Here is a 55,471-nt window from a genome sequence, read left to right as displayed (position 1 = left end):
TCTCGGGCGGGGCCGACAGCCTGGCCCTGACCCTGCTGGCGGCCGAAAGCCTGCCCGGGCGCATCATCGGCGTGACCGTGGACCATGGCCTGCGCCCGGACTCGGCCGCAGAGGCGGCGCAGGTGGCCCGCTGGCTCGCCGGGCGCAACATTCCCCACGTGACGCTGGTGTGGGAGGGGGAGAAGCCCGCCGCCAACATCCAGGCCGAGGCCCGCGCCGCCCGCTACCGCCTGCTGGACGGCTGGTGCGCGCGGGAAGGGGTGCCCGCCGTGCTGACGGCCCACCACCGGGACGACGTGGCCGAGACCTTCCTCATGCGCCTGTCGCGCGGCAGCGGCCTTGCCGGGCTCGCCGCCATCCCGCCCGCCCGCCCGCTGCCCGGGGGCACCTGGGTGCTGCGGCCGCTGCTGGAGACCGGCAAGGCGCAGCTTCGCCGGGCGCTGGAGGCGCGCGGCCAGCCGTGGATCGAGGACCCCAGCAACCGGAACGAGCGGTTCGACCGCGCCCGGGTGCGCCGCCTGCTCGCCGAACAGCCGGAGCCGGAGCGGCTGGCGAGCCGGATCGCGGCGGCGGCGCGCCATCTCGCCGCGGCCAACGAGGCCATCGTCTGGGTGGTGGAGCGGCACCTGGCGGCCCATATCACGGCGGCGGCCGGAGACCCCGGCGCGCTGCGCATCGCGGACCGGCAAGCCTTTCTTAATGTTCCCGATGAGATCCTGCGGCGGTCGTTGCTGGCGTGTATCGAGAGGATCGGGAGCAGCCGGTCCGCCCCGCGCGGCGCGGAACTGGACCGCCTGGCGGACGGGCTGAGACGGGGCGAGGCCGCGACCCTGGGCGGCGCCCTGTTCCGCCCGAGGGGAGCGGCGCTGCTGATCCTGCCGGAGACGGGTCGGCGTTGATTCTGGGGGCGGCGCTGATCCGGGGGGCGGCAATTTCCGCGCCAATCCACGCGCAACGCGATGGAGCGGCAGGGGGAAAGGTCGAATACCCCAAGCCGGTGGTTGTTTCGCGGGCCGGAAAACTTATCTTAGCGAAAAGCGGCGAAGAGTCGTGCCGCACACAAGCGTAGGAATAAATATGCCTGACAAACGAGGGCCAAACACACTGGGACGCAGCGTCGCCTTATGGGCGGTCATTATCGTCGTCCTGGTGCTGATGTTCAACATGTTCTCGCCCCAGCAGCAGACCAATGCGGCCTCGCAGCTGGCCTACTCCGACTTCCTGGCGCGGGTGGAAGAAGGGCATGTGCGCGAGGCCCAGATCCGGGGTCCGGAAATTACCGGCACCTTGAGCGATGGTCAGGCGTTCCGCACCTATGCGCCGGACGATCCGAACCTGGTGGATCGGCTGGCCTCCAAGGGCGTGACCTTCAAGGCCGCGCCGGAGGAAAGCCGGAGCTTGCTTGTGCAGCTGCTGTTCAACATGCTGCCGTTCCTGCTGGTGCTGGGCATCTGGATCTTCATCATGCGCCAGATGCAGAACGGTGCCGGTCGCGGTGCCATGGGCTTCGGCAAGTCCCGCGCCCGCCTGCTGACGGAAAAGCAGGGCCGCGTCACCTTCGAGGACGTGGCCGGCATCGACGAGGCGCGCGAGGAGCTTCAGGAAATCGTCGACTTCCTGAAGGACCCGCAGAAGTTCCAGCGCCTGGGCGGCAAGATCCCGAAAGGCGCGCTGCTGGTGGGCCCTCCGGGCACCGGCAAGACCCTGCTCGCCCGCGCCATCGCCGGCGAGGCCAACGTGCCGTTCTTCTCCATCTCGGGCTCCGACTTCGTCGAGATGTTCGTGGGCGTGGGCGCCAGCCGCGTGCGCGACATGTTCGAGCAGGCCAAGAAGAACGCGCCGTGCATCATCTTCATTGACGAAATCGACGCCGTCGGCCGCCATCGCGGCGCCGGTCTCGGCGGCGGCAACGACGAACGCGAGCAGACCCTCAACCAGCTGCTCGTGGAAATGGACGGCTTCGAGGGCAACGACGGCATCATCATCGTGGCGGCCACCAACCGCCCGGACGTGCTGGACCCGGCCCTGCTGCGCCCGGGCCGCTTCGACCGGCAGATCGTGGTGCCGCGCCCGGACATCCAGGGCCGCGAGAAGATCCTCAACGTGCACATGAAGAAGGTGCCGCTGGCCCCGGACGTGAAGGCGAAGGTCATCGCCCGCGGCACGCCGGGCTTCTCCGGCGCGGACCTGGCCAACCTGGTCAACGAGGCCGCGCTGATGGCCGCCCGCAAGGGCAAGCGCCTCGTCTCCATGAGCGACTTCGAAGACGCCAAGGACAAGGTCATGATGGGCGTCGAGCGCAAGACCATGGCCATGTCCGAGGAGGAAAAGGCGCTCACCGCCTACCACGAGGCAGGCCACGCGCTGGTCGCCCTGCACGAGCCGGCCTCCGATCCCATCCACAAGGCCACCATCATTCCGCGCGGCCGGGCCCTCGGCATGGTGATGCGCCTGCCGGAACGCGACAGCTACAGCTACCATCGCGACAAGATGTACGCGAACCTCTCGGTGGCCATGGGCGGCCGCGTGGCGGAAGAGCTGATCTTCGGCTACGACAAGGTGACCTCGGGCGCCTCCGGCGACATCCAGATGGCAACCTCGCTGGCCCGCACCATGGTGACCCAGTGGGGCATGTCCGACAAGCTGGGCCCGCTGATGTATGGCGAGAACCAGGAAGAAGTGTTCCTCGGCCACTCCATCGCCCGCACCCAGAACATCTCGGAGGAAACAGCACGCCTGATCGACGCCGAGGTGAAGCGGATCGTGATGGAAAGCTACGAACGCGCCAAGAAGATCCTCACCGACCACAAGGAAGATCTGCACAAGATCGCCAAGGCGCTGCTGGAATTCGAAACGCTGGCCGGCGACGAAATCAAGGCGCTCATCGAGGGCAAACCCATCGAGCGCCACGACGTGGAGGAAGACGCACCGCCGCCGCCCTCCGCCGGCGTGTCGGCCGTGCCCAAGACCGGCAGCCGCTCGTTCGGCGGGCCGGAGCCCCAGCCGCAGGGGTGAGGGCGCTCCGGCCGGGGCGTTGATCCGGCCGGGTGATGGATTGGTTTGCAGGAGGGTCGCGGACCCTCATGGCAACCTCCCGTTTGAAACAAGGGGCCGCGTCCGTCATGAAGGGCGCGGCCCTTTTCTTTGTTTGGGGGTGTTTTATCGGGCCGAGCGAGCCTTGCAGGTGCGGAGGTACGCCTCCGGCCTGGCGGGAGTTCGGCGAGATGCCGGATCAAGGACGTACAACGGATTGACCGGGTGCGGTCCTTTTCTTCGCCCGTCTCCCCCCCTTGAAGAACCAGACGCCGGAAACACGGCCCGAAAACGGAGGGAGTGCAGAGGGTCCAAGACCCTCTGCAAAAAAGACCTCTCATCAAAACCCTCCCGAAGCTCCCGGAGACCCGCTAAGAAGAAGCCCGCGTTTCCACTGGGGCAGGGGCAGGGCCATGATTGATCTCGACCACAACCGGGCGGCGCTGGCGAGCCTGCCGGAAGACGCCCGGCTCTATCTGCGCCCCACAGGGCTGGGCTGCACCCCCGTCCATGACCCCGCTGCGGTTCGGCGGCTGGCAGGCGGCCTGGTGTGGTTCGGGCTTGTCCACGTCATCGCCCGGGTGGGGCGGGAGCGGCGGGCGAGCGTGGTTGTGCCGGTGGCGGAGATGGAGGCGCTCCTCGACAGCCTGCCCGCGCGCCTGCGCGGCCCGGCCGCGCGGCAGTGGGCGAACCTGCTCGCGCCCCGCCCGGCGCTCGACCTCGGCCACGGCCGCCAGCTTCCCTTCGACCGGCCGACGGTGATGGGCATCCTCAACGTCACCCCCGACAGCTTCTCCGACGGCGGCCAGCACGTCGACCCCGCCGTCGCGGCAGAGTCGGCCCGCGCCATGATGGCGGCGGGCGCCAGCCTCATCGACATCGGCGCCGAGACCACCCAGCCCGGCGCGAAACCGGTGTGGGAAGGGGACGAGATCGAACGCCTGCGCCCGGTGCTGGAGCGCCTCGCCGACCAGCCGGTGCCGTGGTCGGCAGACACCCGCAAGGCCGCCGTCATGCGCTTCGCGCTGGCGCACGGCGTCAGCCTCATCAACGACGTCTCCGCGCTTACCTACGACCCGGACGCGATCCGCGTGGTGGCCGAAAGCGGCGCGCCCGTGGTGCTCATGCACCACCAGGGCGACCCGCAGACCATGCAGGTCAACCCCACCTACGACGACGCCCTGCTCGACGTCTACGACTGGCTCGAAGCCCGCATCGACGCCTGCACCGCCGCCGGCATCGCCCGCGACAGGATCCTCCTCGACCCCGGCATCGGCTTCGGCAAGTCCGTGCGCCACAACCTCGAAATCCTCAACGGCCTCAGCCTCTTCCACGCCCTCGGCTGCCCGCTGCTCCTCGGCGTCAGCCGCAAGCGCTTCATCGCCGCCCTCTCCCGCGAGGAACCCGCAACCCGGCGCCTGCCCGGGAGCCTCGCCGTCGCCGTGCTCGGGGCAGCGCAAGGCGTCCAGATGGTGCGCGTCCACGACGTCCCCGAAACCGTGCAGGCGCTGAAAGTGTGGCAGGGGATGCAGGACGCGGCCCTGATGCCGCCGGGGGTGTGAGGGGCTGGTTCAAGATATTGATTTATGATGGGTTTGCAGGAGGGTCGCGGACCTTCCTGCACCTCCCGTTCGTTTTTCGGATCGTGCGGGGGGCGGGGGTGGTGCTTCCCTGATTGGCCGGTTTTATCCGGCTGTGCGTGGGAGAGGCGGAGGTGCCCCTGTGGGGTGCCTGGCGCAGTCGCTCCTTAATATCATTCAAGGCCGCTTGATGCGGGGGATGATGCTGCTGTGCGGGAAGGGAGAAGGGTTCGGTGCGGCGCGCTGCGGCGCGGCGCGTGCCGGGGCACGGTCGTGTGGGGCCATGGGCTGCCCCTTCGTTTTTCGGATCGTGCGGGCGGCGAGGCGTGGTGCTTCCCTGATTGGCCGGTTTTATCCGGCCGTGCGTGGGAGAGGCGGAGGTGCCCCTGTGGGGAGATCGGCGCAGTCGCTCCTTAAAATCATTCAAGGCAACTTGAGGCGGGGGATGATGCTGCTGTGCGGGGAGGGGGAGGCGCGGCGCGGCGCGTGCCGGGGTATGGCCGATCAAATCCAGTCAAATCCTTCTTCCCCTGCAAGGAAGGCGCGGGAGTGCCATATGGGGCGCCAGATGGGGCGGAGGCGTTTGGACCGGGTGCGGCCCGATGAACGAAAGGGGGATCCAAGGGGGTCCGAGACCCCCTTGGGATAGATCCTCCAACGAACACATCCTGAAAACCCGCGTGAAGGCACCGGGAAACGCGACGGGTGGCGTATCGGGCGGGTGGCTGGCGGGTTCGGGGTGGTATGATGGCGGCCGGTGCAGGTTTGCGGAGGATGGCGGATGGCGGATGATCGGGACAGTGACCGGTTTACCGGCCGGATTGCGCGGTATGCGCGGGTGGGCACGGCGGTGGGCGGTCTGGCCGCCCGGTTTGCCGCCAACCGGGTGTTGGGGGCGCCGCTGGACCGGGTGCAACATGCGGGGCAGATCCGTCAGGCGCTGGGAAACCTCAAGGGGCCGGTGATGAAGCTGGCCCAGCTGCTCTCCACCATCCCGGACGCGCTGCCGCCGGAATATGCGCAGGAGCTGGCCCAGCTTCAGGCCAATGCGCCGTCCATGGGCTGGCCGTTCGTGCGGCGGCGGATGCGCACCGAGCTGGGGGAGGACTGGCGCTCCCGCTTCGCCGCCTTCGAGGAGCAGGCGGCGGCCGCGGCGTCGCTGGGGCAGGTGCACCGGGCGACCAGTCATGACGGGCGGCGGCTGGCGGTCAAGCTGCAATACCCGGACATGGGCTCGGCGGTGGAGGCGGATCTGCGGCAGCTGGACGTGGTGCTCGGCCTCTACCGGGCCTATGACCGCTCCATCGACGTGTCGGAGATTCGCCACGAGCTGGCGGACCGGCTGCGCGAGGAGCTGGACTACGGGCTGGAGGCCGGGCGGATGCGGCTCTACCGGCTGATGCTGGCGCAGGAGCCCGCCGTGCACGTGCCCGAGCCGCTGCCCGAGCTGTCCACCCGGCGTCTGCTGACCATGACCTGGCTCGACGGCTGGCCGATCCTCAACTTCCGGCAGGCGGATCAGGAGACGCGCAACCGCATCGCCATCAACCTGTTCCGGGCGTGGTACGTGCCGTTCCACCGCTACGGCGTCATTCACGGCGACCCGCACCTGGGCAACTACTCGGTGCGGGACGACCTGACGATCAATCTCCTCGACTTCGGGTGCGTGCGGATCTTCCCGGCGCGGTTCGTGGGCGGCGTGATCGATCTCTACAAGGCGCTGCGGGACGGGGACGAGGCGCTGGCCGTGCACGCCTATGAAACCTGGGGCTTCACGGGCCTGACGAAGGAGCTGATCGAGACGCTGAACATCTGGGCCAGCTTCGTCTACAGCCCGCTGATGGAGGACCGGCCGCGCCTCATCAACGCCGCCGAAAAGCCCGGCGACTATGGCCGGGAGCAGGCGGCGCGGGTGCATGCCCGCCTGCGCGCGCTGGGCCCGGTGCGGCCGCCGCGCGAGTTCGTGTTCATGGACCGGGCCGCCGTCGGCCTCGGCGGGGTGTTCCTGCACCTGCGGGCGGAGGTGAACTGGTACCGCCTGTTCCATGACATCATCGAGGGCTTCGACGTGGACGCCCTCGACCGGGCGCAGCGGGAGGCGCTGGCGGCTGTCGGACTGGGACCGGAGGCCCCGGAAACTGGCACGATGCAGAGCTGATACATTGTAGAGCTTGTCGTCTGGCCCGACGCGGCGATTTTCCGCAGTGATCTGGAGCGGTTTTTGGTAAACCGGAATAATATCAGTCGGTTATCGGATTTTGCCCGGTCCGGCGACAGGGCGGTTGTTGCCAAAATAGGCAATAAAGTTTCATATTTTAGGCTTGCAATATTCAATCATGTCCACATTATGGGCGCCGCCTGACGAGGCTTTCGCTTGGCTTGCCGGCGTCCTTTGCTATGGTGCCGCCGCTTAGTTCGACTGACGGAGTATTACGGCTATGGCAGAGAACAACTTCGACATCCGGGATCACAAGCGGACCTATGAGGGCTTTTTGGCTTTGGCCAAGTACATGACCATCGCGGTCGTGATCATTCTGATCGGGATGGCTGTGTTTCTGGTGGACTAGCCTCCGTTCAACAGGGGGGGAGATTTGATGAAAATTGCGGTGGTGAAGGAGGTCCGCGCCGCCGAAAGGCGTGTTGCGGCCACACCCGAGACCATAAAGAAACTCAAGGGGCTGGGATTCGACCTGGCCGTTGAAGCCGGTGCCGGCGCGCTCTCGTACATTGCGGATGCGGATTACGAGGCCGCCGGTGCGCTGGTGGGCGACCGGGCGGCAGTGCTTGCCAATGCGGACATCGTGCTGAAGGTGCAGGGGCCGGATGCCGATGAGCTGGCGGGCATTCCCCGGGGCGCCGTGCTGGTGGCGAGCCTCAACCCCTACCAGAACCGGGATCTGGTGGCGGCCTATGCCCAGGCCGGGCTGACGGCCATGGCCATGGAGTTCATGCCGCGCATTACCCGCGCGCAGTCCATGGACATCCTCTCATCGCAATCCAACCTGGCCGGCTACAAGGCCGTGCTGGATGCCTGCGAGCATTTCGGACGGGCGTTGCCGATGATGATGACCGCGGCCGGCACCATTCCGGCGGCCAAGGTGTTCGTCATGGGCGCGGGGGTGGCGGGCCTTCAGGCCATCGCCACCGCCAAGCGCCTGGGCGCGATCGTGTCCGCGACCGACGTGCGCCTCGCCGCCAAGGAGCAGGTGGAATCCCTCGGCGGCAAGTTCGTGATGGTCGAGGATGAGGAAACCCGCCAGGCGGAGACCTCCGGCGGCTACGCCAAGGAGATGTCCGACGCCTACAAGGCCAAGCAGGCGGCCCTGATCGCGGAGACCATCAAACGCCAGGACATCATCATCACCACCGCCCTCATTCCGGGCCGGCCCGCGCCGCGCCTCGTGACGGCGGAGATGGTGGCCACCATGCAACCGGGCTCGGTGATCGTCGATCTGGCGGCCGAACAGGGCGGCAACTGCGAGCTGACCCGCGCCGGCGAGGTGGTGACCACCCCCAACGGCGTGACCATCATCGGCCACCGCAACGTGCCGAGCCGGCTCGCCGCCAACGCCTCGGCGCTGTTCGCCCGCAACCTCTACAACTTCCTGGCCGCCTTCTACGACAAGGACGCCAAAACCATCGCCTGGAACTGGGACGACGAGATCCTGAAGGCGATCGTCGTCACGCGGGACGGGGCCGTGGTGCACCCGGCCCTGCAAGGTTGAGGGGGGACAGCCCATGGATTTCATCGGACAGCTTTCGATCTTCGTGCTGGCGATCTTCGTCGGCTACTACGTGGTGTGGTCTGTCACGCCCGCCCTTCACACCCCGCTCATGGCCGTGACCAACGCGATCTCCTCGGTGATCGTGGTGGGCGCGCTCATCGCCTCCGCCCCGACCGACTGGACCCTGGCCAAGTGGCTGGGCCTGGTCGCCGTGGCGCTCGCGGCCGTGAACATCTTCGGCGGCTTCGCCGTCACCCAGCGCATGCTGGGCATGTACAAGAAAAAAGAGAAGAAGTGAGGGCGGGATGGAACAGACGAATGCTTTGGTGGAGCACGCTGTAGGCGTGCCCGCATGGGTGGCGCTGGCCTATCTTGTCTCCGGCGTCCTGTTCATTCTGGCGCTGCGGGGCTTGTCCAGCCCCACCACCAGCCGTCAGGGCAACATGTTCGGCATGGTCGGCATGCTGATCGCGGTGGTGACGACGCTCGTCACCCATGAACTGGCGAGCCTGCCGGAAATCGCGGGCGCGCTCATCATCGGCGGCGGCATCGGCTATGTCATCGCCCAGCGCATCGCCATGACGGCCATGCCCCAGCTCGTCGCGGCCTTCCACTCGCTGGTCGGCCTCGCCGCGGTGCTGGTGGCGGCGGCGGCCTATTCGAACCCGGAAGCCTTCGGCATCGGCACGGCGGACAACATCCACCTGGTCAGCCGCATCGAGATGAGCCTCGGCATCGCCATCGGTGCCATCACCTTCTCGGGCTCGGTCATCGCCTTCGCCAAGCTGAACGGCAACATGTCGGGCGCGCCGATCCTGCTGCCGGGCCGCCATGTCATCAACATCGGCCTGCTGCTGGGCATCATCGCCCTGGTGGCCTACTTCTGCGCCGACCAGTCGCCGGTCATCTTCTGGACCATCACGGGCCTGTCGTTCCTGATCGGCTTCCTGCTGATCATCCCGATCGGCGGCGCGGACATGCCGGTGGTCGTCTCCATGCTGAACAGCTACTCGGGCTGGGCGGCGGCGGCCATGGGCTTCACGCTCCAGAACAGCGCCATGATCATCACCGGCGCACTGGTGGGCTCCTCGGGCGCGATCCTCAGCTACATCATGTGCAAGGGCATGAACCGCAGCTTCATCTCGGTGATCGCCGGCGGCTTCGGCGCCGACGCCGCCGCGGCGGCCGCGGGCCCGAAGGTGGATCGCCCGATCAAGCAGGGCTCGGCGGAAGACGCGGCCTTCATCATGAAGAACGCCTCCTCGGTCATCATCGTGCCGGGCTACGGCATGGCGGTGGCCCAGGCCCAGCACGCCCTGCGCGAAATGGCCGACCTTCTGAAGAAGGAAGGCGTCTCGGTGAAGTACGCCATCCACCCGGTGGCGGGCCGTATGCCGGGCCACATGAACGTGCTGCTCGCCGAGGCCAACGTGCCCTACGACGAGGTGTTCGAGCTGGAGGACATCAACTCCGAGTTCGGCCAGGCGGACGTGGCCTACGTGATCGGCGCGAACGACGTGACCAACCCGGCGGCCAAGACCGACCGCTCCTCGCCGATCTACGGCATGCCCGTGCTCGACGTGGAGAAGGCCAAGACCGTGCTGTTCATCAAGCGCGGCATGGGCTCGGGCTACGCGGGCGTGGAGAACGAGCTGTTCTTCCGCGACAACACCATGATGCTGTTCGGCGACGCCAAGAAGATGACCGAGGAAATCGTCAAGTCCCTCGGCCACTGACGGCGGCGCAACGAAGCGCGAAACAGGCGGGGCGCGGTCTCGAAGGGGACCGCGCCCCGCACTTTTTTGTCAACAAAGCCCACGCCGGGCTTTATGAGGAAAGGGCAGGCGGACGGCGGAAAAACATGTTGTGAAAATTGACCGGCCCGGTCAGGTTTGGTTGATATCATGGTTGATGAGTGAGAATTCCAGAGGCATCCGGGAGGCGATGGCCACGCGGCGCGGAACGCTTTCTGCCGGGCACGCAGCGCTGATCCACCCAGCGCGGCTGATCTCTCCGGCGTCGCCAGGCTGCGATTCACTCCCGATTATGTGCTGGAATTCAAAGGCGTAACCCAAGGCAAGGCATGGAAGCGAACGAGCAGCTGCTGGACGAAGGCTCTCCCAGGCCGCGGAAATCCAGAACGGCATTCCGACTGAAAGCGGCTGGCGTGGCGCTGGTCGTGACGGTGGGCGCTGTCTGGCTGGTTCGCATTCCCCTGATGAACCTGGCGATTCGGGGTTATCTGGACGCCCAGGGGATCAACGCCTCCTTCGAGGGCGACGGCGTCAGCTTCGCCCGGGTGGAGCTGGAGAGGCTGCGGCTGGGCCCGGCCAAGGCCCCCGACCTCGTTGCCGAGCGGGCCGAGATCTATCTGGATTGGGACGGCCTCAGCCCCAGGGTCGAGAGCATCGTCCTCGAAAACCCGGTGCTGAAGGCGAAGGTGGACCAGAGCGGCATCACCTTCGGCTCGCTGGACATCTTCCGCCCCGAACCCACCGCCGAGCCGTTCGCCCTGCCGCCGCTGGGCCTGACGGTGCAGAACGGCCGCGTCAATGTGGAGACGCCCTACGGCATGGTGGCGGCCTTCGTGGAAACCGAGGGCCGGCTCGACCAGCGCTTCGAGATGTCCCTGCGCGCCCACGCCACCCCCATGCCCGGCAAGCCCGAGCTGCTGGAAGGGCTGGTGCTCACCGGCACGGCGCACACCGGGGCGGACGGCATCCGCGCCCACCTGGAGGGCGGGGCGGCCAGCGTCAACGTGGCGGGGCTGGTGGACGGTATGCGCACCGGCGCCTTCCGCTTCGAGAGCGAGTTCGAGGCGGCTGCCGATCTCAGCCGGCTGTCCGGCGTCCTCAAGGGTACGGCGGAGCGGCTGATCCACACCGTCGATACGGGCGCGAGCGCGCTTGAGTTGACGGTGACGCTGAACGACGTGCGCCTGACACCCGACCTGGTGCCCACCGCCTGGGACGGCTCGGCCAGCCTTTCGGCGGCGGCGGCCCGGGTCGGCAGCCTGACCGTGCAGCGCCCGATGGCGGAGGCGACCTTCACCGGCGCCAACAGCAAGGGCAGCGGCCGCTGGCAGGTCTCGACCGGGCTGCTGGAGGTGCCGGGCGTGCGGATGCGCGCCATCCGGGGCAGCGGCGACCTGACGGCGGAGACCGGCAGCGGCGCGCTGGTCATCGCCGCCCACGGCGAGGTGGACATCGCCGACGGTGCCATCGACCGCAAGGAGCGGGCGGCGCTGCGCGCCCTGCTGGCGACGCTGGACAGCACGCCGCTTTCGGGGCTGGCCAGCCAGTCCGCTCGCACGCTCGACCGGGCGATGCAGAATTTCCACGCCAGCGCGCCGCTCAGCCTGACCTGGCGGCAGGGCTTCGGCGAACTGGTGTTCCCCTCCGGGGCGGAGGTGAACGGCCTCGGCGGCGTGCGGTTCGTGCTCCTCGACCAAGAAGACAAGCCGAGCCTGCGGGTGGAGCTGCCCTCGGGCAAGACCATGGTGAGCGGGCGCGCCTCGCTCTCCGGCCCGGGCCTGCCCAAGCTGGAGGCGCGCATCGACCGGCTGTCCCTGGCCCCCGGCGCAGCGCTGGAGAGCAGCGGCACGGTGGTGGTGGCTGACTGGACGGCCGGGGACTCCCGCCTGTCGCTGACGCCGGTGACCTACCGGCTGGTGCAGGGCGACGGCTCGGGCACGGTGGCGCTCACCGGCAATGCCCGCCTCAGCGGCCCCTTCCCGGGCGGGCGGGTGGAGGACCTGCAACTGCCGCTCGACGTGGAGGCGGCCTGGGGCGCGGCGGGCGTGCGGCTCGTCGCCAGCGGGGGCTGCCTGAACATGCGCCTCGGCGGGCTCACCCTCGGCGACTACCGCTTCGGCCGCGGCACCATTCCGGTGTGCCCGCAGGACGACAAGGGCTTCCTGTGGACCTCGCCGGAGGGCAAGCTCACCGGCGGCGCCACCGCGGGCGAGCTGAAGCTGGCGCTGCTGGGCGCCGACGGCGAACGCGAGGGCGGCGCGAACTCGGACCTGGGCCTCAGCGCCGGGCCGGTGACGCTGACGGTCAGCGGCACGGCCGACCGTCCGCTGGCGCGGCTCGACTTCCGCCGCGCAACGCTGCGCCTGCCCAATGCCGTCACCGCCGAGAGCCGCCGCATCGAGGGCGTGCTGCGCGGCGGCGACGCGGGTTGGACCGGCGCGGGCACCATGGAAGGCTTCAGCCTGGTGGCCGCCAATGCCGCCGTCCGGGCCGAGGCCAAGGGCAGCTGGCGGCTGAACTTCGCCAACGAGGCGGCGCCCCTGCACCTGACGGACCTCTCCGGCCGGGTGATGGACATGACCAGGAAGGCCCGCTTCGAACCGATCGCCTTCACCGACGGCTCGGTGCACGCAGGCGGCCGGGTGGCCAGCATGAAGGGCAACGTGCGGCTGGCCTCCACCGGCGAGGTGCTGGGCGATGTCTCGCTCAGCCACGACACCGACGCCGGAACGGGCGAGGCGCTGCTGAAGCTGACCGGCCTGACCTTCAGCCCGACGCTCCAGCCCTACATGCTGACCGAGGCGGCGCGCGGCGTCGTCGAAAACGTGAGCGGCGCGGTGAGCGGCTTCGTGCGCGCCCGCTGGACGCCCGAGGCCATGTCCACCGATGCCCGCTTCGATCTCGACGGCCTGTCCATGGCGACGGGCGGGCTGGGTCCGGTGGATGGTGTCTCCGGCCAGCTGGTGTTCACCGACTTCCTCGGCCTCAAGACGCCGCCGGGCCAGACCGTGACGGTCGCCCGGGTGAACCCGGGCGTCGCCATGGAGAACGGCGTGTTCCGCTTCCAGCTGGTGGGCGACCAGAAGCTGCAGGTGGAGCAGGCCGGCTGGCCGCTGGCCGACGGCGAGCTGCGGGTCGATCCGACCGTGGTGGCGCTGGACGCCCCGGTGAAGCGGGTGACGCTGCGGCTGGCCGACGTGGATCTGGAGAAGTTCATCGGCCTGATGGACCTGCAATCCCTGCGGGCAACCGGCGAGGTGGAGGGCGAGCTGCCGCTGTCCATCACCCGCCAGGGCGCTTCCATCGAGAAGGGCTACCTGCGCACCAAGGGCGGCGGCACCCTCTCCTACACCGGGGCGGTGCCCGCCACCGAAGGCAACGCCAAGCTGGCGTTCGACGCGCTCAAGAACTTCCGGTTCAAGTCCATCACCGTGGACGTGGAGGGAGACCTGGCGGGCGAAATCGCCACCGGCATCCGCTTCGAGGGCACCAGCCAGGCCTCGCTGTCGCCGCTGTCGTGGTTCCGGGCGCTCAGAACGCGCGGCATTCCCTTCAAGTTCAACGTGAACGTGCGGGCACCCCTGCGCAGCCTGATGAGCTCCATCTCCGGCGTGACCGACGTGGGCGGCCTCGTGCGCCGCAACGTGGAAATGGAGCTGGAAAAGGCCCGGGAGGAAAAGGAATAACGGGCAGCAGGGCCGGGGTGCTTCAGCCTCTGTTCAGATGCGTAACGGCAGGGTTTGCTCTGAAGACCCGATCCGGCGTACAGGAAAGAGTGCAACATGCTTATCAAGCGGGAGACGAACATGCGGGCAGCCCTGTTGGTGGCTTGCGCTATGCCGTTGGCAGCACTGACGGCGGGATGCGTGAAGCTTCAGGCGCCGGACAAGCCGATCGAGATCAACATGAACCTCAACATCCGACACGAGGTGATCGTGCGGCTTGAGAAGGACGTGCAGGATCTGATCCAGAACAATCCGGGCGTGTTCTAAGACGCGTCCGACACTCAGGAAGGCTTGGCCGGACAACGGCCGGGAGACAGTACGATGGCGATTCATACGAAGTTCATAACAAAGGTTCTGGGCACGGCCGCCGCGCTCGGCGTGGTCGCGGCAGTCGCCGGTCCGGTCGCCGCGCAGGACGACACCTTCATCGAACAGGCCCGCGCCTCCGGGCAGATCGGCGAACAGGCCGACGGCTACGTGGGCGCCGTGAAAGGCGCCAGCGGCGACCTGAAGGCGCGGATCGACCAGATCAACATCAAGCGCAAGGCGTTCTACACCCAGCTGGCGGAAAAGCGCGGCGTGACCGTGAACGAAGTGGCCGCCGCCGCCGCCTGCAAGCTGTTCGAGAACCGGGTGGGCCCGAACCAGTACTACCGCACCGAACAGGGCCAGTGGGTGCAGCGCCAGGGCAACGCCCCGGTGCAGATGCCGTCCTACTGCCCGAAGTAAGTCTTTGAAACACCTGGGGTTGTTGCGGGAGGGACCCGGTCCCTCCCGCGCCCTCCCATTCCTTTCTCCGGCGTGACCGGCCTTGCCCGGGGCACGCCTTCTGTTTCCGGCGATGCCTGCGGAAGCGGTTGGCCGGGAAGGGTTTATCCGGCCGCGCCCCTGTTTCCCCGATGTGCGCGCTGGAGTTCTGATTGACACGGCCGTGTGTCCGGTGCCGGTCCTGATCCGGCAGAGCCTCCGCAACATTCCCCTGATAGAATAGAACTGTTCCCCCTGACACCTGGCCCGTCGTTGGCATGACCAACCTGTGTCCGCCGGGTGTCCTTCAGGGGAGGGGAGCAACCGCTCCTTACAATCATTCAACGTCTGATAGCGCGCGGTGCTTTGGCGCTGCGGGGGCGGTGCCGGGCTGGTGCTGGCGCGTGCGCGGGAAGCAGAGGCGCTGTGTGGCCCGGGAGGAGCGCGGCGGGGACTGCCGGGCGCGGCCGTGTTCACGGGCCTGATGGGTGCGGCGTGGCGGCTGATGTGAGGCGGCAACCGCTCCTTACAATCATTCAACGTCCTGAAAGGGTACGGTGTTTGATGCTGCGGGGGCGGTTCCGGGCTGGTGCTTTTGTGTGCGCGGGAAGCAGGGGCGCTGTGCGGCCCGGGAGGAGCGCGTCGGGCGCTGCCGGGCGCGGCCGTGTTCATGCCTGATGGGTGCGGCGTTGCGGTTGATGTGAGGCCGCAACCGCTCCTTACAAACATTCAACGCTCCAAAAGAGCACGGTGGTTGGATGCTGCTGGGGCGGTGCCGGGCTGGTGCTGGCGTGTGCGCGGGGCGAGCAGGGGTGCTGCGCGGCTCTGGAAGGGCGCGGCGGGGTTTGCCGGGCGCGGCGCGTAATGGCAAGGGAGGTGCAGGAGGGTCCGAGACCCTCCTGCAAAATCAATCACTTGATCCAATCCACACCCCAATGCCCACGCACACCCCTCAGGCGTTTGCCTGGATGATGACCTTGAGGGCCTGTGTCTCGGCGGCGTGGCCGAAGGTGTCGTAGGCGCTGAGGATGTCGTCGAGGGCGAAGCGGTGGGTGATGAGGCGGGTGGGGTCCACCTTGCCGGACTGCACGGTCTTGAGGAGCATGGGCGTGGTGCTGGTGTCCACCAGCCGGGTGGTGATGGCGATGTTGCGGTCCCACAGCTGCTCCAGGTGCAGGTCCACCTTCTTGCCGTGGACGCCGATGTTGGCGATGACGCCGCCGGGGGCGATGAGGTCCTGGCACAGTTCGAAGGTGGCGGGCACGCCCACCGCCTCGATGGCGGTATCGACGCCGGCGGACCCTGCGATCTGGCGCACGGCCTCTGCCGTGGCCTCGGGGCCGCCGCTGCTGTTGACGGTGTGGGTTGCCCCGAACTGGCGGGCGATGCCGAGACGGTTGTCGTCGAGGTCGATCATGATGATGGCGGCGGGCGCGTAGAACTGGGCCGTGAGCAGGGCGGCGAGCCCGATCGGCCCCGCGCCGACGATGGCGACAGTGCTGCCGGGGGCCACCTTGCCGTTGAGCACGCCGCACTCGAAGCCGGTCGGCAGGATGTCCGACAGCATGACGAGGGCCTCTTCGTCCGAGCCGTCGGGGATGGGGTAGAGGCTGGTGTCCGCATGGGGGATGCGGACGTATTCCGCCTGGGTGCCGTCGATCTCGTTGCCGAGGATCCAGCCGCCGGTCTCGCAGTGGGAGTACATGCCGCGGCGGCAGTAGTCGCAGCGGCCGCAGCTGGTGACGCAGGAGATGATCACCCGGTCGCCCGGCCGGAAGGCGGTGACGCCTTCGCCCACGCTCTCGACGACGCCGGTGCCCTCGTGACCGAGGATGGTCCCCGGCTTGCAGGTGGGCACGTCGCCTTTCAGGATGTGCAGGTCGGTGCCGCAAATTGTGGTGCGGGTGACGCGGACGATGGCGTCACCGGGGTCCCGAATCTCCGGCTTGGGCCGGTCTTCCACGCTCTTGTTGCCGGGTCCGTTGTAGACGAGGGCTTTCATGGCCGCCTCCGGTTGCGAGTCTTCCTCCGCTAAACCAGAGGGGAGGGGTCATGTTCCCTTGGAGCGTTTGAAACCAACCTGCATGGGAGGGAATGATGCGAGGGACTCAGTTGCTTTGCGCCTCCGCGCACGGTGACCCTCGCGCTCCCATTCGTTTGAGGTGACCGCGTCCTTCATGCCGCGCACGGCCCGAAAAAAGGAAAGGGAGGTTGCCAGGAGGGTCCAGGACCCTCCTGCAAAATGATTACGAATGGCTCAGGGCGGCCGCGTTGAGGCGCTCGGCGTGCCAGAGCAGGTGGTCGTCGATGAACGAGGCGATGAAGAAGTAGCTGTGGTCGTAGTCCGGCTGGCGGCGCAGGGTCAGCCGCTGGCCTGCCTTCTCGCACGCGGCCTCCAGCAGCTCGGGCTTGAGCTGCTCGGCCAGGAACGGGTCGGCCTCGCCCTGATCCACCAGAATCTCGGTCGGCACCCGGTGGCCATCCTCCAGCAGCGCGCAGGCGTCATAGGCCCGCCAGGCGGCCCGGTCCTCGCCCAGATAGCCCGCAAGCGCCTTCTGGCCCCACGGACAGTTCAGCGGCGAGGCGATGGGCGCAAAGGCGGAGACCGACCGGAAGCGGGCCGGGTTCTTCAGCGCGATGGTGAGCGCCCCGTGCCCGCCCATGCTGTGGCCCATGATGGACTGGCGCGCCATGTCCGCCGGGAAGTGGGCGGCGATCACCTCGGGCAGCTCGTGGGCGATGTAGGAGTACATCCGGTAGTTGGCCGCCCACGGCTCCTGCGTCGCGTCCACGTAGAAGCCCGCGCCGACGCCGAAGTCATAGCTGCCGTCCGGGTCGTCGGGCACGCCCTCGCCGCGCGGGGAGGTGTCCGGCGCGATCAGCATCACGCCCAGATCCGCCGCCAGACGCTGCGCACCCGCCTTCACGGTGAAGTTCTCCTCCGTGCAGGTGAGGCCGGAGAGAAACCAGATCACCGGCACCGGACCGTCCGCCGCCTGCGGCGGCGTGTAGACCGCAAAGCGCATGGCCGTGCCGGTGCTCGACGACTGGTGGCGGTAGAAACCCTGCGTGCCCTCGAACAGGCGATGGGTGGCGATGATCTCAAGGGTCATGGAAGCCCTCTGCTTTCTCTTCTGGATTTTCTTTCTTGCAGAGGGTCGCGGACCCTCTGCACTCCCATTCGTTTTTCGGGCCGTGTTTCCGGCATTCTCTGGAAACGCGGCCGTGTGAAGTCAGTATTACTGGGCCGTGTGTGCCATCTGCCTTGAGTAAAACGGTTCAGGACAGGGCTGGGATAACGCGGCCCGATTGAAATGAATGGGGGATTGCAAAGGGGGACAAGTCCCCCTTTGCGAACAATCAGAACTTAAAACGTAATGACAGACCGGATCGACTTGCCTTCGTGCATCAGGTCGAAGGCGGTGTTGATCTCGTCGAGCGGCATCACGTGGGTGATGAGGTCGTCGATGTTGATCTTGCCGTCCATGTACCAGTCGACGATCCTGGGCACGTCGGTGCGGCCGCGCGCGCCGCCGAAGGCCGAGCCCTTCCAGACGCGGCCCGTGACCAGCTGGAACGGGCGGGTGGAGATTTCCTGCCCGGCCTCGGCCACGCCGATGATGATGGACTGGCCCCAGCCGCGGTGGCAGCACTCGAGGGCCTGGCGCATGACCTTGACGTTGCCGGTGCAGTCGAAGCTGTAGTCCGCGCCGCCTTCGGTGATGTCGATGATGGCCTGCGCCACCTTGTCGTTGCCCACCTCGTTCGGGTTGATGAAGTGGGTCATGCCGAACTTCTCGGCCATGGCGCGCTTGGCCGGGTTGATGTCGATGCCGATGATCTTGTCGGCGCCCACCATGCGCGCGCCCTGGATGACGTTGAGGCCGATGCCGCCCAGGCCGAACACGGCGACGTTGGCGCCCGCCTCAACCTTCGCGGTGTAGATGACCGCGCCGATGCCGGTGGTGACGCCGCAGCCGATGTAGCACACCTTGTCGAAGGGGGCGTCCGGCCGGATCTTGGCGACCGCGATCTCGGGCATCACGGTGAAGTTGGAGAAGGTCGAGCAGCCCATGTAGTGGAAGATGCGCTCGCCCTTGTAGGAGAAGCGGGAGGTGCCGTCCGGCATCAGGCCCTGGCCCTGCGTCGCGCGGATGGCTGTGCACAGGTTGGACTTGCGGCTGAGGCAGGTTTTGCACTGGCGGCATTCCGGCGTGTAGAGCGGAATGACGTGGTCGCCCGGCTTCACCGAGGTGACGCCCGGCCCCACCTCGCGCACGATGCCGGCGCCTTCGTGGCCGAGGATGGAGGGGAACACGCCCTCGCTGTCCTTGCCGGAGAGGGTGTAGGCGTCGGTGTGGCAGACGCCGGTGGCCATGATCTCGACGAGGACTTCGCCCGCCTTGGGGCCATCCAGATCGACCTCGACGATTTCAAGCGGGGTGTTGGGCGCAAAGGCGACTGCGGCGCGCGTCTTCATGGGGGGACCTCCTGTAGCCCGGACAATGGGGGGTTCAACTCGTTCCGTGCATATCCAAGCCCGCACCGGGAGGGCAAGGATCAAAGCGGCGGGCGGCCTCCGCGCCGATCGCGGCGGCTCAGTCGAACCGGCTGAAGTCCGGCTTGCGCTTCTCGAAGAAGGCGCTCATCGCCTCCCGCGCCTCGGGGCTGCGCAACCGCTCGGCGAAGGCCTCGAACTCGGTGTTGATGACGTCGTCGAGGCTGGAGGTGCGGGCGGCGCGCATCAGGGCCTTGGTCTGGCGCAGGGCGGCGGCGGGCTGGGCGGCGAGCTTGCGGGCCCGGCCCTCCGCCAGGGCGAGCAGCTCGCCCGAGGGCACCACGGCGTTGACGAGGCCGATGTCGCGGGCGGTGGCGGCATCCAGGCTCTCGCCCAGCAGGAACAGCGCATTCGCCCGCACGTGGCCGATGAGGCGGGGCAGCAGGAAGGTGGAGCCCGCCTCGGGCACGACGCCGATGCTGGCGAAGGGGAACTGGATGCTGGCGTTGTCCGCCGCGTAGACCAGGTCGCAGTGCAGCAGCATGGTCGCGCCGACCCCGACCGCCGGGCCCGCAACCGCCGCCACCAGCGGCTTGGGGAAGGCGGCGATGGTGCGCACGAAGCGGACGGCCGGCACGTCCTCTCCCTGAATCGGGTTTTGAAGAAAATCGACCAAGTCATTGCCGCTGCAGAAGATATCGTCTTCGGTGCCGCAGAGCCCTGTCAGCAGCACCACGCGGATGGCGGGCTGGCGCGCCGCCTCCTCCAGGGCATCGGCAAGGGCGATGTACATGGCGCCGGTGAGGGCGTTGCGCTTCTCTGGCCGGTGGATGCGCAGCCGAAGCAGCGGGCCGTCCACCTCGCAGCGGATGTGGTCCGGCGCGGCGGCGGACGAGAGGGCGCTTGCGGTGGGCTGGGTCATGGGGCGGCTCCCGGAGTGACGGCAGGGCATGAGGATCGGTGGAGGTGAGGATAGGGCGGTCTGCCGCCTCCCGCCAACCACGCCGGGTGGGGGGCTGGCGGAAAGACGGGGGTGAATCCGTTGAGTCCAGAGTTTCGCACAAGTGGCGGAAAGAAAAGCGGAAATGCCGGAAAAGGCGCCCGGGGCGGGGCGCGGCCGGCCGACCGCTCGGCCTCCGGTCGTGCATTTCTGTGCAAGGCAACTTGCGCCTTCGCCGCTTTTCATTCGTCAAAGAAGCCTTTAGGGCTGGCGGCGGGCACGCGCGACCCCCACATCAAGCCTCGCGGTCCCGGCAGTTGGAGAGTGGCATGACCGATGACGTTCGCTTCGTGCAGGATGACGCCGTCGCCTACGGCGAGCCCCTGGTTATGAGCCCGCTCATCCGACGGGTGGTCGCGCACAACCCGAACCCCTTCACCTACACCGGCACCGGCACCTACATCGTCGGGCGCGGCACGGTCGCCATCATCGACCCCGGCCCGGACCTGCCCGAGCACATCGAGGCGGTGCTGAAGGCCGTGGACGGCGAAACCGTCAGCCACCTGGTTGTCACCCACACCCACCGCGACCACTCCCCCGCCGCCCGCGCCCTCAAGGCCCGGCTCGGCGCGCCCATCGTCGGCTGCGCGCAGGTGAAGGGCGAGGACGGTATGCCCGCCGCCGAGGAGGCGGTGGACTGGGACTACACGCCCGACCGCATCCTGACCGAGGGCGAGACCGTCTCCGGCCCCGGCTGGACGCTGGAGGCGCTGGAGACCCCCGGCCACACCTCCACCCACCTGTGCTTCGCCCTGCCGGAGGAGAAGGCCCTGTTCACCGGCGACCACGTGATGGGCTGGTCCACCAGCGTCGTCGCCCCGCCGGACGGCGACATGGCCGCCTACATGAACAGCCTCCGCAAGCTGCTGGAGCGGGACGACGAACGCTACTACCCCACCCACGGCGCGCCGGTGGACAACCCCCGCGCGCTGGTGCGCGGCCTCATCAACCACCGCCGTATGCGCGAGGGCCAGTTGCTCAAGCTGCTGGCGGACGGCCCCATGGCCATTCCCGCCATGGTCGAGGTGCTCTACGCCTCCACGCCCAGATACCTGCACGCCGCCGCCGCCCGCTCGGTGCTCGCCCACCTCATCGACCTGGAAAACCGCGGCCGCGTCGCCTGCGAGGGCGAGATTTATCGCCTGGTGGAATAGTTACTGCTAACTCACTGAGATTTAATGGAATTTTCGCAGGAGGGTCGCGGACCCTCCTGCACCTCCCGTTCGTCTCTTCGGGACGTGCAGGTGGCGAGCGGGGGTGCGGGGGGATTGAATCCCCCTGCGAAACAAGACGGCACAAGCCGTTGGAATAAAAGGAAAAATCTACTCGCTGCTCGTCAGATTCATCAGGGCGAGCCCGGAGACGATGAGCACGGCGGCGAGGATCCGCAGCGGCGAGGCGGACTCGCCCATGACCACCAGCCCGATGATAAACGCCCCCACCGCGCCGATGCCGGTCCACACCGCATAGGCCGTGCCCAGCGGCAGCGACTTCATCGCGATCGACAGCAGCCAGAAGCTCACGAACATGAAAGCGAAGGTGAGCACCGTGTAGAGCGGGCGGGAGAAGCCGTCGGACAGCTTCATGAAGTAGGCCCACACCACCTCGAACAGTCCCGCAACGGACAAGAGAATCCAGGCCACGCGGCCCTCCTTTCGAAGCGCCGGGCCGTCCCGGACATTACCGCCCATGATGGGGGAGGTCGTTCCTCGCGAGGCCAGACATAGGAATCAGCACGGCCACCGTCAAGGTAATGCAGGGGCAAGGGGATGCAGGGGCAAGGGAATGCGGGGGGACCATCCCGGAGCCTGTGCGTTTGTGCCTCCAGACCTGAAACGGAAAGGATACGCCATGAAGCCCTTGCTCTTTGCCGTGATTTCGCTTGGACTTGCTTCCCCGGTGCTGGCGGCGGACCTGCCGCCGCAGGGGGCGCGGCCGCTGTCGGACATCGCCGCCTCGATCGAAAGCCGCGACGACTTCGTCGCCTTCACCCGGATCGAGTATGGCGAGAACGGCTACAAGGTCCGCTATCGCACCCGGAGCGGGGACGAACGCGAGATTCTGGTCGATCCGCTGAGCGGCGACGAAAGGAAGAAGGACAAGTAGGGCCGGAGCGCCGGAGAGACGGCGCGGACGGCCGGGTAGCGAGGAGAAGGAGGCACAGTGAAGGTTGTCCAGATCGAGGCGCCGGGCGGGCTGGACCGCCTGCGCGTCACCGAGGCCCCAGACCCCGGTCAGCCGGGGCCGGGCGAAATCCGGGTGCGCGTGCACGCCAGTTCGCTGAACTTCCATGACTATCTGGTGGTCACCGGCAAGGCCCGCACCGAGGGCGGCCGCATCCCCATGTCCGACGGGGCGGGGGTGGTGGAGGCCGTGGGGCCGGGCGTCACCGAATTCGCCGAAGGGGACCACGTGGTCTCCTGCTTCTTCCCCACCTGGCAGGACGGCCCGCCCGCCGTCGGCGACTTCCGCATGGTGCCGGGCGACGGCACCGACGGCTACGCCCGCGAGGTGGTGGTGCGGCCTGCCACCTGGTTCACCCGCGCCCCGCAAGGCTACAACCACGCCGAGGCCGCGACGCTGACGACGGCGGGCCTCACCGCCTGGCGGGCGCTGGTGGTCAACGGCGGCCTCAAGGCGGGCGATACGGTGCTGACGCTGGGCACGGGCGGCGTCTCCATCTTCGCCCTGCAACTGGCCAAGGCCATGGGCGCGCAGGTGATCATCACCTCCTCGTCCGACGAGAAGCTGGAGCGGGCCCGCGCGCTGGGGGCAGACCACACCCTCAACTACAAGACCACGGCCGACTGGGGCCAGGCGGTGCTCGACCTGACCGGCGGGCGCGGCGTTGACCACGTGGTGGAGGTGGGCGGACCGGGCACGCTGGCCCAGTCCATCCAAGCGGTGCGGATCGGCGGGCACATCGCGCTCATCGGTGTCCTCACCGGCGTGCAGGGGCCCGTGCCCACCGCCGCCCTGATGGCCCGGCAGGCGCGCCTCCACGGGCTGATCGTCGGCAGCCGCCGCGAGCAGGCGGACTTCGTGCGGGCGCTGGAGATCACGGGCCTGCGCCCCGTGATCGACCGCAGCTTCCCCCTCGACCAGATCGCCGACGCCTTCCGCTACGAGGAAAGCGGCGGGCACTTCGGCAAGATCTGTCTGACGTTCTGACCGGCGCGCCGGGGGCGGAGCGTTCCGCGCCCGGCGGGCGGCCGTTTTGTCATCAAGGTCTTGTGCTCCGGGCTGTTGCACGCCATGTAGCCGAGCAAACCCATGCGTGCGTCGGCAAAGCCGCGGCACGCGCGATTGCTGGGGCCGGTCACGGCCCCGAGTGACGGCAAGGTGATGCTATGGATGCCCGTTTGAACTCCCCCGACACCACCACCGGCGCGGCGATTCCGCCGGGAATCGACCTGCTGGCCGAAATCAACCGCCTGCGGAAGGAGAAGAACGCGGTCATCCTTGCCCACTACTACCAGGAGCCGCAGATCCAGGATCTGGCGGACTTCGTGGGCGACTCCCTCGACCTCTCCCGCAAGGCGGCGGCGACGGACGCGGACGTGATCGTGTTCTGCGGCGTCAAGTTCATGGCGGAGGTGGCCAAGATCCTCTCGCCGGACAAGACCGTGGTGCTGCCGGACCTGAAGGCCGGATGCTCGCTGGAGGACAGCTGCCCGCCGGAGGACTTCGCCAAATTCCGGGCGGCCCACCCGGACCACATCGCGCTGACGTACATCAACTGCTCGGCGGAGGTGAAGGCGCTGTCCGACATCATCGTCACCTCCTCGTCGGCCGAGCACATCCTGAACCAGCTGCCGAAGGACCAGAAGATCATCTTCGCGCCGGACCGGCACCTGGGCGGCTACCTCGCCCGCAAGACCGGCCGCGACATGCTGCTGTGGGAAGGCTCGTGCATCGTCCACGAGAACTTCTCGGAGCAGGAGCTGATCAAGCTGAAGGCGGAGCACCCGGACGCGCCCGTCGCCGCGCACCCGGAATGCCCGGCCCACATCCTTGACCACGCCGACTACGTGGGCTCCACCCGGGGCATCCTCGAATACGCCCTGGCGAGCGACGCGGACACCCTCCTCGTCGCCACCGAGCCCAACATCATCCACCAGATGCAGAAGGAAGCGCCGCACAAGACCTTCATCGGCGTGCCAGGCGCGGACGGCCAGTGCAACTGCAACATGTGCCCGTTCATGGCGCTGAACACGCTGGAGAAGCTGTACCTGTGCCTGCGCGACCTCGAACCCCGGATCGAGGTGCCGGAGGAGGTGCGGGTGAAGGCGGCCCGGTCGCTCCAGCGGATGCTGGACATGGCCCCCAAGGCGGCGGGCCAGGGCGACGTGGGCCGCATTCCGGCCTGAGGCGCCCGCGCCGGCGGGCCAGCGGGGGAGAGCGGCCCGGCGCGTGGCAGGGTTCATTGTTGAGTAGACGTACACGCACACCCAGGGAGGAATTCATGATCGCAAGCGGGCTGCCGCTCAACGACGCCGAGGTGCAGGACTTCATCCGCGCCACACTGGCCGAGGATCTGGGCGAACGCGGCGACGTGACCTCCCGGTTCGTGGTGCCGGAGACCGCCCGCCTCAAGGCGGTGATGGCCGCCCGCGAGCCCATGGTGGTGTCCGGCCTGCCGCTGGCCGAGGGCTTCTTCCGCACGCTGGACCCGGATTGCGGGATCGAGCTGAAGGCGCACGACGGTGACCGGGTGGCGGCGGGCGCGGAGCTGATGGTGGTGACGGGCGCCGCCCGCGCGCTGCTGACGGCGGAGCGCTCGGCACTCAACACCGTGCAGCACCTCTCGGGCATCGCCACGCTCACCCGCAAGTATGTGGATGCGATCGAGGGCACGGGCGCGGTGCTGCTCGACACCCGCAAGACCATCCCCGGCCTGCGCCTCCTCGAAAAATATGCCACCCGCTGCGGCGGCGCGCAGAACCACCGGCTGCGGCTGGATGACGGCATCCTCATCAAGGACAACCACATCGCCATCGTCGGCTCCATCGAGGCGGCGGTGCAGGCGGCGCTCGCCAACCGCACCGTGCTTCAGGTGCAGGTGGAGGTGGACAGCCTGGACCAGATCGAACCAGCCCTGGCCGCCGGTGCGGAGCGCCTGCTGCTCGACAACATGGACCCGCCGACCTTGCGCAAGGCGGTGGCCCTGGTGGCGGGTCGTGTGCCGCTGGAGGCCTCGGGCGGCGTGACGCTGGAGAACATCCGCGCCATCGCCGAGACGGGCGTGAACTACATCTCCGTGGGGCGCATCACCCAATCCGCTCCGGCTGTGGACATAGGCCTCGACTTCCTCGCGGCGTAGGCCGGCGCTTGAGCCCGAACAGCGGGCGCAGCGGGCCGGTGCGCCGCACCATCTCCCCCGCAAGGGCGGTGCCGCCGAGGGTGACCGCCAGCAACAGGCCGCCTTCGGCCAGCGGCGTGAGGTGGAGCTGTGCCAGATGGTGCCCGGCCACGACGATGAGGGTCTGGTGCACGATGTACCAGGGAAAGACCGCCTCGACGCAATAGCGCAGCTGCGGGCTCGGCCGGTTGAGGTGGCGGCGGGCAAAGCCCAGCGCCGCGACGATCGCGCCCCACTGCTGCGCGGCATAGACCGGTCGCATGGCAAGGACGAGCATCTCGGGCGGCACGGCGTCGGGAGCGCGATAGATCCAGGCATAGCTGGCGAACAGCCCGTAGGCGCACAGGGCAATGGCGAGGGCGGGCCAGCGCAGGCGCTCGAACGTCTGGCCGATGGCGGGCGCGCCCGCAAGGCAGAAGCCGGTCACGAACGCGGAGAGGGAGACGGCGTGGGTGTACCAGTCGTCCACCAGGGCGTGGGTCACGCCGAAGCGCGGCAGCAGCACCGCGCGCAGGACGGCGAGGTAGAGAATGGGCCAGATCAGCGCGCCGGGGCCGGAGAGAAGGCGCGCCAGCCCGCGCTCCAGGCGGGCAAGAAGCGGCCGGGCCGTCGCCAGCAGGCCCGCCAGCAGCAGCGAATAGACGAGGATGTAGGCGACGAACCACAGGTGGTTCCAGGTGGGCAGGATCAGCCGCGCGCCATCCACCGTGAAACCGGCGTCGAATTGCAGGTAGCGCGCCCAGAAGGCCAGATAGCCGCCGGTGTACCCCAGCTTCTCCACCACCTCGAAATAGCTTTGCGGCGGCACGATCACCGCCATGCCGAACAGCAGGGGAAGAAGCAGCCGCCCGAGGCGCGAGCGGGCCAGCGCGCCGGGGGTGCTTTTCGCCGCCATGAAACGCGTCGCCGCGCCGGAGACGAGGAACAGCAGGGTCAGGCGCCACGGGCTGGTGAGCTGCATCAGCGGCTCCAGGGCGTGACCGACGTGGGGGCTTTTCACATGCCAGCCCCAGGTCACGTAGAACATGCCCACATGGTAGAGAATGAGAAGGGCGAAGGCCGCCACCCGAACCCAGTCGAGATAATGGAGGCGGTCCTGCGGGGAAAACGATTGCGCGGTCATGGATCCTCGTTGCGTGTTGCCGGGAACTGGCGGCGAGTGTTGCCGCAGGGGACGCGCACCGGTCAGCAGCGCTGACACGGGCGGCGGCGCGGCGGGGGCGAGGCACGGGGACGGCGTGACGAGCGGCGGCCCGGGTGTGACAAACGGCAAGCGCCGGTGCGGCAAGCCCTTGTTCCGAATGCAGCAATCCGACAGGATCGCGCCATGATTCAGCAGGGCTTCAGGCGGGAGGAACCCGCTTCGGACGGACCGGGCGTGACGGGGGCGGCTTCGGCGGCGGGGCGCGGACCCCTTGCCCCGGCCGACGTGCGGCGCGGCTATGCCGTCATTACCGTCGCCATTGCGCTGATCGTCGGCGTGAACATCGTGACGCTGCTGCACGACAGGGTGGGGCCGGGCGGCCTTGCGGCGTGGGAGCCGGTGGTGTGGGAGCTGACCAGCGGTCTGATGCTGGTGGCCTGCGCCGCCATCCCGCTGGCGGCCCTGCGGCGCGCGCCGTTCGGCGCCGTGCCCTGGCCCCGGCTGGCGGTGGTGCATCTGGCGGCGAGCCTTGCGTTTTCGGTGCTGCATGTGGCCGGCATGGTCGCGCTGCGCACGCTCGCCTATGCCGCCATGGGCGGGCGCTACGCCTTCGGCCGGGTGCCGGCCGAGTTCATCTATGAATACGGCAAGGATCTGACCGTCTACGGGCTGATCGTGACTGTGTTCTGGGTGTCGGGCCGCCTGTCGGGCGCCGGGAGAGACGCGGGCGGCGCGCCGGGCGAGGGCGAGCCCGCCGCCACGGCGGAGCGGCTGGACCTGCGCGACGGCAGCCGTCTCATCAGCGTGCCCTATGACGAGGTGATCTGCGCCCGAGCGGATGGCAACTACGTGGAATTCACGCTGGCGGACGGACGCCAGCCGCTGGTGCGCACGACGCTCGCCGCCACGGAGCGGCAACTGGGAGCCCGGGGCTTCGTGCGCACGCACCGCTCATGGCTGGTTAATCTGGCCCACGTGCGCGAGAGCCTGCCGACGGGCTCGGGCGATTTCCTCCTGCGGCTGAGCCAGGGCGTGGAAGCGCCGCTCTCGCGCCGCTATGGCCCGGCGGTGGAGAAGATCCGGCGGCGGGGCGGCCAGGCCTGACGCCGCCCGCTGCCCGTTCTTTCCCGCCTCCGCGGTGAGTTATTCTAGCCGTGCCCTGCCGCGCTGTTGGCGAAAGGGGTGGAGGCCAGCAGGGTGCGGGCGATGCGCGCGGCGTCCTGCCGGTTCTTGACGCCCAGCTTGCGGTAGACCGCCGTCAGGTGGGCCTTCACCGTCGCCTCGGTGATGTTCATTTCATAGGCGATCTGCTTGTTGAGAAGCCCGGCGTTCAGCGCCAGCAGCACTCGCATCTGCCCGGGCGTCAGGGTGGAGAGCTGGCGCGCCACCGCCGGGGTGTCGGGCAGGGGCTCCGCTTCCGGCGGCAGGGGGCGGAAGGTGTCCGGCAGCCAGCACTCCTCCCCGGCCAGCGTTCGCGCCAGGGTGGTGCGCACCAGAACCGGCGGCGCGGACCAGGGCAGAAACCCCTGCGCGCCAAACCAGCGCGCCCGCTGCACGAGCGATGGCTCCTCGTCCCATCCGAGCGCCAGAACCCGCGTCGTGGCGCGCATCTGCTTGACCGTGAGCAGGCTGGCGAAGCCGCCCCCGTCCGTGAGATCCAGATCCACCAGCACCAGCTCGGGGCGCTGGCGGCGCACCGCCTCGGCGGCGGTCTTGAAGTTGGGCGCTTCAACGACCGTGGCCCGGGGCTGGGCCTGACGCACGGCCGTGACGAGGGTTGCTGTTGCCGGGTGATCGCTGGCGATGACAATCGTCGGCGCCATGACATGCCTCCACAATTGTTTGAAGTTGCTACGACGCAACGGTCACAACGGGACGCGCACCAACGCGACGGGACATCAGCTCATTCCATGGTCATTCCACGGGTCATTCCACCGGGGATCGTTCTGCTTTCGATAATTCTTGCGTATTACTTAGGATCATCTCCGGGGTCTTAGGCGAGAGACACAGTAATTCGTCGCGAACGACTTGAAAAGCGCTTCCCGATCGGTTCCGAAGATTTTCCAGAGTTTGCAATGTTTGGTTGCATGGAGCCGTGAAATGCGCGGAAATCTGCGGAAAAGTGAAGTGTCACTGGCAGGGGTGTCAGGCAACGGCCGCGAGAAAACATGCAATTGTATCGAATGCGTCACGCGGCGGAGGTGGATTATTATAAATATAAAGAACGGTTTTCAAACCGTTACGATAAATAAACTCATCGTATTATGAAGTATTGAGCCGTAATAATTATAATTTAACTGGACGGAGAGGCCGGGCAAGCGGCGCAAGGCTGCCAGTCAGGGAAGGAGAGCGGGAGAGCGGGAGAGGGGCGGGAGAAGGCCGCCAGCCCGGAGCATCCGGTTCGGGTCTGGCGGCGCTTCCCGATCAAGGGCCGGCCCGAAGGCGGCGGCGCCGGGGGCGCATCAGGATCTGGACGTCAGGATCTGAACGTCAGCGTTTTGAATACCGGTCTTTGAACGTCAACGCTTGAACAGGGCGTCCGCGGCGGAGCGGAAGGAGGAAGCCGCTTCCAGCTTGGCGCGCGTGCGCTCGATTTCAGCCTCAAGGATCTGGATACGCTGGCGCAGCTCGTCCAGCGACAGCGGGTCCAGATCTTCCCGCCGCAGGGCCAGGAGGGCATTGTCGGAACTCCGGCGGGGCAACAGCTCGTCAAGGTCCATGGAAGATCTCCCACAAGGCGGTTCGGGCGCTTGGTGCCACCATATGACAGGATGGTTGACCGGTCGCCGGCGGGTGTCAATATCACCGGATATTTCAGCGACACCCCATGGATTTACGGACAGGACGGAGCAGCGAGCATGACCGCAGCGAAGGCGCGCGAGGCCGGGATTCCCGGCGACATGGCCGCGATCGGGATCGCGGGCGAGGGCGGCCCGGAGGCGCTGCGCCCGCTCCGGCGCCCCGTACCCCGGCCGGGCCCGGGCGAGGTGCTGATCCGCGTGGCGGCCGCAGGCGTCAACCGGCCGGACGTGATGCAGCGCAAGGGGCTCTATCCGCCGCCGCCGGGCGCCTCCAACCTGCCGGGTCTGGAGGTCTCGGGCACCATCGTCGCGCTGGGCGAGGGCGTGACCCGCTGGCGGGAAGGGGACGAGGTGTGCGCGCTGCTGGCGGGCGGCGGCTATGCGGAATACGCCGTCGCGCCCGCCGGGCAATGCCTGCCCGTGCCCGCCGGGCTGACGCTGGAGGAGGCCGCCAGCCTGCCGGAGACCTATTTCACCGTGTGGTCCAACCTGTTCGAGCGCGGCCAGGCGGTGCCGGGCGAATGGGCGCTGGTGCACGGCGGCACCAGCGGCATCGGCACGACGGCCATCCAGCTGTGCAGGGCGTTCGGGGTGCGCATCGCCGTCACCTGCGGCAGCGACGAGAAGTGCCGCGTCGCCCGGGAGATCGGCGCCGACGCCACCATCAACTACCGGACGGAGGATTTCGTCGAGCGGGCCCGCGCGCTCACGGACGGGCGGGGCGTCGACGTGGTGCTGGACATGGTGGGCGGGGACTACCTCCCCCGGAACCTCGCGGCGCTGGCACCGGACGGGCGGCACGTCTCCATCGCCATCCAGCGGGGCAACAAGGCAGAGATCAGGATCTTCGACATCATGGCCCGGCGGCTGACGCTCACCGGCTCCACCCTGCGCGCCCGCCCGGCCGCGTTCAAGGCGGCGCTGGCGCAATCGCTGGAGGCGAAGGTGTGGCCGCAGTTCGCGGCCGGCAAGCTCCGGCCCATCATCGACAGCCGCTTCGCCCTCGACGACGCGCCAGAGGCGCACCGGCGCATGGAGGAGGGGCGGCACGTGGGCAAGATTCTGCTCATCCCCGGACCAACAGACTGAAATTCATGCAAAATGGGCAAAAAACGTTCATTGAAGGGTTGAACTCTGGGGCGCTTAACCCCTACTTGAGAATTTGACCTCGCTGGCGCGGCGGGTTACACAACAGGTTCTACTGTCGGCCGCCCGAGAAGGGCGGCCGAAGCTTTTTGGGGACGGGAGACATCCATGGCTCATCTGCTGATGAAACATTCCACAGCGGTCTGGCTGGTTGAGAACACCGCCCTGACCTTCCAGCAGATCGCAGACTTCTGCGGCCTGCATGTGCTTGAAGTGCAGGCGATCGCTGACGAGACTTCCGCCACCCGCTACATCGGCCGCGACCCGGTGCGCGCCGGCGAGCTGACCTGGGCCGAGATCGAGCGCTGCCAGAAGGACCCGGCCGCCCGGCTCCAGCTGGCCGAAGGGCCGGTGCCGCAGCAGACCCGCACCAAGGGGCCGCGCTACACGCCGGTTTCCAAGCGGCAGGACAAGCCGGACGGCATCGCCTGGCTGCTGCGCTACCACCCGGAGCTTTCGGACGGCCAGATCGCCAAGCTGATCGGCACCACCAAGACCACCATCGCCGCGATTCGCGACCGCACCCACTGGAACATCCAGAACATCAAGCCGCAGGACCCGGTGGCGCTGGGCCTGTGCTCGCAGCGGGAGCTGGATGCGCTGGTGGCCCGCGCCGCCAAGAAGCGGGGCGAGGGCGTGGCGACCGACTCGCGCATCGACGAGGAGGCGGCCCGTCTTGAGGAACAGCTCAAGATGGAACGCGCCGCGCGCGGCTACGATGTGGCCGACGAGGACGAGGAATAAGCCCGGCAAGACGCCCGTCGCTGGACGGGGCGGTGGCGCCCCGTCCTGACGAAAGCCTCACGCGAAAGCCTCAGGAAGGGCCGACAAAGCCATCCCGAGCTGGACATGCCCGAGCGGGTCATGCCCGAGCCGGACATACCCGAGCCGGTCATGCCGCTCCGGGTTGCCGTGCCGGCCCTTTTTCCGTGCCTGCGGGGGTGAGGGAGCCTGCGGGGATAAGGGGGAAGGTCAGGCCCTGGCGCGGCTCAACTCTTCCTTCAGGCGAAGTTTCTCCTTCTTGAGCTGGGCGATGGTGTTCCAATCCGGCAGTGGGCGCTGACTTTCCTGGGCGATCTGGGCCTCGATACGGGCGTGCTTCGCCGCCAGGGTTGCCATGGATCCACGAACGGATGTCGCCATTGCACGTCTCCTTCAGGTCCTAAATGGTCAGAATATAGGATCACAATAACGGCCCGGAGTCACGGCCTCCCCGGCACCGTCCGTCGCGTTCCGGCCGGAGCTGGTCCGCCGGAGGAGGCACCGCGCGCCACGCCGCCTGATTGCGACGGGCCGGTCGCCCGGCGCATACACAAGGTGGAATGACTGTGCTAAGAGTGGGCGCACAACGGCTTCCGCCACAACATTCGGTTCATGATGGACGGCAAGGACAAGAGCGAGTTGCAGGCGCGGCTTCAGGCCCTGGTCCAGGAACACCGGGACCTGGACGCGGCCATTGACGCACTGATCACGCAGGCTAGCTGCGATCTTCTGCAAGTGCAGCGCCTCAAGAAGCGCAAGCTGAAGCTGAAGGACGAAATCGCCGCCGTTCAGGACATGCTGATTCCCGACATCATTGCCTGACGGCACGGCTGACAGGGCCACCTGAGGTCCGAGGGGGCGGCAGCGTCTTCCCCGGGCGCTATTCGTTGTGCATGTTAACCCTTTCTTCGCGTCCCGTTCGGCTGAATGGCGGCGCGTTGGTGAGGGAAAACGCAGGCCCTGCCGCCTGCGGGAGCCGGGGGCATGTCCCGCTGTTCTTTCCCCGGGCAAGACATGAGGCCGAGAACCATGCTGGACAGGCTGTTCGACATACTCGACCGGATCGCGCAGAGAATGGAGACGGCCGCCATCCAGCGTCCGGCCTGGACGCTGACGATCGGCATCCTCGTCGCAGTGGTGGCGGGGCTCGGCCTGCTCGGCATCCAGTTCACCAACGACTACCGCGTCTTCTTCGAGCCCGACGACCCGCAGCGGGTGGCCAACGAGCGGCTCGAAGCGGAATTCACCCAGTCCGACACCGTGAACTTCGTGCTCGCCGCCCGCGACGGCGACATGCTGACGCCCGGACGGCTGGCCGCGGTCGAGGCGCTGACGGAGGCGGCCTGGCGGCTGCCGGGCGTCACCCGCGTCGACTCGCTCACCAACTACCAGTACAGCTACGGGGAGGACGACGACCTGATCGTCGAGCCGCTGGTGAGCAACGCCGCCGCTGCCACCCCCGAGGACATCGCCCGCATCCGCCGCAACGCCATGAGCGAGCCCGCCGTGGTGGGGCGCTTCCTCTCCGGCGACGGCAAGACGGCACAGGTCATCGCCACCGTGCGGCTGGAGTCGGGCAACACCGCCGCGCTCACCGAAATCGCCGACGCGGCCGCCCGGCTGAAGGCGGAGACGGCCCGTGCCAACCCGGACCTGACGGTGGCGAGCACGGGCGTGATCCTGCTCTCCCACAGCTTCTATGACGTCACCCGCAGCGACCTTGCCCGCCTCGTGCCGGTGATGGTGCTGTTCCTGTTCGTCTCCATCTGGTTCTTCTTCCGCTCGTGGCGGGCGGCGCTGGCGGCGGTGGCGGTGCTGTCGCTCTCGGTGCTGGCGACCATGGGGATCGCGGGCTGGCTGGGCTTCTCGCTCTCGCCCGCCTCGGGGCAGGTGCCGGTCATCATCCTCACCATCGCCACGGCGGAGGCGGTACACCTCATCGGCAAGGCCCACAGCTACCAGCGCCAGGGCTACAGCCGGCGCGAGGCGTCGCTCAAATCGGTGCGCCTCAACCACGCGCCCATCGCGCTGACCACCTTCACCGACGTGCTGGGCTTTCTCTGCTTCAACTTCTCCGAGACGCCGCCCTTCCGGGACCTGGGCAATATCGCCGCCTTCGGTGCGGTGATCGCCTACCTCTATTCCATCCTGTTCCTGCCGGCGCTGATCGGCGCGGTGCCGCTGGGCGTCAGGACGGACGTGCTGGAGCGGGAGCACAACGTGGAGAAGCTGGCAGGGTGGGCCATGCGCCGCCGCGCGCTGGTGCTGGGCGGGTTCTCCGCCCTGGCGCTGGGGCTGGGCGCGCTCGCGCCCCATCTGGAAGCGCGGGACAACTTCATCGAATGGCTCTCGCCCCGCCACGCCTTCCGGCAGGACGCGGAGTTCATCAACGCGCGCCTGCCCGGCATCTACACGCTGAACTACGGCATCGAGTCCGGCGAGGACGGCGGCATCGCCGAGCCACAGTACCTGCGCAATCTGGAGCGGTTCGTGCGCTGGCTCGAAGCCCAGCCCGAGGTGGCGGACGTGACCTCCATTGTCGACGTGATGCGCCGCCTCAACCGCAACCTGCACGGCGACGACCCGGCCTACGAGCGCCTGCCCGAAAGCCGCGATCTGGCCGCCCAGTACCTGCTGCTCTACGAGATGAACCTGGCGCAGGGCCAGGACCTCTCCAACCAGCTCACCCCGGACAAGCGCGCCAGCCGGGTGATGGTGGCGATGAACAACATCACCTCCGAGGAGATGGTCGCCCTCAAGGAGCGGGCGGACGCCTGGCTCGCCCGCAACACCCCGGCGGTCATGCACGCGCAAGGGGTGGGCACCTCGCTGATGTTCGCCTACCTCACCCAGGAGAACAGCCGCTCCATGGTCTCGGGCACCATCTCGGCGTTCCTGCTCATCGGCCTGATGACCGCCATCGCCCTGCGCTCGCCGCTGCTGGGGTTCGTCGCCCTCATCCCCAGCATCATCCCGGTCATCATGGCGTTCGGCGCGTGGCTGATCATCGAGGGCGATTACGGCCTCTACGCCGCGTTCGTCACCTCCTGCGCGCTGGGCCTCACCGTCGACTCGGTGACGCACTTCATGATGAACTTCTCCCGCGCCCGGAAGGACACCGGGGGTGCGGCCGCGCCCGCCGTGCTCGCCACCTTCCGGGGCGTGGGCATGGAGCTGTGGATCGCCTCCGCCGTGCTGGTGGTCGGCTTCCTCATCCTCGCCTTCAGCGACTTCGAGATCATCGCCAAGCTGGGGCTGATGACCGCGCTCATCTTCGTCTTCGCCATCGCCACCACCTTCGTCATGCTGCCGGCGCTGCTGAGCCTGCTCAATCAGCGCCGCCGCCAGAGCGGCAAGATGGAGGAAACCGGCGGGCTTGAGGGGGCAGGCTGAGGGCAGGAAGGTTTTTTGCAGAGGGACTCAGTCCCTCTGCACTCCCATTCGTTTTTCCGGCCGTGTTTCAGGGGCATACTGGATACACGGCTTTTCTTTAGGGCCGTGCGCGTCATGAAGGGCGCGGCCCTGTAACGAAAGGGAGGTTGCCAGGAGGGGCCGCGACCCTCCTGCATAACAAAAGAGAAGGAACACGCGGCAGATGGCGCATGACAGGCCCGGAGGGCCCATTGCCCAGTCCGCGCGGGAAGCCAGTCTTTCCGGTGTGGAGCGGGAACTGAAGGGCGAGCAGGCGGTCTCCCTTGGCCGCTACGGGCGCGCGGTGGAGCGCACGCTCGCGGCCCTGCGGGAGGCCGGTGCGTCCGATGCGGACGCCCGGCAGCGGCTGGTGCGCGACGCCGCCGAGGCTGTGTGGCGCTACTTCATCCAGCGCGAGGCGCTGGGGCTCTACAATCATGATCTGGTGGTGAAGCACTACGGCATCCCCGGCGAGGTGCTGGCCAGGGTGGGCAGCGGGAGTCTGTAGGGTTCTTTGCCGGGGCATTGGTGTCTGCGCCCCAGGGCAGGGGAGGCGGAAGCACAAGCGCAACCAGAGCATGAGTCCAGGAGTTTATCGAGACACGCCCGGATGCTCGCGCGGCGCAGGTCCCGCTCCGCTCTTGCCGAGGGGCTGCGGGCACAAAACCAATCAGGATCTATTCTTTGTATTTCATGGAAAATATGCGGGATTCTGATTGAAGTCGAATTTCTGTCCCGTTTCTGCAGGATAAGAGCCATGACATATCTGGTTGATGTCTACAGGAAGCAGCCTTCCGGACACACAAGCCATCTGGGGAAGCTCGAATTCGAAGTACACCCCTCGGCGGGGGACGTGCTTGCGTTCAGTTCATCTCAGGTCGCCAAGGTGATTGAGTGCAGGCATGTCGTTGTTCATCCGCATGGGGGGAACGCCCGGGCGGAATACGTCGTGCTTGTCGCCTGACCGTCCTCACGGCCTTCCAGTGCCGTGACTTCGGGACCACGGAGCAATTTCCGGGGATGGGGTTATGCGCCTGTGCCATGCGATCGTCTTTCTCGGAATTCTTCTGGAGGCGTGCTCCGCTCGTCCGACTGCAGAGCTGGTTCTGGTGAAAAGCCCGAACGATTTAAACGGGAAAGAAATCGATCAGTACGCCTTCCCGCAGGCGTTCTTCTCCGTCGAGAAAGCATCGGGAGATGGCACATCGGGGGAAGACAAGATCGAGCTGAAGGTCGTCCGGAAAAATTACGAGGCCTGGCGAATTGGGATCCGGGAGCGAAAAGCATTCGGTGTCAGGACCAATCTCAATGTGAAGAAGATTCAGAATACAGACCTCATCGAGGACGTTGGGGCGGAGGTCTTTGATGATCGATTGAAAGCGATCGGCCGTCTTGGTGAAACCGCCGGATTGATCCTTGGTTTGGTGGGTCGTCCGGGCGGCGAATCGGAACCGATGGCGACGGAATCGCACCTGGCGGAACCAATGCTGCCATACACGATCGATACCGTGTGGCTGATGGAGGCCCTGCCAAGACAGGGGTCGTCGGAGCCCCTGCATGATCCGACCCAATGGCAGGCCGACAATTACATCAGGTACTGGTTCGGTCCGGTATCGCCGGATGCGCAGGAAGTGTCAGCGGCGGCAATCAGGTCCGTAAAGGGCGGGCTTGTCTATGCCGGATGCCGGACTCTTGTTCTCTTCTTCCCGAATACGCTGCAGTCATTTCACCTGACGGTGCCTGATCCCCGGTATTTCCGCATCGTGAAGTTCCCCCGGAAAGGCAAGATCACCTTCGCACCGGATTGCGGCGTGTCCATTACCAGCGAAAAGGATGCTTCCATCGCATCCAACGCGGCGGTGATGCAGGAGGTCTTCAAGCAGCTGAACGAACTGAAATCAGAGATTCGCAAGACCGGGCAGAAATGAAAACTCCGGCGCCGGACTGTTGCCCGCGCCGGAGTTGGTCTCAATGGCGGTGCGCTCGCCTCAGTTCTTCTTCACGAACTCGGCGCGGAGCACGAGGCCCTTGATGCCTTCGTACTTGCAGTCGATTTCCTGATCGTCGCCGGTGAGGCGGATGGACTTGATGACCGTGCCGCGCTTCAGCGTGGTGCCGGCGCCCTTCACCTTCAGGTCCTTGATGAGGGTGACGGAGTCGCCGTCCTGGAGGATGTTGCCGACGGAATCGCGCACCTCGACCGTGCCGGCCGCCGCCTGCCGCGCCGCCAGTTCGCTGGCGGGGAGCCACTCGCCGGTGGCCTCGTCGTAAACATAGTCGTCGTCGGCGCTCATCGTCCTGTCCTCGCGTGCGGAAACGGAAAGCGACCCTCTTAAGGGCCCGGGGCGGGTCAGTCCAGCTTTGCGGCCGCCTCGGTGAGCCGGGTGATGACCCGGTCGACCACGGCGCGCTCCGCCTCGTCCATGTCCGCCAGCAGCCGCTCCTCGACGCCAAGGGCCAGCGGCACGATCTGGGCGTAGATCTCCCAGCCTGCCTCGGAGAGGTTGAGGCGCTGGCGTCGGGCGTCGTCGGGGTCGCTGGTGGCCGTCAGGCGGCCCATCTCAACGAGCCGCTTGACCGCGCGGCTCACCGCCACCTTGTCCATGCGCGAGATGTCAACAATCTGCGAGGCGGTGAGGTTCGGATTGCGGCCCACAATCGCCATGATCCGCCACTCCGGCAGCTTCAGGTCGAAGCGGTCCTCGTAGAGTCGGGCGACAGCACTGCTGACCCGGTTGGAGAGGACCGACAGCCGGAAGGGCAAAAACTCCTCCAGAATCAACACGCGGGAACGGGAAGGCGCAGGCTGGCTTGGCATTGGTTTCAATTGTAACTACATTGCGGACAGGACAACTTTAACCGGGCGGAGGAGGTATGACCATGTCCGCAACCGTACAGAACCAGCCCCAGGCTGAACACAAGACCAATGGCCCCCTCGGCATCGACAACCCCATGGGGACGGACGGCTTCGAGTTCGTGGAATACACGGCACCGGACCCGCAGATGCTGCGCGCCCTGTTCGAGCGCATGGGCTTTCCTGTCGTCGCGCGCCACCGCGCCAAGGACGTGACCCTGCACCGGCAGGGCGACATCAACTTCATCGTCAACGCGGAGCCGGAGAGCTTCGCCCAGCAGTTCGCCCGCGCCCACGGCCCGAGCGCCTGCGCCATGGCCTTCCGCGTGAAGGACGCCCGCAAGGCGTTCGAGCGCGCCGTGGCCCTCGGCGCCACGCCGTGCCCGAGCGACGCGGGGCCGATGGAGCTGAACATCCCCGCCATCGAGGGCATCGGCGGCAGCCGCATCTATCTGGTGGACCGCTACGGCGACCGGACCATCTATGACGTGGACTTCGTGTTCGAGGAGGGCTGGCAGGACAGGATGAAGGCGGCTGACGCCTCCCTGACCTACATCGACCACCTGACCCACAACGTCCGCCGTGGCAACATGGACACCTGGGCGGGCTTCTACGAGCGGCTCTTCAACTTCCGCGAGATCCGCTACTTCGACATCGAGGGCAAGGTGACCGGCCTTGTCAGCCGCGCCATGACCAGCCCGTGCGGCAAGATCCGCATCCCGATCAACGAGAGCCAGGACGACAAGAGCCAGATCGAGGAGTTCATCCAGGACTACAAGGGCGAGGGCATTCAGCACATCGCGCTCGGCTCGTCCGACATCTACCGCACCGTGGATACCCTCTCGGCGCGGGACGTGCCGTTCCAGGACACGCTGGACACCTACTACGAGGGCGTGGACGCCCGCGTGCCCGGCCATGGCGAGCCGCTGGAGGAGCTGCGCAAGCGCCGCATCCTCATCGACGGCGCGCCGACGCAGGGACAGGGTCTGCTGCTCCAGATCTTCACCAAGAACGTGATCGGGCCGATCTTCTTCGAGATCATCCAGCGCAAGGGCAATGAAGGCTTCGGCGAGGGCAATTTCCGCGCCCTGTTCGAATCCATCGAGCTGGACCAGATCCGGCGCGGGGTCATCAAGGTCGAAGAGCCGGCCTGACGCACCCCGGGGAGGGGAGCGCCGGATCGCCATCGGCGGGGGCGGTGCAAGCGCGACGAGCTGCTTGTCCGCTTCCGCCGAGCCGTTTTCGCACCCCTGTGCGGCCGGGCTCTGGTTATGTTAAGGTGAAGGCCTCAAGCCGGAGCGCCGGCTGATGAGCAGCCGGCGAGCCTCCGGTCTGATGAGGAGGCCGCCATGAGGAGAGTCCCGCTCCTGACAGTAACGGTGGCGTTTGGCGTGCTGGCCGCAGGATCGGCCATGGCCAGTGTAACGGTTCTGGGGACGGGCAAGGCCCGCGCCTGCTACGAAGCGGCGGAAAGCCAGGACTATTCCAGGGATGCCCTTGCCCTGTGCTCCGAGGCGCTGGTCGAGGAGACGCTGTCGCAGCGTGACCGGGCGGCGACGCTGGTCAATCGCGGCATCGTGAAAATGGGCCTGAAGGACCTGGAGGGTGCGGTCGCCGACTACGAGAAGGCGCTTGGCACCCAGAAGCGGATGGGCGAGGCCTATGTGAACCTGGGCATCGCCTACATGCTCCAGCAGAAAGACCGGGAGGCGCTGGAGGCCCTGTCCCAGGGCCTGTCCCTCAAGCCGAGACGGGCCCATCTGGGCTACTACACCCGTGGCATTGTCAACGAACTGCTGGGAGACGTGCGCTCGGCCTATTACGACTATCGCAAGGCCGCCGAACTGGCTCCCACATGGGACGAGCCGAGGGCGCAATTGCAGCGGTTCCGCGTTATCTCGTCGGAACGGAAAATGTCGTGAGTTTTCCGTCCTGACGCAGAAACCCTTGCAGCAGCCAGAATGGTGGTCAGGCCCGGCCCTAGCGCCGGGCCTGATCCGTTTTGGGCCGATCCTTCATGCCGGAAACGGCTCGGGCCCGGCGCAAGGCCGGGCATGTTTCTTTGCTCGCCGTACCGGCTGTTGGCCGGATACGGCTCGGGCCCGGCATGAAGCCGGGCCCGAGGGGCAGGGTCAGGGAGAGGAGTGTACGCAGGCCGCTTACTCTGCGGCGAGACGCTGACCCTCAGTCGCAGGCGGGAGGACCTCCGCCCGCGGGCCGGTCGCAATCTCGATCTTGCGGGGCCGCTTGTGCTCCGGCACCTCACGCACAAGATCGATGTTCAGCAGGCCGTCCACATATGAAGCGCCGGTCACCTTCACCGTATCGGCCAGCTGGAAGCGGCGCTCGAAGGCGCGCTTGGCGATGCCGCGGTGCAGGAAGCTGCGCTCCCGCTCGGCCTGGTCGTCGCGGGCCTTGCCGCTGACGATCAAGGTGTTCTCGTGAACCGTAATGTCGAGTTCATCGGCGCTGAAACCGGCGACGGCCAGCGATACGCGGTAGCCGTCCTCGCTCAGCTTCTCGATGTTGTAGGGCGGGTAGGAAATATCCGCATTGTCCAGCCGCGAAGCAAAGTCCATCAGCCGGTTCAAATTCTCGAAGCCGATAGACGAACGCAGCAGGGGCGAGAAATCAAAAGCACGCATGACCTATCCTCCTTCTTGAGCAATTGGTCGTTTTTCGTCCGCCACAGGGGCCGGACATCTTCCCGTGCAGGACCCGGCACTTCCAGCATCCTGCAAACTGAAACTTGGGTATTCGCCTACGGGGTTTCAAGAGGGGCTTGTTGCGATTCCGGCGACGGCCGGACAGCACGCGGACGCGCCGTGGTCGGAGCGCCGCATTTTCAGGCGCTGGCCCCTGTTGCCGGCGGCCCAAACATGTTTAAGTGCACCCATGACCGATGCTACTGAAAAGAGGGTGCTGACCCCGGCGCTGATCGATCCCCTGTATGCCGAGGCCATCGCCGTCGCCGATGAGGCGCGAACCTACTTCTCCGCGGAGGGGCTGGAGGAGCGGCAGACGCTCGACCCCATGGAGCGGGTGCTGTTCAGCTGCGAGTCCCTGAAGGTGACAACCCGCCTGATGCACGTGATTTCCTGGCTGCTGGTCGGCAAGGCGGTCGCGGCCGGGGAGATGACGCCGGAGGAGGCCGCCACGCCCGACCGGCGGCTGGGCTTCGTCGAGGCCTCCGACGAGGCGCGCGAGCCGCGTCTCGGCCTGCTGCCCGAACAGGCGCTGTCGCTCATCCGCCGCAGCCAGACGCTCTATGACCGCGTGCGGCATATCGAGGCGGGCCTGTTCGGCGACGGCGCTGCCGCGCCCGCAGGCGGCGGCGCGCGGGGCCTTCAGAACCGGCTGAGCGAGTTGTTCTGAGAAGCGGGGCAGGGGGCGCAACCTCCCCCTGAGCCCGGGTCCGGTGCGGCCGGCTTCAGCTCTTGACCGAGGCGAAGACGAAGCGGCTGTTGGCGAAATAGCTGACGGCGAGACCGGCGAAGGAACCGGCAACAAGGGCGGCCAGCTGGTCCCAGAAGCCGTCGCCATACCAGGTGACGACGGCGGCATAGGCCATGTAGTTGCACAGGGCGCCGACGGCGGTGGCCACCAGATAGGCCATCCAGCCCCGGAAGAACCGGCCGTGCGAGCGCGCGACACTGAAGGTCCAGGACCGGTTCAGCGCATAGGTGGCGATGCTGGCAATCAGAAAGGCCGGAATGCGCGACAGGCGGGCGTCAACGCCGCCCTGCTGGGTCAGAAGCAGTGTGGCGAGCGCGTCGATCTGGAAGCCCACATGACCCACCAGAAGATAACGCGGCAGGCGGGGCAGCGCCGCCAGGCGGGCGGCAAGGCGCTTGAACATCGTTGGTACCAAACTCACGAGTACAGAAAAGCGGTGTGCGCCTGCAATGCTCCGCGGAGGCGCGGCATTGCACATGCAGTGGGAGCCGCCGACATGCACCGTCCTTTCCCTTGGCTGACGAGAGGCGCACCTTAAAAGCGCAAGACGCCGATTACCAGTCCGTGCGGCGGCGAAGTATAGCGTTTTTGCCCAAGGCGTGCATCACTGCCGCAGTTGATGCCGGGCCGGTCTCGTGCGGCGGAGATGCCGCCCGGCCGAAACAGGAAGCGGAACCAGACAGTTATGGCAGGCAAGGCGGATATGGCGGATGTGGAGAGGGACTGCGGGCGTGCGGAGGGCCTGACGCCGGTAAAGCGGTTGCTGGCGACGGTGGGCGCGCTTGAAGGGGCAGCGGGCGTGGCGCTGGCGGCAGTCAGTGCCCACGCGGTGCCCTCGCCAGCGCTGGGCAATGCCGCCACCCTCTTGATGGCCCATGCGGGCGTGGTGGTGGCGCTGGCGCTCATCGCGGCCCACGCGGAGCGGCGGCTGGCGCGGCTGCTGTGCCTGCCCGCGGCGATCCTGGCGCTGGGGGCGGGGCTGTTCGCCACTGCGGTGGCAGTCCGGGTGCTGGCCGCGCCGGAGGCGCTGCGCGGCGTCGCGCCGATCGGCGGCTCGCTGACCATCCTCGGCTGGCTGTCGCTGCTGCCCGCCGCGCTGCTGGGGCGGACGCGCCAGGGCCCGAAAGGGTGAGGGGAAAAAGAAAAGGGAGCGGAAGGCCGGGCCCTCCGCTCCCTGAACTTTTGCCTGACGCTGCGCTCCCGGCGTGCCGAGTCGCGCGCCGCTTGCGGCCTGCTTACGGCTGCGGCGTCTCGCCCTCGCCAGCGCCTGCCGGCGGCACGGGGGCGCCGTCTTCCGGCATGCTCTGGAACGCGAGCAGCTCCACGTCGAACTGGAGCACGGCGTTGGGCGGAATGATGCCGCCGCCCGCACCCTGGGCGCCGTAGCCCAGCTCGGGCGGAATCACGAGTCGGTACTTGCCGCCCTGCTGCATCTGCTGCAGGCCCTCGTTCCAGCCGGGGATCACGTCGCCGATGCGGAACATGGCCGGTTGGTTGCGGGCGTAGCTCGAGTCGAACTCGGTGTTGTCCATCAGCCAGCCGCGGTAGTGCACCACCACGATGTCGCCCGGGCCCGGCTTGGGGCCTTCGCCTTCCCGCAGGACTTCGATCTGAAGGCCCGAGGGCAGGGTCGTCACGCCTTCCTTGGCGGCGTTTTGCGCCAGAAACGCGCGGCCGGCGGCCTGGATCTTCAGGCCTTCAGGCAGCAACGCCTGCGAGGCCCAAGCGGCTCCGCCGACAACAAGAACACCCAGCGCAATCGCCCAACGCGCCATGATCCTCACTCCCTGCAAGTACACACGCTGCGAAACCGGGAACGGCAGGATAAACGAAAGCCGCCCCGAGGGGCGGCTCAGCCGTTCCGCGCAGGCAGCTTAACGGGAAATACCGTCACGCTCCTGGCGCTTGCGCTCCAGCTTGCGGGCGCGACGGACAGCGGCTGCACGTTCGCGGGCGCGCTTTTCCGAGGGCTTCTCGTAGTGGCGACGCAGCTTCATTTCACGATAGACGCCTTCGCGCTGGAGCTTCTTCTTGAGGGCGCGCAGCGCCTGATCGACATTGTTGTCGCGAACGATAATCTGCATAGAGGGCCGTCTCTCTCCAATCCGATCCTGTTCACCGAAGACACATGCCTACGGCGCGAGCGGCCTCCCTAACAGAAGCCGCGGGCGCTGTGAAGAGTGGATTCAGTACAATAATGCTTTCCGTGCCACTCAAGTTTCGCGATATAGTGGGCTCATGACCGAATCCAAGGATGAAATGGCCGCTTGCGACATGACGCTTGAGGAGCTGCGCCCGGTGCTGGTGGACGCGCTGCTCGGCCATGTGCCGTTCGACGGGTGGTCGGCGGCGGCGCTGGACCAGGCGGCGGCCGACCTCGGCATTCCCGCCGAGCGCGCCCGGCTGGTCTTCCCCGGCGGCCCCATCGACATGGTGGATGCCTATACGGCCCGCGCCGACGCGCGCATGGCGGCCCGCCTCGCGGTGCTGGACCTGCCGTCCATGAAGATTCGGGAGCGCATCCGCACGGCGGTGAGCGTGCGGCTGGAGCAGGCCTTGCCCCACCGGGAGGCGGTGCGCCGCGCGGTCTCCATCCTGGCGATGCCGCAGAACGCCGCCCGTTCGGCCCGGGTCCTGTGGCGCACGGCTGACGCCATGTGGCGCGCGGCCGGCGATGCGGCGACGGATTACAACTATTATACCAAGCGGATCACGCTGGGCGGCGTCTACGCCTCTACCCTGCTCGTCTGGCTCGACGACGAGAGCGAGGGTCTGGCGGACACGCACGACTTCCTCGACCGGCGCATCGACGGGGTGATGCGCTTCGAGAAGGCCAAGGCGCGGGTGACGACACTCGCCGCCAACCGCCCGAGTCTCACCCGCTTCCTCGGCCGGCTGCGCTATCCCGCCTTCTAATCCATTCCGTCTGGGGCCAAACGTCGCCTGCCGGGCAGGCGTTGCTGCGGGACTCGACCCCCGGGTTTCGATCTGATACTGCTTCTCAAATGCGAATTTCGGCCGGGAAACAATTGTCATGTCCGACCTGCCAACACTAGGCTCTTTGCCGCCGGGCACCCGCGGCCGCATCGTCTCCATCGATGCGGCGGGCAGCACAGAGGATCTGCACCTGCGTCTCCACGAGATGGGCTTCGACGAGGGCGTCGAGGTGGAGGTGCTGCACCGGGGGCCGATCGGCGGCGATCCCATCGCCGTGCAGGTGGGCGGCATGACCGTTGCCATGCGCCGGCGCGACGCCGATCTGGTGCGCGTGGCGCTGGGCGAGGAGACACGGCGCGAGGCGGCGGAATGAGTGTTTCAGTGGCAGCGCGTGCGACGACCATCGCGGTCGTCGGCAATCCCAATGCCGGCAAGACATCCCTGTTCAATGCGCTGACCGGCGCGCGCCAGAAGGTGGGCAACTACCCGGGCGTCACGGTGGAGCGCAAGGCCGCCCGCCTGACGCTGGCCGACGGCCGCACCATCGAGATGGTGGACCTGCCGGGTGCCTACAGCCTCAACCCGCGCAGCCCTGACGAGGAGGTGACCCGCCGCGTGCTCCTCGGCACGCAGGAGGGTGAGGGCAGGCCCGCCGCGCTGGTGTGCGTGGTGGACGCCACCAACCTGCGCAACCACCTGCGCTTCGTGCTGGAGCTGAAGCGGCTGGGGCTGCCGATGGTGGTGGCGCTCAACATGATCGACCTGGCGGAGCGCGACGGCATCAAGATCGACGTGGCGCGGCTGGAGATGCTGCTCGGCGTGCCGGTGGTGACCACCGTCGCCGTGCGCCGGCGCGGACTCGATGCGCTGCTGGCGCAGCTGCCGGAGCTGATCGACGCGGCGGAGGACGGCCGGTCCGCGTCCCTGCCGCCCGCCGACGTGCGCACATTGCAGAACGAGGCCCGGACCATCGCCCGGCAGGTGGTGCTCAGCGAGGGGCAGGGACGCCGGATCTCGCGGGCGATCGACCGGGTGGTGCTGCACCCGGTGGCGGGACCGGCCATTCTGGCGGCCATCCTGTTCCTCATGTTCCAGGCGGTGTTCGCCTGGGCCGAGGCACCGATGACCTGGATCGAGGACAGCTTCGCGGCGCTCTCCGCCTGGGTGGCGACGCTGCTGCCGGACGGCTGGCTGCTCTCGCTCATCAATGACGGCATCATCGCGGGCGTGGGCAGCGTGGTGGTGTTCCTGCCGCAGATTCTGGTGCTGTTCTTCTTCATCCTGCTGCTGGAGCAGTCCGGCTACATGACCCGCGCCGCCTTCCTGATGGACCGCATCATGGCGCGGGTGGGGCTGAACGGCCGGGCCTTCATCCCGCTCCTGTCGTCCTTCGCCTGCGCCATTCCCGGCATCATGGCGACCCGGACCATCGACAACCCGCGCGACCGGCTCACCACGATCATGATCGCACCGCTGATGACCTGCTCGGCGCGCCTGCCGGTCTATACGGTCATCATCGGCGCCTTCATTCCCAACCAGACGGTGGGCGGGGTGTTCGGCCTTCAGGGGCTGGTGATGTTCGGCCTCTATGTGGCCGGCACGCTGGGCGCGCTGGTCGTTGCCTGGGCGCTGCGCCGCTCCATCACCCGGGGCGTGTCCCAGACCTTCCTCATCGAGATGCCCAAGTATCAGATGCCGGTGGCGCGGGACGTGGTGCTCGGCCTGTGGCAGCGGGCGCTGGCGTTCCTGAAGCGGGCGGGCACCATCATCTTCGCCACCACCGTCATCCTGTGGGGGCTGGCCAGCTATCCGGCGCCGCCGGAGAACGCGGACCCGGACCGCCCGGGCATCGACTACTCGTTCGTCGGCTACATCGGCCGCGGGCTGGAGGTCGTGCTGCAGCCGATCGGCTTCAACCGCGACATCGCCATCGCGCTGGTGCCGGGCATGGCGGCCCGCGAGGTGGCGGTCTCGGCGCTCGGCATGATGTATTCGCTGGACGGCGACGAAGAGGAGGTGGCCATGTCGCTGGTGGACAGGCTGCGCGAGGCCTGGCCGCTGCCGACGGCGCTGGCGTTCCTCGCCTGGTTCGTGTTCGCGCCCCAGTGCATCTCCACCCTTGCCGTGGTGCGCCGCGAGACCAACAGCTGGCGGTGGATGGCCTTCATGGTCGCCTACCTGTTCGTGCTGGCCTATGCGGCGGCGGGGGCAACCTACTGGATTTCCCGCGCGCTGCTGGGCGTCTAGCGTCGACCCTATTGTGACGGAGCCTGCGATCGGACGGTGGCAAACCGGCGCGAGCCTGCTATGCTCCGCGCCCAATATCCAGGATACAGACAGAGACGGAACGAAGCATGGCGGGAAGCGTCAACAAGGTCATTCTCATCGGCAATCTGGGGCGCGACCCGGAAGTCCGTTCGCTCAATGACGGCTCCAAGGTGGTCAATCTGCGGGTCGCCACGTCCGAGACGTGGCGTGACCGCGCCACCGGCGAGCGCAAGGAGCGCACCGAATGGCACAGCGTGGTGATCTTCAACGAGAACCTGGGCAAGGTGGCGGAAAGCTATCTGCGCAAGGGCTCGAAGATCTACGTTGAGGGCCAGCTGCAAACCCGCAAGTGGACCGACCAGCAGGGCCAGGAGCGCTACACCACGGAGATCGTGTTGCAGCGCTACCGCGGCGAGCTGACCATCCTCGACAGCCGCGGCGGCGGCGGCGAGGGCGGCTTCGGCGGCGGTGCGGGCGGCGGCTTCGGCGGCGACTACGGCGACGACATGGGCGGCGGCTTCGGTGCCGGTGGCAGCAGCTTCCGCAATGGCCCGTCGTCGGGCGGCGGCAGCCGCGGCGGCTTTGGCGGCCGTCCGGCCCAGAGTGACGAGCTGGATGACGATATCCCGTTCTGAGGAACGGCAGAGGAACGATTGTTCTGAAGGATTGAGGCGCCGCTCGAACCGGCGCCTCTTTTTTTGTCCCGCCGCCGCACCGGGACGGGCCCGGACCGTCGGATGCTAACAGTAATAACCCTGCGGAACCTTTGCTGCCTCAAAGAGTTTTTCCCAACTGCGCTGTTGCTTGCGCGGTCTGGGTATCCGGGACGGAGCATGACAGGTTTGGAGCATGGAAGTGATATTACGGAGGGTGAACGCTTCCGTCTTCCGGTGGGTTCCGTGACTGATTATGCCATTCTCCTGCTCGACGAGGCGGGCCAGGTGGCAAGCTGGAATCCGGGGGCCGAGCGCTCCAGGGGCTATTCGGAACGGGAAATCGTCGGCCAGCCGTCCTCCCGCTTCTTTACCGATGAAGACCGCGCCGCCGGCATGCCGGAGCGGGCGCTCCGCGTCGCGGCGACAGAAGGGCACTTCGAGTTCGAAGGGTGGCACGTCCGCAAGGATGGCACCCGCTTCTGGGCGCACACCGTCATCGACCCCATCCGCAACGACACCGGCAAGCCGATGGGCTTTGCCATGATCACCCACGATCTGGCCGTGCGCAAACAGACGCAGGAGGCGCTGCGCCGGAGCGAGGAGCGGTTCCGCCTGCTGGTTCAGAGCGTGACCGACTACGCCATCTACATGCTGGACGCCCACGGCTACGTCACCAACTGGAATGCGGGCGCGATGCGCATCAAGGGCTATGCGCCCGAGGACATCATCGGCCAGCATTTCTCGCGCTTCTATACGGAGGAGGACCGGATTGCCGGGCTGCCGGAGCTGGGGCTGGCGACTGCCGCCCGCGAAGGGCGGTTCGAGGCCGAGGGCTGGCGCGTCCGCAATGACGGATCGCGCTTCTGGGCCCATGCCATCATCGACGCCATCCGCGACGACGACGGCCGGCTGCTGGGCTTCGCCAAGGTGACCCGCGACATCACCGAGCGCCGCGAGGCGCAGCTGGCGCTGGAGCAGGCCCGCGAGGCCTTTTTTCAGGCGCAGAAGATGGAGGCCATCGGCAAGCTGACCGGCGGCGTGGCCCACGACTTCAACAACCTGCTGGCGGCGGTGCTGGGCAGTCTCGACCTGGCCCGCAAGCGCTTGCCCGCGGAATCGGATGCGCTGCGCTTCATCAACAACGCCATCATGGCCGCCGAGCGCGGCGCGACCCTGACCCAGCGCATGCTGGCCTTCGCCCGCAAGCAGGAGCTGAAGCTGGAGGCGGTGGACACGGCCGCGCTGGTGCACAACATGGCCGAGCTGCTCCAGCGCACGCTGGGCGCACAGGTGACAGTGGACACCTGCTTCCCCTCGACGTTGCCGACGGTGCTGGCCGATCCGGTCCAGCTGGAGCTGGCCATCATCAACCTGGCGGTCAACGCGCGGGACGCCATGCCGGGAGGCGGGCGCATCGTCATCAGTGCCAAGGAAGCGGCGGTGCCCGCCGACAATGCCCAGGGCCTGGCGCAGGGGCAGTATGTCTGCCTCGCCGTTGCCGACAAGGGCGAGGGGATGGACGAGAAAACCCTGGCCCAGGCGATCGACCCCTTCTTCACCACCAAGGGCATCGGCAAGGGCACCGGGCTCGGGCTGCCCATGGTCCATGGCCTCGCCGAGCAATGCGGCGGCCGGCTGGTGCTGAAAAGCCGCAAGGGCGAGGGCACCACGGCCGAGCTGTGGCTGCCGGCGGTGGCGGCAACCGCGACCGCCGCGCCGCAGCCGCCGCGCCTGCGTGCAGCGCCGGAGTCGGCGCCGCAGGGGTCGCTGACGGTCTTGGCGGTGGACGATGACAGGCTGGTACTCAATTACACGGTGGCGCTGCTTCAGGAGCTGGGCCACCGGGTGGTGGAGGCCTCCTCCGGCAAGCAGGCGCTGGAGATTCTGGGCCGCCAGCCGGTGGACCTGCTGATCACCGACTATCTGATGCCGGAGATGACCGGCACGCAACTGGCCGAGATCGTGCGGGCGGGCTGGCCGCGCCTGCCGGTGCTGCTGGTGACCGGCTATGCCGAGCTGCACCCGCAGAAGAGCCCCGATCTGCCCCGGCTGCACAAGCCGTTCCAGCAGGAGCAGCTCGCGGCGGCCGTCGCGGAGCTGACCGAAGCCAGCCGGGCACCGGCCCCGGAGCTTCAGTTCGTGAACCGCTGAGCGTCGGCCCTTCCCGAGCGGTTTTCACCAAAATGGCACGCACGTCCCGTTGCCGGGCCACCGCCCTGCGACGAATGGAAACACCCGGCCACGGTTCGTCTCAGAACCCCTTGAGAGTGGCCCCACAGGCGCCTAACTACCCGGCCGACGGCTCTTGGCCGTACACTTGCACAGCCAGTTAATGGCGGACCCTGTCGGGGGGCAGGTTATCCGACTCCCGCGCCGGAGACGATTCCGAAGGCGCTGGAGCCGGCCCGCGGGCGCCCGTGCGCCAGGCGGGAACTGAAACTGCAACCCTTGCGTCCCGCGCCTTTACGGCTTCCGACCCGCTGGACGGCGTGACTGCGCGCGACGGAAAAAGACAGGAAGTGAACCGTGCCCATGCGCTCCGGCGACGATGGGTGCGCGGCGCAGCCAATGTTCCGGCTGGGTCTTCGCGTACACCGAGTTGTTGTTCTGTTTCTTTGCGTTCTGTTTGCCGGCATTGCCGGCGCTGCATCCCCCGGACGGGCAGATCCGGAGGCGGAGGTGTCGGATACGGACTCTCCGGACATCGCGGCCGTGGCAAGCCTGCCGCCCAATCTCTCCAGACGCGGGTTGGTGCATCCCCGTTTCGATGCCCGCCTTCAGGAAGAGTTCCACCGCAACTGGGGCCTCATGGCCATTCGCGCCACCGCCGCCTATGAGGCGGGTGCCACCGGGCGCGGCGTCACGATCGCCATCATCGATACGGGCATCGAGACCGCGCCGCCTGATGTGCTGCGGAACGTCTCGCCCGACTCCATTGACCTGATCCAGGATCGCAGGGACAGCGGCGTGCGCACCCACGGCGCCCGCATCGCCTCGGCGCTGGCCGCCGCGCAGGACGGCGCCGGGATCATCGGCGTTGCGCCCGAGGTGACGGTGCTGTCGGTGCGGGCCGACCTCGATCTCCCCTGCCGCAAGGCGGGGTGCCTGCTGACCGGTTCCCACGTCGCCCGGGGAATCGACTACGCCCTCGCCCAGGGCGCGCAGGTCATCATCCTCTCGCTGGCGGGCGGCAAGCCGCTGACGTCCCTGGAGCCGGCGCTGGAACGGGCGGCGAAAGCGGGCGCGGTGCTGGTCGTGGCGGCCGGCAACGAGGGCGGCCACCAGACCGCCTGGCCCGCCCGCTATGGCGCCGATCCTCGGCTGGCCGACTCGATCATGGCGGTGGGCGCCGCCACCCGCGCCGGGACTCTCGCCAAGTTTTCCAACCGCGCGGGCAAGGCGCGGGATCGCTATCTCATCGCCCCGGGCGACAAGATCAACGTGGAATGCGACGCGCACCATTGCGAGCAGGAATCGGGCACGTCCTTCGCCACCGCCTATGTGGCGGGCGCGATCGCGCTGCTGCTGGACGCCTTTCCCGCGCTCGACGCGCAGACGGCGGCACGGCTCCTGCTGGATTGCGCCCACGACATGGGGCAGTCCGGTGTCGATGCGGTGACCGGCCATGGCCATATCGATCTGGCAAAGGCCTTCGACCGCGCCCGAACCCTGTCGAACCGCGAGCTCGCCGCCGACTTCCCCACCAGCTGACCCCGAGCCCGCCCTCTGAACCCGGGCGGCCCCGCCCCCCGCGACGGGCGGGACGGAACCGGCAGAAATGTTTAATCATTTCAGTTCAGCTACGGTTCAGTCCGGCACGCACAGGGTGCCCGGGTGTTTCAGATGGGGAAGGCTTATGACGAGGATTCTGCAAGCGGCGTCCAGGGCTGTGCTGGCCGGGGTTGCTCTGGCCGGAGTCGCCGCGCCTGCGCTGGCGGCGGACGGCGCCGGACTGACGATCTACAACGGCGGTTTCGGCATGGTGCGGGAGACCCGCACGGTGGCACTGCCCCAGGGCGTCGGCACGGTGACGCTGACCGGCCTGCCCGCCGAGATGCGCCCGGAGACGGTGACGGTGCGCGCCGACGGCGTGAGCGTGCTGGAGGCCAGCTTCCTGCCCGAGACGCTGACGCCGCAGGCGCTGGCCGAGCGATTCGTGGGCAAGACCGTCACGCTGGTGCGGGTCAATCCGGCCACGGGGGCGGAGACACGCCAGCCGGTCGAGGTGCTGGCCGTCAACGACGGGCTGGTGGTGCGCAGCAACGGCGAGATCGAGACGGTGCGGCCGGACGGCACCTTCACCCGCCTTGTCTTTGACAGCGTGCCGGAGGGACTGGCCGCCGAGCCGACCCTGTCGCTGCGGGTGAACAGCCGGGGCGGGGCGGCGCAGCCGCTGGGCCTGTCCTACCTCGCCAATGGCCTCGGCTGGCAGGCGAATTACGTGGGGGTCTATGACGAAGCGCGCGGCGTGCTCTCCCTGCAGGGCTGGGCGACGCTGGAGAACGGCACCAGCACCGACTTCCGCGACGCCCGCGTGCAGCTGATGGCGGGCGACGTGGCGCTGGAGCGCCGCTTCGCGCCGACCATGGTGATGGCCAAGGCGGCCGATGCCATGATGGCCGCCGAAGCCGCGCCGCAGCGGGAGAGCGTGGGAGACTACCACCTCTACACCCTGCCGCAGCCGGTGACGCTGCTGCGCCGCCAGACCAAGCAGGTCAGCCTTGTCTCCGCCGCCGCCGTGAAGGCGGAGCGCAGCTACCGCTTCGAGCTGTGGGGGCCGCAGAGCTTCCCGCAGCCGCAGAGCGTCGAGACCCGTGTGCGATTCGACAACACCCGGGGCAACGGCCTCGGCAAGCCGCTGCCGGCAGGCACCGTGCGCTTCTACGGGCAGGACAAGGCCGGCAACAGCCAGTTCCTCGGCGAGAACAGGATCCCGCACACGCCCGAAGGCGGCGCGGCGGACCTGATTCTGGGCAAGGCCTTCGACGTGACGGTGAAGCCCACGCTGGTCAGCCAGCAGGTGCTCAACCGGGGCGAGGGGCCGCGCCATGTGGAGTGGTCCATGGCCTACGAGCTGAAGAACGCGAAGGATCAGGCCGTCACCGTCGATCTGCGCCAGAGCGGACTCGGCGGCGAATGGGAGGTGATCGAGGAAAGCCAGAAGCACGAGCGGCTGGACGCGGACACCGCCCGCTGGCGCGTGACCGTGCCCGCCGGGGGCACGGTGACGGTCAAGGCCACGGTTCGCCAGCGGGGGTGAGGAACCCCCGCGCCGGCCAAACGAAATTTTTGCAGGGGAGGCGAAAAAGTTCAGCTTATTGTTCTTGCATCGCCGCGCGGAATGGCGCTATAGACGCGCCACCCAAGGCGGCGGCCTCCTGACGGGGAGTAGCTCAGCCTGGTAGAGCACTGTGTTCGGGACGCAGGGGCCGGAGGTTCGAATCCTCTCTCCCCGACCATCACGGTGAGGCTGCCGAACTTGGGACGGAACGGGCGGGCAGCGCAAGCTGGCCGCCCGTTTGCGTTTTGAGCCTGTTTGCCGAAGCAGGCTGGCGGGGTACGCTGCACCTCAGAACCGCAAGGAGCGTTGTTTCAGCATGAGCGAAGCACCCTTTTTCGAGCTGAAGGCGACTCACAATCCGCACCGCTGGTATCTGCCTGTCGAGCTGGCGCTGTGCGTTGGTCGCCCGGGGCAGCAGTTCCTCTACGGCGGCGCCGGTCTTGCCGCCTCCATCCGCGCCCTCGAAGGCACCACGGGCCGCCCGACCATCTGGGCAACGGCGCAATACCTCGACTACGCCCGGCCCGGCTCCATCGTCGATCTGGACGTGCTGGTGCCGGTCTCCGGCCACTACACCAGCCAGGCGCGCGTGGTCGGCCATGTGCGCGACAAGGAAATCCTCACCGTCAACGCCGCGCTGGGCTCGCGGCCGAGCAGCCTCTCCCACCAGTGGGCCAAGGTGCCGGTCGTGCCGAGGCCGGAGGAATGCGAGCTGCTGCCCCATATCTGGAGCTGGAGCCGCGACCCCGGCGACCTCTACAGCTACTTCGAGGTCCGCGTGGTGAAGGGGCGCGGCGAGCAGATCTCCAGCGGCCAGGCCACCGGCGTGAGCGAGGACGGCAACGTGGTGCTGTGGATCCGCCCCGCCAAGGGCCAGCCGGTCGACTCGGCGCTGCTGGCGATGGTGGCGGACTTCGTGCCGCTGGCGGTGGGCGATGCCATCGGCCGGGCCGTCATGGCCAACAGCCTCGACAACACCATCCGCTTCCGCTGCGTGGTGCCCACCGAGTGGGTGTTGTGCGACATCCGCATCCACGGCGTGCACGGCGGGTTCGGCCACGGGCGCATGCACCTGTTCGCCGAGGACGGCACCCTGATGGCAACCGCCAGCCAGTCCGTCGTCATGCGCCTGAAGGACGAACGCTAGGGGCGGGACTCAGGAGGGCAGGCGGCCCGGCTGCAACTCCACCTTGATCCAGCCGGTGCGGCGGGCATCGAACGCCCGGTAGGCGTCGATGGCCGACTCAAGCGGCACCGTGTGGGTGAGAATGGCAGCAGGGTTGATCGCCCGGCGCCGCACCAGCTCGATCAGGTGCGGGATGTAGCGCCGGTGGTTGCAGTTGCCCATGTTGATGGCGAGGTTCTTGTTCATCGCCTCGCCGATGGGGAAGGTGCGCGCCTCGGGCGGATAGACGCCGATGACCGAGAGCGTGCCCGCCTTGGCCAGCGCCTGCACCGCCCATTCCAGCGCCTGGCTGGGCCCGTCGCCGGGGATCCAGTTGTCGCCCTCCGGGGCAATGCGCGGCACAAGAGTGCGCAACTGGCGGTCGAAATCCTCCGCGCGCTCCTGCGCCTTCTCCGCCGCCGGGCCGCGATGGGCGCGGCAGGCGTCCACGCCTACCGCGTCGATGGCCCGGTCAACGCCGATGCCGTTGGTGAGGGTGAGAATCGCCTCGACCGGGTTCTCCGTCTCGTAGTTGATGACCTCCGCCCCCTGGCGGCGGGCAAGGGCCAGCCGGTCCGGCAGGCAGTCGATGGCGAAGATCCGCCCCGCATCCAGCAGCCGGGCGCTGGCGATGGCGAACTGGCCCACAGGGCCGCAGCCGAACACGGCGACCGTGTCGCCCTTGGAGATTTCCGCCAGCTTCGCCCCGAACCAGCCGGTGGGGAAAATGTCGGAGAGCAGGATCGCCTGATCGTCCGTCACGTCCTCCGGCAGCTTCACGAGCCCGGTGTGGGCGAAGGGAATGCGCGCCCGCTCCGCCTGGAGGCCTGGATAGCCGCCTGCCGCCTCCGGGCCGCCATAGAAGGCCGTGCCGGCCCGCTTGCCGCCGGGGTTCGCCAGATCGCACTGGGCGAAATAACCGGCGCGGCAATAGGCGCACGCGCCGCAGGCTATGGTGGAGGGAATGACCACCCGGTCGCCCACCTCCAGGTTCCGCACGTTCGCACCCAGCGCCTCCACAACCCCGACGCCCTCGTGGCCGAGAATGGTGCCCGGCTTCATGCCGCTGACCGTGCCCCGCACGAAATGCAGGTCCGTGCCGCAAATGGCGGACGCGGTCAGCCGGACGATGGCATCGGTCGGATCGCGCAGGACCGGGTTCGGAACCTCCTCCAGCCGGATATCGCCGATGTCGTGAAAGACGACCGCTTTCATCGCAAGGCTCCGCTGATTGCCGGGACAGGTCGCACAGCGACTGGAATCCGGCTGTGCGGGGGCACCGGCTCAACGTGTCAGCAGGGGCTGGGTTGCCTTGGGCGGGAAAACTTTTCCCGGCGTCTTCGGCGCTGGAAAAGGCAGGGCAGGTAAGGAGCAGGCTCGGTTCGCGAAATCGCCGCTGCCGTTCTCATTGGCAGCGGAAAAAAACAAGGGTGATCGCGGCGGATGCGGCGGAGGTCATGCATCCCGTCGCGCCGGTCAGAGAAAAAGAACGCTTACGTATCACGAGCAATCGAGAGAGTGTCGTCGCTCATTGAGTACAGCTCCGCTCGGGAACACGGAGAGACTGGAGGAGGTGGGGCCACAGCATGATGTCCCACCTCCTCAAAAATATCCGCTTCACAAACCTGGGTGCACAAGGGTGTGTGCGTGCTCAGGCGTGGCTGGCGCTCGTCGTGCGGCGAGGCATGGTTGCTGCACCGACGAGACACAGGCCGCCGAACATTAATCCCCATGTGGCGGGCTCGGGGACAGAGGTTGTGATGCGGCCTGAACTCAAATATTTGTTTCCACCAGTAGGCGGCTTGGCGAGAATGAACTCATAGCTTTTGGTTGCCAAGGCAACTCCGCTGGCAGTCAGCTCGCCTTCAAACAGGAGCGTAAGGTGGAATGGGCCACGCGATACGTTCAGCCCGGATGTCGGGTCCCACGAGACAAGGTTTGTCAGGGTGTAGGAGGACATTTCGTTATCAAGGAACAGGTCGAGCAGTTCACTGAAATCGTCGCTTGTCTCGAACCACCCTGTGAGAGTTCTGCCATCCGTAAACACTGCGTTCTCAAGATTGAAGATCACGCCTGCCGAGGCGGGTGCTGAGGAGAGCAGTGCGGCACCAAGCAACGCAGCGGACACGGAGAGCATTTTGCGCATTGGAAGTCCCCCCCCCCCCC

The 55,471-nt window shown here is 67.6% G+C and carries 53 protein-coding genes and 1 tRNA gene (1 of these 54 only partly in view); 37 read left to right on the top strand and 17 right to left on the bottom strand.

Annotation, left to right across the window (positions count from 1 at the left end; genetic code table 11):
* The 11 genes from tilS to ACSJJU_RS01885 form a co-directional block, all read left to right on the top strand.
* A protein-coding gene (gene tilS, locus ACSJJU_RS01935; RefSeq protein ID WP_435913466.1) for a tRNA lysidine(34) synthetase TilS crosses the window boundary here: on the top strand, positions 1–899 show its 3' portion. The gene continues 118 nt to the left of window position 1, outside the view; only the last 899 of its 1,017 coding nucleotides appear in the window; its start codon lies off the left edge, out of view; it ends in the stop codon at positions 897–899.
* A gap of 178 nt (positions 900–1,077) precedes the next feature.
* Positions 1,078–3,015: an ATP-dependent zinc metalloprotease FtsH gene (gene ftsH / locus ACSJJU_RS01930; RefSeq protein ID WP_435913465.1), complete on the top strand. Its 1,938-nt coding sequence runs from the start codon at positions 1,078–1,080 to the stop codon at positions 3,013–3,015.
* 431 nt (positions 3,016–3,446) lie between these two features.
* The gene (gene folP / locus ACSJJU_RS01925) at positions 3,447–4,595 is read left to right on the top strand and encodes a dihydropteroate synthase (protein ID WP_435913464.1); all 1,149 of its coding nucleotides are present in this window, start codon (positions 3,447–3,449) and stop codon (positions 4,593–4,595) included.
* A gap of 799 nt (positions 4,596–5,394) precedes the next feature.
* Positions 5,395–6,771 carry an ABC1 kinase family protein gene (locus ACSJJU_RS01920; protein ID WP_435913462.1) on the top strand — a complete coding sequence of 459 codons (1,377 nt, stop codon included), beginning with the start codon at positions 5,395–5,397 and terminating at the stop codon, positions 6,769–6,771.
* A gap of 280 nt (positions 6,772–7,051) precedes the next feature.
* Entirely contained in the window at positions 7,052–7,180 is a 129-nt protein-coding gene (locus ACSJJU_RS01915) for an aa3-type cytochrome c oxidase subunit IV (RefSeq protein ID WP_435913461.1), read from the top strand.
* A 27-nt stretch (positions 7,181–7,207) separates the two neighbouring features.
* Complete coding sequence (locus ACSJJU_RS01910) at positions 7,208–8,338, top strand: Re/Si-specific NAD(P)(+) transhydrogenase subunit alpha (RefSeq protein WP_435913460.1); 1,131 nt, start codon at positions 7,208–7,210, stop codon at positions 8,336–8,338.
* Between the two features lie 13 nt (positions 8,339–8,351).
* Positions 8,352–8,636, top strand: coding sequence for an NAD(P) transhydrogenase subunit alpha (locus tag ACSJJU_RS01905; RefSeq protein ID WP_435913459.1), 285 nt, complete (start codon positions 8,352–8,354; stop codon positions 8,634–8,636).
* A 7-nt stretch (positions 8,637–8,643) separates the two neighbouring features.
* A complete protein-coding gene (locus ACSJJU_RS01900) occupies positions 8,644–10,074 on the top strand; it encodes an NAD(P)(+) transhydrogenase (Re/Si-specific) subunit beta (protein ID WP_435913458.1) in 1,431 nt (476 codons plus the stop codon).
* A 431-nt stretch (positions 10,075–10,505) separates the two neighbouring features.
* Positions 10,506–13,778: an intermembrane phospholipid transport protein YdbH family protein gene (locus ACSJJU_RS01895; protein WP_435913457.1), complete on the top strand. Its 3,273-nt coding sequence runs from the start codon at positions 10,506–10,508 to the stop codon at positions 13,776–13,778.
* A 150-nt stretch (positions 13,779–13,928) separates the two neighbouring features.
* Positions 13,929–14,084, top strand: coding sequence for a YnbE family lipoprotein (locus ACSJJU_RS01890; RefSeq protein WP_435913456.1), 156 nt, complete (start codon positions 13,929–13,931; stop codon positions 14,082–14,084).
* 54 nt (positions 14,085–14,138) lie between these two features.
* Positions 14,139–14,546, top strand: a complete 408-nt coding sequence (locus ACSJJU_RS01885) for a YdbL family protein (protein ID WP_435913455.1) — start codon at positions 14,139–14,141, stop codon at positions 14,544–14,546.
* 970 nt (positions 14,547–15,516) lie between these two features.
* Here ACSJJU_RS01885 and ACSJJU_RS01880 read toward each other — a convergent pair.
* The 4 genes from ACSJJU_RS01880 to ACSJJU_RS01865 form a co-directional block, all read right to left on the bottom strand.
* The gene (locus ACSJJU_RS01880; protein WP_435913454.1) at positions 15,517–16,566 is read right to left on the bottom strand and encodes a zinc-dependent alcohol dehydrogenase family protein; all 1,050 of its coding nucleotides are present in this window, start codon (positions 16,564–16,566) and stop codon (positions 15,517–15,519) included.
* Between the two features lie 244 nt (positions 16,567–16,810).
* The gene (gene fghA, locus ACSJJU_RS01875; RefSeq protein ID WP_435913453.1) at positions 16,811–17,677 is read right to left on the bottom strand and encodes an S-formylglutathione hydrolase; all 867 of its coding nucleotides are present in this window, start codon (positions 17,675–17,677) and stop codon (positions 16,811–16,813) included.
* Positions 17,678–17,931: 254 nt separating this feature from the next.
* A complete protein-coding gene (locus tag ACSJJU_RS01870; protein WP_435913452.1) occupies positions 17,932–19,044 on the bottom strand; it encodes an S-(hydroxymethyl)glutathione dehydrogenase/class III alcohol dehydrogenase in 1,113 nt (370 codons plus the stop codon).
* Between the two features lie 118 nt (positions 19,045–19,162).
* Entirely contained in the window at positions 19,163–19,984 is an 822-nt protein-coding gene (locus tag ACSJJU_RS01865) for an enoyl-CoA hydratase (protein WP_435913451.1), read from the bottom strand.
* A gap of 347 nt (positions 19,985–20,331) precedes the next feature.
* On the opposite strand from ACSJJU_RS01865, the gene ACSJJU_RS01860 reads away from it, so the two are divergent.
* Positions 20,332–21,216: an MBL fold metallo-hydrolase gene (locus tag ACSJJU_RS01860; RefSeq protein ID WP_435913450.1), complete on the top strand. Its 885-nt coding sequence runs from the start codon at positions 20,332–20,334 to the stop codon at positions 21,214–21,216.
* A 168-nt stretch (positions 21,217–21,384) separates the two neighbouring features.
* Here the strand turns inward: ACSJJU_RS01860 and ACSJJU_RS01855 are convergent, their stop codons facing one another.
* The gene (locus ACSJJU_RS01855; protein ID WP_435913449.1) at positions 21,385–21,705 is read right to left on the bottom strand and encodes a DMT family transporter; all 321 of its coding nucleotides are present in this window, start codon (positions 21,703–21,705) and stop codon (positions 21,385–21,387) included.
* 208 nt (positions 21,706–21,913) lie between these two features.
* On the opposite strand from ACSJJU_RS01855, the gene ACSJJU_RS01850 reads away from it, so the two are divergent.
* The 4 genes from ACSJJU_RS01850 to nadC all read left to right on the top strand — a co-directional run bounded on the left by ACSJJU_RS01850 (position 21,914) and on the right by nadC (position 25,385).
* Positions 21,914–22,168 (top strand): hypothetical protein, encoded by a 255-nt coding sequence (locus ACSJJU_RS01850; protein ID WP_435913448.1) that lies wholly within the window; start codon positions 21,914–21,916, stop codon positions 22,166–22,168.
* Between the two features lie 57 nt (positions 22,169–22,225).
* Positions 22,226–23,233 (top strand): zinc-dependent alcohol dehydrogenase family protein, encoded by a 1,008-nt coding sequence (locus tag ACSJJU_RS01845; RefSeq protein WP_435913447.1) that lies wholly within the window; start codon positions 22,226–22,228, stop codon positions 23,231–23,233.
* A gap of 179 nt (positions 23,234–23,412) precedes the next feature.
* The gene (gene nadA, locus ACSJJU_RS01840) at positions 23,413–24,432 is read left to right on the top strand and encodes a quinolinate synthase NadA (RefSeq protein WP_435913446.1); all 1,020 of its coding nucleotides are present in this window, start codon (positions 23,413–23,415) and stop codon (positions 24,430–24,432) included.
* 95 nt (positions 24,433–24,527) lie between these two features.
* Positions 24,528–25,385 (top strand): carboxylating nicotinate-nucleotide diphosphorylase, encoded by an 858-nt coding sequence (gene nadC / locus ACSJJU_RS01835; RefSeq protein ID WP_435913445.1) that lies wholly within the window; start codon positions 24,528–24,530, stop codon positions 25,383–25,385.
* On the opposite strand, the gene ACSJJU_RS01830 is transcribed toward nadC, so the two are convergent.
* A complete protein-coding gene (locus ACSJJU_RS01830) occupies positions 25,333–26,547 on the bottom strand; it encodes an acyltransferase family protein (protein WP_435913444.1) in 1,215 nt (404 codons plus the stop codon). The genes nadC and ACSJJU_RS01830 overlap by 53 nt on opposite strands.
* Positions 26,548–26,751: 204 nt before the next feature.
* On the opposite strand from ACSJJU_RS01830, the gene ACSJJU_RS01825 reads away from it, so the two are divergent.
* Complete coding sequence (locus ACSJJU_RS01825; protein ID WP_435913443.1) at positions 26,752–27,672, top strand: LytTR family DNA-binding domain-containing protein; 921 nt, start codon at positions 26,752–26,754, stop codon at positions 27,670–27,672.
* Positions 27,673–27,716: 44 nt separating this feature from the next.
* On the opposite strand, the gene ACSJJU_RS01820 is transcribed toward ACSJJU_RS01825, so the two are convergent.
* Together ACSJJU_RS01820 and ACSJJU_RS01815 are read right to left on the bottom strand one after the other, a co-directional pair.
* The gene (locus ACSJJU_RS01820) at positions 27,717–28,391 is read right to left on the bottom strand and encodes a LuxR C-terminal-related transcriptional regulator (RefSeq protein ID WP_435913442.1); all 675 of its coding nucleotides are present in this window, start codon (positions 28,389–28,391) and stop codon (positions 27,717–27,719) included.
* Positions 28,392–29,087: 696 nt separating this feature from the next.
* The gene (locus ACSJJU_RS01815) at positions 29,088–29,288 is read right to left on the bottom strand and encodes a DUF1192 family protein (protein WP_435913441.1); all 201 of its coding nucleotides are present in this window, start codon (positions 29,286–29,288) and stop codon (positions 29,088–29,090) included.
* A 138-nt stretch (positions 29,289–29,426) separates the two neighbouring features.
* On the opposite strand from ACSJJU_RS01815, the gene ACSJJU_RS01810 reads away from it, so the two are divergent.
* Positions 29,427–30,458, top strand: coding sequence for an NAD(P)H-quinone oxidoreductase (locus tag ACSJJU_RS01810; RefSeq protein WP_435913440.1), 1,032 nt, complete (start codon positions 29,427–29,429; stop codon positions 30,456–30,458).
* 180 nt (positions 30,459–30,638) lie between these two features.
* Positions 30,639–31,259, top strand: coding sequence for a DUF1013 domain-containing protein (locus ACSJJU_RS01805; RefSeq protein ID WP_435914361.1), 621 nt, complete (start codon positions 30,639–30,641; stop codon positions 31,257–31,259).
* A 228-nt stretch (positions 31,260–31,487) separates the two neighbouring features.
* On the opposite strand, the gene ACSJJU_RS01800 is transcribed toward ACSJJU_RS01805, so the two are convergent.
* Positions 31,488–31,658 (bottom strand): YdcH family protein, encoded by a 171-nt coding sequence (locus ACSJJU_RS01800; RefSeq protein ID WP_435913439.1) that lies wholly within the window; start codon positions 31,656–31,658, stop codon positions 31,488–31,490.
* Between the two features lie 231 nt (positions 31,659–31,889).
* On the opposite strand from ACSJJU_RS01800, the gene ACSJJU_RS01795 reads away from it, so the two are divergent.
* From ACSJJU_RS01795 to ACSJJU_RS01775, 5 genes are all read left to right on the top strand, one after another.
* A complete protein-coding gene (locus tag ACSJJU_RS01795) occupies positions 31,890–32,099 on the top strand; it encodes a YdcH family protein (protein WP_435913438.1) in 210 nt (69 codons plus the stop codon).
* Positions 32,100–32,306: 207 nt separating this feature from the next.
* Entirely contained in the window at positions 32,307–34,670 is a 2,364-nt protein-coding gene (locus tag ACSJJU_RS01790) for an efflux RND transporter permease subunit (RefSeq protein ID WP_435913437.1), read from the top strand.
* A 202-nt stretch (positions 34,671–34,872) separates the two neighbouring features.
* Positions 34,873–35,196: a DUF6665 family protein gene (locus ACSJJU_RS01785; protein ID WP_435913436.1), complete on the top strand. Its 324-nt coding sequence runs from the start codon at positions 34,873–34,875 to the stop codon at positions 35,194–35,196.
* 249 nt (positions 35,197–35,445) lie between these two features.
* Positions 35,446–35,652 carry a hypothetical protein gene (locus ACSJJU_RS01780; protein WP_435913435.1) on the top strand — a complete coding sequence of 69 codons (207 nt, stop codon included), beginning with the start codon at positions 35,446–35,448 and terminating at the stop codon, positions 35,650–35,652.
* Between the two features lie 64 nt (positions 35,653–35,716).
* On the top strand, positions 35,717–36,616 hold the full coding sequence (locus ACSJJU_RS01775) for a hypothetical protein (RefSeq protein ID WP_435913434.1): 900 nt from the start codon (positions 35,717–35,719) through the stop codon (positions 36,614–36,616).
* Between the two features lie 60 nt (positions 36,617–36,676).
* On the opposite strand, the gene ACSJJU_RS01770 is transcribed toward ACSJJU_RS01775, so the two are convergent.
* Together ACSJJU_RS01770 and ACSJJU_RS01765 are read right to left on the bottom strand one after the other, a co-directional pair.
* Positions 36,677–36,982, bottom strand: a complete 306-nt coding sequence (locus ACSJJU_RS01770) for a zinc ribbon domain-containing protein YjdM (protein ID WP_435913433.1) — start codon at positions 36,980–36,982, stop codon at positions 36,677–36,679.
* A gap of 56 nt (positions 36,983–37,038) precedes the next feature.
* The gene (locus ACSJJU_RS01765) at positions 37,039–37,452 is read right to left on the bottom strand and encodes a MarR family winged helix-turn-helix transcriptional regulator (protein ID WP_435913432.1); all 414 of its coding nucleotides are present in this window, start codon (positions 37,450–37,452) and stop codon (positions 37,039–37,041) included.
* A gap of 188 nt (positions 37,453–37,640) precedes the next feature.
* Between ACSJJU_RS01765 and hppD the strand changes: the two genes are divergently transcribed.
* Both hppD and ACSJJU_RS01755 read left to right on the top strand, forming a co-directional pair.
* Entirely contained in the window at positions 37,641–38,696 is a 1,056-nt protein-coding gene (hppD, locus tag ACSJJU_RS01760; RefSeq protein WP_435914360.1) for a 4-hydroxyphenylpyruvate dioxygenase, read from the top strand.
* Between the two features lie 195 nt (positions 38,697–38,891).
* On the top strand, positions 38,892–39,464 hold the full coding sequence (locus tag ACSJJU_RS01755; protein ID WP_435913431.1) for a tetratricopeptide repeat protein: 573 nt from the start codon (positions 38,892–38,894) through the stop codon (positions 39,462–39,464).
* A gap of 237 nt (positions 39,465–39,701) precedes the next feature.
* Here the strand turns inward: ACSJJU_RS01755 and ACSJJU_RS01750 are convergent, their stop codons facing one another.
* A complete protein-coding gene (locus ACSJJU_RS01750; protein WP_435913430.1) occupies positions 39,702–40,187 on the bottom strand; it encodes an Hsp20 family protein in 486 nt (161 codons plus the stop codon).
* Between the two features lie 250 nt (positions 40,188–40,437).
* Here ACSJJU_RS01750 and ACSJJU_RS01745 point away from each other — a divergent pair, with 250 nt between their 5' ends.
* Entirely contained in the window at positions 40,438–40,917 is a 480-nt protein-coding gene (locus ACSJJU_RS01745) for a DUF1465 family protein (RefSeq protein WP_435913429.1), read from the top strand.
* Positions 40,918–40,972: 55 nt separating this feature from the next.
* Here ACSJJU_RS01745 and ACSJJU_RS01740 read toward each other — a convergent pair whose 3' ends face one another.
* Complete coding sequence (locus ACSJJU_RS01740) at positions 40,973–41,401, bottom strand: GtrA family protein (RefSeq protein ID WP_435913428.1); 429 nt, start codon at positions 41,399–41,401, stop codon at positions 40,973–40,975.
* Positions 41,402–41,683: 282 nt separating this feature from the next.
* Between ACSJJU_RS01740 and ACSJJU_RS01735 the strand changes: the two genes are divergently transcribed.
* Positions 41,684–42,130 (top strand): hypothetical protein, encoded by a 447-nt coding sequence (locus ACSJJU_RS01735; protein ID WP_435913427.1) that lies wholly within the window; start codon positions 41,684–41,686, stop codon positions 42,128–42,130.
* Positions 42,131–42,233: 103 nt separating this feature from the next.
* On the opposite strand, the gene ACSJJU_RS01730 is transcribed toward ACSJJU_RS01735, so the two are convergent.
* The gene (locus ACSJJU_RS01730) at positions 42,234–42,773 is read right to left on the bottom strand and encodes an FKBP-type peptidyl-prolyl cis-trans isomerase (protein WP_435913426.1); all 540 of its coding nucleotides are present in this window, start codon (positions 42,771–42,773) and stop codon (positions 42,234–42,236) included.
* Between the two features lie 99 nt (positions 42,774–42,872).
* Positions 42,873–43,082: a 30S ribosomal protein S21 gene (rpsU, locus tag ACSJJU_RS01725; RefSeq protein ID WP_435913425.1), complete on the bottom strand. Its 210-nt coding sequence runs from the start codon at positions 43,080–43,082 to the stop codon at positions 42,873–42,875.
* A 154-nt stretch (positions 43,083–43,236) separates the two neighbouring features.
* Here rpsU and ACSJJU_RS01720 point away from each other — a divergent pair, with 154 nt between their 5' ends.
* The 9 genes from ACSJJU_RS01720 to ACSJJU_RS01680 all read left to right on the top strand — a co-directional run bounded on the left by ACSJJU_RS01720 (position 43,237) and on the right by ACSJJU_RS01680 (position 53,287).
* On the top strand, positions 43,237–43,914 hold the full coding sequence (locus ACSJJU_RS01720; RefSeq protein ID WP_435913424.1) for a COQ9 family protein: 678 nt from the start codon (positions 43,237–43,239) through the stop codon (positions 43,912–43,914).
* Between the two features lie 118 nt (positions 43,915–44,032).
* Entirely contained in the window at positions 44,033–44,308 is a 276-nt protein-coding gene (locus ACSJJU_RS01715; protein WP_435913423.1) for a FeoA family protein, read from the top strand.
* A gap of 8 nt (positions 44,309–44,316) precedes the next feature.
* Positions 44,317–46,182 carry a ferrous iron transporter B gene (feoB, locus tag ACSJJU_RS01710; RefSeq protein WP_435913422.1) on the top strand — a complete coding sequence of 622 codons (1,866 nt, stop codon included), beginning with the start codon at positions 44,317–44,319 and terminating at the stop codon, positions 46,180–46,182.
* Positions 46,183–46,289: 107 nt separating this feature from the next.
* Positions 46,290–46,838, top strand: a complete 549-nt coding sequence (ssb, locus tag ACSJJU_RS01705) for a single-stranded DNA-binding protein (RefSeq protein WP_435913421.1) — start codon at positions 46,290–46,292, stop codon at positions 46,836–46,838.
* Positions 46,839–47,036: 198 nt separating this feature from the next.
* Positions 47,037–49,010, top strand: coding sequence for a PAS domain S-box protein (locus tag ACSJJU_RS01700; protein ID WP_435913420.1), 1,974 nt, complete (start codon positions 47,037–47,039; stop codon positions 49,008–49,010).
* 528 nt (positions 49,011–49,538) lie between these two features.
* Entirely contained in the window at positions 49,539–50,570 is a 1,032-nt protein-coding gene (locus tag ACSJJU_RS01695) for a S8 family peptidase (RefSeq protein WP_435913419.1), read from the top strand.
* A 145-nt stretch (positions 50,571–50,715) separates the two neighbouring features.
* Positions 50,716–52,119 (top strand): DUF4139 domain-containing protein, encoded by a 1,404-nt coding sequence (locus tag ACSJJU_RS01690; RefSeq protein ID WP_435913417.1) that lies wholly within the window; start codon positions 50,716–50,718, stop codon positions 52,117–52,119.
* Positions 52,120–52,241: 122 nt separating this feature from the next.
* A tRNA-Pro gene (locus tag ACSJJU_RS01685) sits at positions 52,242–52,318 on the top strand.
* A gap of 138 nt (positions 52,319–52,456) precedes the next feature.
* Positions 52,457–53,287 (top strand): acyl-CoA thioesterase, encoded by an 831-nt coding sequence (locus ACSJJU_RS01680; protein WP_435913416.1) that lies wholly within the window; start codon positions 52,457–52,459, stop codon positions 53,285–53,287.
* Between the two features lie 9 nt (positions 53,288–53,296).
* On the opposite strand, the gene ACSJJU_RS01675 is transcribed toward ACSJJU_RS01680, so the two are convergent.
* Together ACSJJU_RS01675 and ACSJJU_RS01670 are read right to left on the bottom strand one after the other, a co-directional pair.
* A complete protein-coding gene (locus tag ACSJJU_RS01675; RefSeq protein WP_435913415.1) occupies positions 53,297–54,520 on the bottom strand; it encodes a zinc-dependent alcohol dehydrogenase in 1,224 nt (407 codons plus the stop codon).
* 436 nt (positions 54,521–54,956) lie between these two features.
* On the bottom strand, positions 54,957–55,471 hold a 515-nt coding region (locus ACSJJU_RS01670), incomplete at its 5' end, for a PEP-CTERM sorting domain-containing protein (RefSeq protein WP_435913414.1).

It is taken from the genome of Pedomonas sp. V897, from assembly GCF_051304405.1.
GTDB lineage: Bacteria > Pseudomonadota > Alphaproteobacteria > Sphingomonadales > Sphingomonadaceae > Pedomonas.
The sequence above is the reverse complement of the archived record's forward strand: the minus strand, read 5'-3'. Positions and strand labels throughout refer to the sequence as shown.

Excerpts from the sequence above, each read along its gene's own strand:
- ACSJJU_RS01675 (WP_435913415.1), bottom strand. The coding sequence starts at position 54,520 with ATGAAAGCGGTCGTCTTTCACGACATCGGCGATATCCGGCTGGAGGAG.
- ACSJJU_RS01915 (WP_435913461.1), top strand. The coding sequence starts at position 7,052 with ATGGCAGAGAACAACTTCGACATCCGGGATCACAAGCGGACCTATGAG.
- ACSJJU_RS01905 (WP_435913459.1), top strand. The coding sequence starts at position 8,352 with ATGGATTTCATCGGACAGCTTTCGATCTTCGTGCTGGCGATCTTCGTC.
- ACSJJU_RS01805 (WP_435914361.1), top strand. The coding sequence starts at position 30,639 with ATGAAACATTCCACAGCGGTCTGGCTGGTTGAGAACACCGCCCTGACC.
- ftsH (WP_435913465.1), top strand. The coding sequence starts at position 1,078 with ATGCCTGACAAACGAGGGCCAAACACACTGGGACGCAGCGTCGCCTTA.
- ACSJJU_RS01775 (WP_435913434.1), top strand. The coding sequence starts at position 35,717 with ATGCGCCTGTGCCATGCGATCGTCTTTCTCGGAATTCTTCTGGAGGCG.
- ACSJJU_RS01890 (WP_435913456.1), top strand. The coding sequence starts at position 13,929 with ATGCCGTTGGCAGCACTGACGGCGGGATGCGTGAAGCTTCAGGCGCCG.
- ACSJJU_RS01880 (WP_435913454.1), bottom strand. The coding sequence starts at position 16,566 with ATGAAAGCCCTCGTCTACAACGGACCCGGCAACAAGAGCGTGGAAGAC.
- ACSJJU_RS01780 (WP_435913435.1), top strand. The coding sequence starts at position 35,446 with ATGACATATCTGGTTGATGTCTACAGGAAGCAGCCTTCCGGACACACA.
- ACSJJU_RS01885 (WP_435913455.1), top strand. The coding sequence starts at position 14,139 with ATGGCGATTCATACGAAGTTCATAACAAAGGTTCTGGGCACGGCCGCC.
- ACSJJU_RS01820 (WP_435913442.1), bottom strand. The coding sequence starts at position 28,391 with ATGGCGCCGACGATTGTCATCGCCAGCGATCACCCGGCAACAGCAACC.
- ACSJJU_RS01730 (WP_435913426.1), bottom strand. The coding sequence starts at position 42,773 with ATGGCGCGTTGGGCGATTGCGCTGGGTGTTCTTGTTGTCGGCGGAGCC.
- ACSJJU_RS01770 (WP_435913433.1), bottom strand. The coding sequence starts at position 36,982 with ATGAGCGCCGACGACGACTATGTTTACGACGAGGCCACCGGCGAGTGG.
- ACSJJU_RS01800 (WP_435913439.1), bottom strand. The coding sequence starts at position 31,658 with ATGGCGACATCCGTTCGTGGATCCATGGCAACCCTGGCGGCGAAGCAC.
- ACSJJU_RS01830 (WP_435913444.1), bottom strand. The coding sequence starts at position 26,547 with ATGACCGCGCAATCGTTTTCCCCGCAGGACCGCCTCCATTATCTCGAC.
- ACSJJU_RS01750 (WP_435913430.1), bottom strand. The coding sequence starts at position 40,187 with ATGCGTGCTTTTGATTTCTCGCCCCTGCTGCGTTCGTCTATCGGCTTC.
- ACSJJU_RS01700 (WP_435913420.1), top strand. The coding sequence starts at position 47,037 with ATGACAGGTTTGGAGCATGGAAGTGATATTACGGAGGGTGAACGCTTC.
- folP (WP_435913464.1), top strand. The coding sequence starts at position 3,447 with ATGATTGATCTCGACCACAACCGGGCGGCGCTGGCGAGCCTGCCGGAA.
- ACSJJU_RS01790 (WP_435913437.1), top strand. The coding sequence starts at position 32,307 with ATGCTGGACAGGCTGTTCGACATACTCGACCGGATCGCGCAGAGAATG.
- ACSJJU_RS01745 (WP_435913429.1), top strand. The coding sequence starts at position 40,438 with ATGACCGATGCTACTGAAAAGAGGGTGCTGACCCCGGCGCTGATCGAT.
- ACSJJU_RS01795 (WP_435913438.1), top strand. The coding sequence starts at position 31,890 with ATGATGGACGGCAAGGACAAGAGCGAGTTGCAGGCGCGGCTTCAGGCC.
- ACSJJU_RS01755 (WP_435913431.1), top strand. The coding sequence starts at position 38,892 with ATGAGGAGAGTCCCGCTCCTGACAGTAACGGTGGCGTTTGGCGTGCTG.
- ACSJJU_RS01910 (WP_435913460.1), top strand. The coding sequence starts at position 7,208 with ATGAAAATTGCGGTGGTGAAGGAGGTCCGCGCCGCCGAAAGGCGTGTT.
- fghA (WP_435913453.1), bottom strand. The coding sequence starts at position 17,677 with ATGACCCTTGAGATCATCGCCACCCATCGCCTGTTCGAGGGCACGCAG.
- ACSJJU_RS01870 (WP_435913452.1), bottom strand. The coding sequence starts at position 19,044 with ATGAAGACGCGCGCCGCAGTCGCCTTTGCGCCCAACACCCCGCTTGAA.
- ACSJJU_RS01920 (WP_435913462.1), top strand. The coding sequence starts at position 5,395 with ATGGCGGATGATCGGGACAGTGACCGGTTTACCGGCCGGATTGCGCGG.
- ACSJJU_RS01825 (WP_435913443.1), top strand. The coding sequence starts at position 26,752 with ATGATTCAGCAGGGCTTCAGGCGGGAGGAACCCGCTTCGGACGGACCG.
- ACSJJU_RS01900 (WP_435913458.1), top strand. The coding sequence starts at position 8,644 with ATGGAACAGACGAATGCTTTGGTGGAGCACGCTGTAGGCGTGCCCGCA.
- ACSJJU_RS01860 (WP_435913450.1), top strand. The coding sequence starts at position 20,332 with ATGACCGATGACGTTCGCTTCGTGCAGGATGACGCCGTCGCCTACGGC.
- ACSJJU_RS01810 (WP_435913440.1), top strand. The coding sequence starts at position 29,427 with ATGACCGCAGCGAAGGCGCGCGAGGCCGGGATTCCCGGCGACATGGCC.
- ACSJJU_RS01680 (WP_435913416.1), top strand. The coding sequence starts at position 52,457 with ATGAGCGAAGCACCCTTTTTCGAGCTGAAGGCGACTCACAATCCGCAC.
- ACSJJU_RS01715 (WP_435913423.1), top strand. The coding sequence starts at position 44,033 with ATGTCCGACCTGCCAACACTAGGCTCTTTGCCGCCGGGCACCCGCGGC.
- ACSJJU_RS01740 (WP_435913428.1), bottom strand. The coding sequence starts at position 41,401 with ATGTTCAAGCGCCTTGCCGCCCGCCTGGCGGCGCTGCCCCGCCTGCCG.
- ACSJJU_RS01785 (WP_435913436.1), top strand. The coding sequence starts at position 34,873 with ATGGCGCATGACAGGCCCGGAGGGCCCATTGCCCAGTCCGCGCGGGAA.
- nadC (WP_435913445.1), top strand. The coding sequence starts at position 24,528 with ATGATCGCAAGCGGGCTGCCGCTCAACGACGCCGAGGTGCAGGACTTC.
- ACSJJU_RS01850 (WP_435913448.1), top strand. The coding sequence starts at position 21,914 with ATGAAGCCCTTGCTCTTTGCCGTGATTTCGCTTGGACTTGCTTCCCCG.
- ACSJJU_RS01690 (WP_435913417.1), top strand. The coding sequence starts at position 50,716 with ATGACGAGGATTCTGCAAGCGGCGTCCAGGGCTGTGCTGGCCGGGGTT.
- ACSJJU_RS01865 (WP_435913451.1), bottom strand. The coding sequence starts at position 19,984 with ATGACCCAGCCCACCGCAAGCGCCCTCTCGTCCGCCGCCGCGCCGGAC.
- ACSJJU_RS01720 (WP_435913424.1), top strand. The coding sequence starts at position 43,237 with ATGACCGAATCCAAGGATGAAATGGCCGCTTGCGACATGACGCTTGAG.
- rpsU (WP_435913425.1), bottom strand. The coding sequence starts at position 43,082 with ATGCAGATTATCGTTCGCGACAACAATGTCGATCAGGCGCTGCGCGCC.
- ssb (WP_435913421.1), top strand. The coding sequence starts at position 46,290 with ATGGCGGGAAGCGTCAACAAGGTCATTCTCATCGGCAATCTGGGGCGC.
- hppD (WP_435914360.1), top strand. The coding sequence starts at position 37,641 with ATGGGGACGGACGGCTTCGAGTTCGTGGAATACACGGCACCGGACCCG.
- ACSJJU_RS01815 (WP_435913441.1), bottom strand. The coding sequence starts at position 29,288 with ATGGACCTTGACGAGCTGTTGCCCCGCCGGAGTTCCGACAATGCCCTC.
- ACSJJU_RS01735 (WP_435913427.1), top strand. The coding sequence starts at position 41,684 with ATGGCAGGCAAGGCGGATATGGCGGATGTGGAGAGGGACTGCGGGCGT.
- nadA (WP_435913446.1), top strand. The coding sequence starts at position 23,413 with ATGGATGCCCGTTTGAACTCCCCCGACACCACCACCGGCGCGGCGATT.